At 73.4% G+C, this 57,417-nt stretch carries 49 protein-coding genes (2 of these 49 only partly in view); 25 read left to right on the plus strand and 24 right to left on the minus strand.

Annotation, left to right across the window (positions count from 1 at the left end; translation table 11 throughout):
- The 5 genes from CFP65_RS04500 to CFP65_RS04520 all read right to left on the minus strand — a co-directional run.
- A protein-coding gene (locus CFP65_RS04500) for an RHS repeat-associated core domain-containing protein (protein WP_104814853.1) crosses the window boundary here: on the minus strand, positions 1-1,259 show its 5' end (the start). It extends 4,366 nt beyond the left edge of the window; the window shows 1,259 of its 5,625 coding nt (coding positions 1-1,259); it begins with the start codon at positions 1,257-1,259; the stop codon falls past the left edge of the window.
- A gap of 93 nt (positions 1,260-1,352) precedes the next feature.
- Positions 1,353-8,084, minus strand: a complete 6,732-nt coding sequence (locus tag CFP65_RS04505) for a LamG domain-containing protein (RefSeq protein ID WP_158702030.1) — start codon at positions 8,082-8,084, stop codon at positions 1,353-1,355.
- Between the two features lie 572 nt (positions 8,085-8,656).
- Entirely contained in the window at positions 8,657-9,457 is an 801-nt protein-coding gene (locus tag CFP65_RS04510; protein WP_104814855.1) for a hypothetical protein, read from the minus strand.
- Between the two features lie 30 nt (positions 9,458-9,487).
- Positions 9,488-10,120: a bifunctional 2-polyprenyl-6-hydroxyphenol methylase/3-demethylubiquinol 3-O-methyltransferase UbiG gene (locus tag CFP65_RS04515; RefSeq protein WP_104814856.1), complete on the minus strand. Its 633-nt coding sequence runs from the start codon at positions 10,118-10,120 to the stop codon at positions 9,488-9,490.
- Entirely contained in the window at positions 10,101-10,673 is a 573-nt protein-coding gene (locus CFP65_RS04520; protein ID WP_158702031.1) for a GNAT family N-acetyltransferase, read from the minus strand. The genes CFP65_RS04515 and CFP65_RS04520 overlap by 20 nt, the downstream gene beginning before the upstream one ends.
- A 204-nt stretch (positions 10,674-10,877) precedes the next feature.
- Here CFP65_RS04520 and CFP65_RS04525 point away from each other — a divergent pair, with 204 nt between their 5' ends.
- Positions 10,878-12,251, plus strand: coding sequence for an MFS transporter (locus CFP65_RS04525; RefSeq protein WP_104814858.1), 1,374 nt, complete (start codon positions 10,878-10,880; stop codon positions 12,249-12,251).
- A 65-nt stretch (positions 12,252-12,316) separates the two neighbouring features.
- Here the strand turns inward: CFP65_RS04525 and CFP65_RS04530 are convergent, their stop codons facing one another.
- Positions 12,317-12,661, minus strand: a complete 345-nt coding sequence (locus tag CFP65_RS04530) for an ArsR/SmtB family transcription factor (protein WP_371682517.1) — start codon at positions 12,659-12,661, stop codon at positions 12,317-12,319.
- Positions 12,662-12,776: 115 nt separating this feature from the next.
- Here CFP65_RS04530 and CFP65_RS04535 point away from each other — a divergent pair, with 115 nt between their 5' ends.
- The 3 genes from CFP65_RS04535 (at position 12,777) to CFP65_RS04545 (ending at position 14,710) form a co-directional block, all read left to right on the plus strand.
- Positions 12,777-13,163, plus strand: a complete 387-nt coding sequence (locus CFP65_RS04535) for a GntR family transcriptional regulator (RefSeq protein ID WP_104814859.1) — start codon at positions 12,777-12,779, stop codon at positions 13,161-13,163.
- A gap of 69 nt (positions 13,164-13,232) precedes the next feature.
- Positions 13,233-14,105, plus strand: a complete 873-nt coding sequence (locus CFP65_RS04540) for an ABC transporter ATP-binding protein (protein ID WP_158702032.1) — start codon at positions 13,233-13,235, stop codon at positions 14,103-14,105.
- Positions 14,102-14,710 (plus strand): ABC-2 transporter permease, encoded by a 609-nt coding sequence (locus CFP65_RS04545; RefSeq protein ID WP_158702033.1) that lies wholly within the window; start codon positions 14,102-14,104, stop codon positions 14,708-14,710. The genes CFP65_RS04540 and CFP65_RS04545 overlap by 4 nt, the downstream gene beginning before the upstream one ends.
- Before the next feature lie 29 nt (positions 14,711-14,739).
- Here CFP65_RS04545 and CFP65_RS04550 read toward each other — a convergent pair whose 3' ends face one another.
- The 5 genes from CFP65_RS04550 to CFP65_RS38700 form a co-directional block, all read right to left on the minus strand.
- Positions 14,740-15,519, minus strand: coding sequence for an alpha/beta fold hydrolase (locus CFP65_RS04550; protein ID WP_104820649.1), 780 nt, complete (start codon positions 15,517-15,519; stop codon positions 14,740-14,742).
- 55 nt (positions 15,520-15,574) lie between these two features.
- Positions 15,575-16,645, minus strand: coding sequence for a winged helix DNA-binding domain-containing protein (locus CFP65_RS04555; protein WP_104814862.1), 1,071 nt, complete (start codon positions 16,643-16,645; stop codon positions 15,575-15,577).
- Positions 16,646-16,824: 179 nt separating this feature from the next.
- On the minus strand, positions 16,825-18,051 hold the full coding sequence (locus CFP65_RS04560; protein ID WP_254552226.1) for a hypothetical protein: 1,227 nt from the start codon (positions 18,049-18,051) through the stop codon (positions 16,825-16,827).
- Between the two features lie 26 nt (positions 18,052-18,077).
- Complete coding sequence (locus CFP65_RS04565; protein ID WP_158702034.1) at positions 18,078-19,349, minus strand: hypothetical protein; 1,272 nt, start codon at positions 19,347-19,349, stop codon at positions 18,078-18,080.
- Positions 19,346-19,543, minus strand: a complete 198-nt coding sequence (locus CFP65_RS38700; RefSeq protein ID WP_158702035.1) for a hypothetical protein — start codon at positions 19,541-19,543, stop codon at positions 19,346-19,348. The genes CFP65_RS04565 and CFP65_RS38700 overlap by 4 nt, the downstream gene beginning before the upstream one ends.
- A gap of 286 nt (positions 19,544-19,829) precedes the next feature.
- Here CFP65_RS38700 and CFP65_RS04570 point away from each other — a divergent pair, with 286 nt between their 5' ends.
- The 4 genes from CFP65_RS04570 to CFP65_RS04585 all read left to right on the plus strand — a co-directional run bounded on the left by CFP65_RS04570 (position 19,830) and on the right by CFP65_RS04585 (position 24,102).
- Positions 19,830-20,729, plus strand: a complete 900-nt coding sequence (locus CFP65_RS04570; protein ID WP_158702036.1) for a hypothetical protein — start codon at positions 19,830-19,832, stop codon at positions 20,727-20,729.
- Complete coding sequence (locus CFP65_RS04575; RefSeq protein WP_104814865.1) at positions 20,729-22,072, plus strand: hypothetical protein; 1,344 nt, start codon at positions 20,729-20,731, stop codon at positions 22,070-22,072. The genes CFP65_RS04570 and CFP65_RS04575 overlap by 1 nt, the downstream gene beginning before the upstream one ends.
- 114 nt (positions 22,073-22,186) lie before the next feature.
- A complete protein-coding gene (locus tag CFP65_RS04580; RefSeq protein WP_254552227.1) occupies positions 22,187-23,425 on the plus strand; it encodes a 2-isopropylmalate synthase in 1,239 nt (412 codons plus the stop codon).
- Positions 23,422-24,102, plus strand: a complete 681-nt coding sequence (locus CFP65_RS04585) for a hypothetical protein (protein WP_104814866.1) — start codon at positions 23,422-23,424, stop codon at positions 24,100-24,102. The genes CFP65_RS04580 and CFP65_RS04585 overlap by 4 nt, the downstream gene beginning before the upstream one ends.
- Here the strand turns inward: CFP65_RS04585 and CFP65_RS04590 are convergent.
- Both CFP65_RS04590 and CFP65_RS04595 read right to left on the minus strand, forming a co-directional pair.
- Positions 24,048-25,019 (minus strand): hypothetical protein, encoded by a 972-nt coding sequence (locus CFP65_RS04590; RefSeq protein WP_104814867.1) that lies wholly within the window; start codon positions 25,017-25,019, stop codon positions 24,048-24,050. The genes CFP65_RS04585 and CFP65_RS04590 overlap by 55 nt on opposite strands.
- On the minus strand, positions 25,016-25,960 hold the full coding sequence (locus tag CFP65_RS04595; protein ID WP_158702037.1) for a hypothetical protein: 945 nt from the start codon (positions 25,958-25,960) through the stop codon (positions 25,016-25,018). Before CFP65_RS04595 ends, CFP65_RS04590 begins: the two co-directional genes overlap by 4 nt.
- 170 nt (positions 25,961-26,130) lie before the next feature.
- Between CFP65_RS04595 and CFP65_RS04600 the strand changes: the two genes are divergently transcribed.
- The 5 genes from CFP65_RS04600 to CFP65_RS04620 all read left to right on the plus strand — a co-directional run bounded on the left by CFP65_RS04600 (position 26,131) and on the right by CFP65_RS04620 (position 34,315).
- Positions 26,131-26,520, plus strand: coding sequence for a BlaI/MecI/CopY family transcriptional regulator (locus CFP65_RS04600; protein WP_254552228.1), 390 nt, complete (start codon positions 26,131-26,133; stop codon positions 26,518-26,520).
- Between the two features lie 126 nt (positions 26,521-26,646).
- Complete coding sequence (locus tag CFP65_RS04605; protein WP_254552229.1) at positions 26,647-27,531, plus strand: M56 family metallopeptidase; 885 nt, start codon at positions 26,647-26,649, stop codon at positions 27,529-27,531.
- Between the two features lie 70 nt (positions 27,532-27,601).
- A complete protein-coding gene (locus CFP65_RS40515; protein WP_254552230.1) occupies positions 27,602-29,890 on the plus strand; it encodes a sialidase family protein in 2,289 nt (762 codons plus the stop codon).
- A 183-nt stretch (positions 29,891-30,073) separates the two neighbouring features.
- Positions 30,074-33,484, plus strand: coding sequence for a CHAT domain-containing protein (locus CFP65_RS42005; RefSeq protein WP_104814870.1), 3,411 nt, complete (start codon positions 30,074-30,076; stop codon positions 33,482-33,484).
- A 153-nt stretch (positions 33,485-33,637) separates the two neighbouring features.
- Positions 33,638-34,315 carry a flavodoxin family protein gene (locus tag CFP65_RS04620; protein WP_168219666.1) on the plus strand — a complete coding sequence of 226 codons (678 nt, stop codon included), beginning with the start codon at positions 33,638-33,640 and terminating at the stop codon, positions 34,313-34,315.
- A gap of 20 nt (positions 34,316-34,335) precedes the next feature.
- On the opposite strand, the gene CFP65_RS04625 is transcribed toward CFP65_RS04620, so the two are convergent.
- The 3 genes from CFP65_RS04625 to CFP65_RS04640 all read right to left on the minus strand — a co-directional run bounded on the left by CFP65_RS04625 (position 34,336) and on the right by CFP65_RS04640 (position 36,898).
- Entirely contained in the window at positions 34,336-35,250 is a 915-nt protein-coding gene (locus CFP65_RS04625) for a S8 family serine peptidase (RefSeq protein WP_104820653.1), read from the minus strand.
- Between the two features lie 386 nt (positions 35,251-35,636).
- A complete protein-coding gene (locus tag CFP65_RS04635) occupies positions 35,637-36,650 on the minus strand; it encodes a hypothetical protein (RefSeq protein WP_217368139.1) in 1,014 nt (337 codons plus the stop codon).
- Positions 36,651-36,667: 17 nt separating this feature from the next.
- Positions 36,668-36,898: a hypothetical protein gene (locus CFP65_RS04640; protein WP_104814873.1), complete on the minus strand. Its 231-nt coding sequence runs from the start codon at positions 36,896-36,898 to the stop codon at positions 36,668-36,670.
- Between the two features lie 247 nt (positions 36,899-37,145).
- On the opposite strand from CFP65_RS04640, the gene CFP65_RS04645 reads away from it, so the two are divergent.
- Entirely contained in the window at positions 37,146-37,424 is a 279-nt protein-coding gene (locus CFP65_RS04645; protein ID WP_104814874.1) for a hypothetical protein, read from the plus strand.
- A 186-nt stretch (positions 37,425-37,610) separates the two neighbouring features.
- On the plus strand, positions 37,611-37,946 hold the full coding sequence (locus CFP65_RS04650; protein WP_104814875.1) for a hypothetical protein: 336 nt from the start codon (positions 37,611-37,613) through the stop codon (positions 37,944-37,946).
- Here CFP65_RS04650 and CFP65_RS04655 read toward each other — a convergent pair.
- Positions 37,916-40,135, minus strand: coding sequence for an alpha-galactosidase (locus tag CFP65_RS04655; RefSeq protein ID WP_371682361.1), 2,220 nt, complete (start codon positions 40,133-40,135; stop codon positions 37,916-37,918). The two genes, CFP65_RS04650 and CFP65_RS04655, sit on opposite strands and share 31 nt — an antisense overlap.
- Positions 40,136-40,280: 145 nt before the next feature.
- Between CFP65_RS04655 and CFP65_RS04660 the strand changes: the two genes are divergently transcribed.
- The 5 genes from CFP65_RS04660 to CFP65_RS04680 all read left to right on the plus strand — a co-directional run bounded on the left by CFP65_RS04660 (position 40,281) and on the right by CFP65_RS04680 (position 46,388).
- Positions 40,281-41,441 (plus strand): ROK family transcriptional regulator, encoded by a 1,161-nt coding sequence (locus tag CFP65_RS04660; RefSeq protein ID WP_104814876.1) that lies wholly within the window; start codon positions 40,281-40,283, stop codon positions 41,439-41,441.
- Between the two features lie 105 nt (positions 41,442-41,546).
- Positions 41,547-42,809: an ABC transporter substrate-binding protein gene (locus CFP65_RS04665; RefSeq protein ID WP_104814877.1), complete on the plus strand. Its 1,263-nt coding sequence runs from the start codon at positions 41,547-41,549 to the stop codon at positions 42,807-42,809.
- Positions 42,806-43,762: a carbohydrate ABC transporter permease gene (locus tag CFP65_RS04670; protein WP_104814878.1), complete on the plus strand. Its 957-nt coding sequence runs from the start codon at positions 42,806-42,808 to the stop codon at positions 43,760-43,762. The genes CFP65_RS04665 and CFP65_RS04670 overlap by 4 nt, the downstream gene beginning before the upstream one ends.
- On the plus strand, positions 43,759-44,613 hold the full coding sequence (locus CFP65_RS04675; protein WP_254552231.1) for a carbohydrate ABC transporter permease: 855 nt from the start codon (positions 43,759-43,761) through the stop codon (positions 44,611-44,613). Before CFP65_RS04670 ends, CFP65_RS04675 begins: the two co-directional genes overlap by 4 nt.
- A gap of 29 nt (positions 44,614-44,642) precedes the next feature.
- Positions 44,643-46,388, plus strand: coding sequence for a beta-galactosidase family protein (locus CFP65_RS04680; RefSeq protein WP_104814879.1), 1,746 nt, complete (start codon positions 44,643-44,645; stop codon positions 46,386-46,388).
- 1 nt (position 46,389) lies between these two features.
- Here the strand turns inward: CFP65_RS04680 and CFP65_RS04685 are convergent, their stop codons facing one another.
- Complete coding sequence (locus CFP65_RS04685) at positions 46,390-47,295, minus strand: hypothetical protein (RefSeq protein WP_158702038.1); 906 nt, start codon at positions 47,293-47,295, stop codon at positions 46,390-46,392.
- A gap of 273 nt (positions 47,296-47,568) precedes the next feature.
- Here CFP65_RS04685 and CFP65_RS04690 point away from each other — a divergent pair, with 273 nt between their 5' ends.
- The gene (locus CFP65_RS04690; protein WP_104814881.1) at positions 47,569-48,138 is read left to right on the plus strand and encodes a chloramphenicol phosphotransferase CPT family protein; all 570 of its coding nucleotides are present in this window, start codon (positions 47,569-47,571) and stop codon (positions 48,136-48,138) included.
- A 4-nt stretch (positions 48,139-48,142) separates the two neighbouring features.
- Positions 48,143-48,550, plus strand: a complete 408-nt coding sequence (locus tag CFP65_RS04695) for a hypothetical protein (RefSeq protein ID WP_104814882.1) — start codon at positions 48,143-48,145, stop codon at positions 48,548-48,550.
- A gap of 64 nt (positions 48,551-48,614) precedes the next feature.
- Here CFP65_RS04695 and dnaN read toward each other — a convergent pair whose 3' ends face one another.
- From dnaN to CFP65_RS04715, 4 genes are all read right to left on the minus strand, one after another.
- Positions 48,615-49,757, minus strand: a complete 1,143-nt coding sequence (gene dnaN / locus CFP65_RS04700; RefSeq protein WP_104814883.1) for a DNA polymerase III subunit beta — start codon at positions 49,755-49,757, stop codon at positions 48,615-48,617.
- A 35-nt stretch (positions 49,758-49,792) separates the two neighbouring features.
- On the minus strand, positions 49,793-50,551 hold the full coding sequence (locus tag CFP65_RS04705; protein WP_104814884.1) for a DNA polymerase III subunit beta: 759 nt from the start codon (positions 50,549-50,551) through the stop codon (positions 49,793-49,795).
- Positions 50,552-50,916: 365 nt separating this feature from the next.
- Entirely contained in the window at positions 50,917-51,261 is a 345-nt protein-coding gene (locus CFP65_RS04710; protein WP_104814885.1) for a hypothetical protein, read from the minus strand.
- Between the two features lie 57 nt (positions 51,262-51,318).
- Positions 51,319-52,047, minus strand: a complete 729-nt coding sequence (locus CFP65_RS04715; RefSeq protein WP_104814886.1) for a helix-turn-helix domain-containing protein — start codon at positions 52,045-52,047, stop codon at positions 51,319-51,321.
- A 235-nt stretch (positions 52,048-52,282) separates the two neighbouring features.
- On the opposite strand from CFP65_RS04715, the gene CFP65_RS04720 reads away from it, so the two are divergent.
- Both CFP65_RS04720 and CFP65_RS42400 read left to right on the plus strand, forming a co-directional pair.
- On the plus strand, positions 52,283-52,945 hold the full coding sequence (locus CFP65_RS04720; RefSeq protein ID WP_104814887.1) for a DUF4097 family beta strand repeat-containing protein: 663 nt from the start codon (positions 52,283-52,285) through the stop codon (positions 52,943-52,945).
- A gap of 498 nt (positions 52,946-53,443) precedes the next feature.
- A complete protein-coding gene (locus CFP65_RS42400) occupies positions 53,444-54,145 on the plus strand; it encodes a KUP/HAK/KT family potassium transporter (RefSeq protein ID WP_371682518.1) in 702 nt (233 codons plus the stop codon).
- A gap of 25 nt (positions 54,146-54,170) precedes the next feature.
- Here CFP65_RS42400 and CFP65_RS04730 read toward each other — a convergent pair whose 3' ends face one another.
- Positions 54,171-55,262 (minus strand): hypothetical protein, encoded by a 1,092-nt coding sequence (locus tag CFP65_RS04730; RefSeq protein ID WP_104814888.1) that lies wholly within the window; start codon positions 55,260-55,262, stop codon positions 54,171-54,173.
- Between the two features lie 395 nt (positions 55,263-55,657).
- On the opposite strand from CFP65_RS04730, the gene CFP65_RS04735 reads away from it, so the two are divergent.
- The gene (locus tag CFP65_RS04735; protein WP_104814889.1) at positions 55,658-56,647 is read left to right on the plus strand and encodes a helix-turn-helix transcriptional regulator; all 990 of its coding nucleotides are present in this window, start codon (positions 55,658-55,660) and stop codon (positions 56,645-56,647) included.
- Positions 56,648-56,720: 73 nt separating this feature from the next.
- On the opposite strand, the gene CFP65_RS04740 is transcribed toward CFP65_RS04735, so the two are convergent.
- On the minus strand, positions 56,721-57,417 hold the 3' portion of the coding sequence (locus tag CFP65_RS04740) for an alpha/beta fold hydrolase (protein WP_104814890.1). 110 nt of this gene lie beyond the right edge of the window; only the last 697 of its 807 coding nucleotides appear in the window; the start codon falls outside the window, past its right edge — the gene reads right to left on this strand; it ends in the stop codon at positions 56,721-56,723.

A 57,417-nucleotide genomic window follows, 5' to 3' on the forward strand; every position in this document is an offset into this window, starting at 1 on the left:
TGGTCCAGGGACCAGGTGTCCACATCGGCGTAGCCCGAGCCGCGCAGTACCTGGGTGGTGACCTTGTCCAGCCGCTTGCTGGACCAGAAGGTCGGCGAGTGGTGCTGCCGGCATCCGGCCGGGTCGCAGAGGCTGTCCCAGGGGACGTCCGGCCAGTTGTCCCGGTGGTCGGAGGTGCAGGTGCTGCCGGGGACGCACCGGTCGGCCGTGGTGAAGAGCACCCGGCCGGCGGGCCGGCCGCCGTCGAGGCCGTCGTGCAGTCCGTAGTCGATCCGGGCCAGGGTGCCACCGCGGGTGTAGCCGACCGGTGCGTCCTTCAGGTTGAGTCCGTAACTTCCGGTCTCCGCCGTGTAGGTGTAGAGCATCGTGTTGCCGTGGCGGTCGATGACCGCGTCGAGGTTCCAGCGCCACGGCTGGCTGCACCACGAGCTGTCCCAGGTGGCGCCGTGGCACGGTTCGCCGCTGTTGCGCCCGAAGACAGGGACGCTCCAGGTGGCGGTGGAGTCCGTGCGCGAACCGAACAGGTACTGGGTGCCGTCGACCGTGGTGATCCGCCAGTAGTCGGCACCGGCCGGCTCGGCGACGTGCTCGACCCGGGCGCCGTTGTCGGGCTTGGCGTGCCAGCCGGTGCTCGGGTCCTTCACCAGTGGTCCGGATCCGCCGGGGAAGGAGACGGCGGCGTTCTCGCTCTGCCAGCACAGGTCGCCGGTCTTGTGCCCGGCCGGGTCGGCGGCGTCGGCGGTGTCGGCGCAGGGGCTGTAGTCGCGTTGGACGTAGCCGGCCGAGAGGTCCCACCCGTCACCGACCCAGCTCGGCTGGTTGTTGGTCGCCGAGGTGCGGCCGTCGAGCCGGCCGGAGGAGTAGCTCAACGCGAGGCTGGGCTGCAGGCCGCCGGGGGCCGGCGGCACCCGCAGCGGGTAGGACCAGGTGAAGTCGCCGGTCTGCTGGACCACGTCCCAGCTGGCGGTCGGCGCGAGCGGGGTGGCCTGCGCGCTGCCGCCGCCCGGCTGACCGGGGCCGGCCGGTGCGGGCTGGTCGCCGTGGAGGGAGCGCAGCGTTGCCTGATCCGGGATCCGGGGGCTCATGCCCTGCTGGGTGACGGGGACGGAGGCGGTGCTCTGCACCGGAACCGACGGCCCCGGGGAGTCCGCCCGGGCCGGGCCGGCCAGGCCCTGGACCAGGCCGAGGCCCAGGGCCAGCGGTAGCAGCAGGGATATCCCGCGCCTGGCGCGCGAGAGGGCCGAAGGTGCTGGTGGCACGCGCAACTCTCCTTGGAAAGGTCATGGTTGACGGTACGGTCGGCTGGAGCTGCCGGGCCGGCCGATCGCGGGCCGGCCCGGCAGCGGCGGTGATCAGACGTCGTTGAGCAGGTAACCCAGCTGCCTGTCCATCGTCTGGCCCTCACAGGTGGACTGGATCGAGTCCAGGTGGCTGTTGCCGAAGTCCTTCAGGACGCAGCGCCAGATCGGGTGGCTGGGCAGTCCGGCCGGAGCACTGGTCCAGAGGTAGCCCTGGATGCCCAGGTCGGTCGCCCCGGTGCTCTCGCAGCTCGGGTCCGTGGAGCTGAACACGTCCCCGCCCGTCGTGAGGCAGGAGTGGAGCGGCTGGGTGCCGGGAAGTTGGGTCAACGGCAGCGCGCCGGCCGGGCCTTCCCACGTCAGGCGGGGCGGCACACCGCCGATGCTGCTGCGGTGCTGCCACGTGGTCGGCTGCACGTAACGGGAGAGCATGGCGTAGGCGCGGACGAAGCCGAGGGTCAGCTCCTTGGCGCCGCCCTGGATCCCGTCGCAGTTGTCGTGGACGGAGTCCCAGTGGTCACCGTTGCCGCTGTTGTAGCAGCGGTACAGCGGCAGGCTGGGCTGGTCGGTGGGGGCGGTGACGTAGACGGAACCCAGAGCGCCGATCTTCTCGTAGCCGTCGCAGGTCGCCTGGTCCGAGGTGAATTCGCCGCCCTGGTACCGGCAGGAGTAGAGCATCCGGGTGTTCGGGGCACCGGCCGGCGCCGGCATGCCGAGAGCCGCATCGAAGCGGAAGCCGACCGGGATCGCGGTGGACTGCTGCCAGTGACCGCCGGTGTCGCCGGTGGTGTAGTGGCGGCCCGCACCGTCGACGTACCGGCCGAGCTGGCCACCCGCGGGAGCTGGGCCGGCCGCCTGCGCCGCGATGTCCGCGGTACCGCGCACGCCGGTCTGGACGGTGACGTCCGCGAGCTGACCGGCGAAGTAGTCGGTCGGTGCGCCACTGGCCTTGCCCCGGCCCACCGTCAGGTTTCCCGCGATCGGCGGCGCGACGACACCGTCCCGTTGACCGGCCAGGCGGCCGTTCACGTAGAGCCGCAACTGGCGCAGCGCATAGTCGTACTGCCCCACCAGGTAGGTCCAGCTGCCGGACTGCGGCGAGGCGTCGGATACCGCGCTGAGTCGGGCAGCGCCGTCGGCGTCCACGGCCGGGACGGTGAACGCCCAGCGGTCGGAGGAGGCTTGGTACTGCAAGGCGAACGCGGAGACCCGTGCGCCGTCCTGGGCCACGGCCGTGCCGGTGTGGTCCTTCTTCGCGAGGTTCACCCAGGACGAGACGGTGACGGAGTCGCTCAGCGAGGCCCCGGCCTGTCCGGTGCTCCCGGAGCCGGTGGCCCCGTCGAGCTGGAGCACGCCGCCCACCGGGCCTTGGCCGGTCAGCGCCGCGCCTGTCCGGCTGAGCGTCAGGTCGTCGTGCCGCCAGCTGGAATCCTTGGCGGTACTGCCGCCGGGGGCGTCGTCGAAGCGAAGGTCGACGCCGTCCGCAGCCGGCACATCGGCGTGCAGGGCGCGGACCTCGCCCTCGGTCAGCACCCGTCCGAAGACCCGGACTTCGTCGAGTGCCAGCCCGAAGAAGTCGCACCTGGTGCCGTTCCACTTGGCCCGGCCGATGGTCAGCGGACCAGCCCTGCCCGAGGGCACCGCGGGCGCGCTGACGCCGGACTGCACGGCGTCCAGCCGGCCGTTGACGTACAGCCGGACCTGATGGGCGGCCGCGTCGTAGCTGAACGCCAGGTGGGTCCATTCGTCATGGGCCGCCGGCGTGGCGGAGGTCACCACGACGCCCCCCGGGTTGTCGGCGTCCGAGCTCGGCAGCACCACGGCCCAGCGGCCACTGGGTGCGTTGTACTGCAGCAGGAAGGTGGACACCCGGTCTCCGTCCTGGGCGAGCATCGTCTGGTTGGCTCCCGCCGGGGCGGCGGTCCGGTAAGCCCAGAGCGCCCCGGAGAAGCTCTGGGTCGTGTCCAGCGCCGGGCGAGCCGTCTCCGCCCATCCGCTGCTGCCGTCGAGCTTGACACCCGACTGCTTTCGGCCGCCGATCCAGCTCGCACCCGCCTGCAGGGTAGCGGTGTTGCCCTTGCCCGAGGTGTCGGCCGCGGTTGTGCCCTGTCCTTCGTCGAAGGACCACCTGCCGTCCGGCGTCGGCAGCGCCTCGGGGGCGGCCTGCGCCGGGTAGGAGGCGTACAGGGTGGAGATCCGGTCCTTGTCCAGGGCTCCGGTGTACAGCCGGACGTCGGAGACCTTGCCCGGCCAGTACTGGGCGGACTGCCCGGACACCCTGGCCCGGCCGATCTCCAGCGGGCCCTGGGCGTTCCAGGCGTTGAGCAGGGTGCCGTCGCCGATCCGGGTGCCGTTGACGTACAGCCAGAGCTTCTTGCCTGCCTGGTCGTAGACGCCCACCAGGTGGACCCAGGTGTTGAGTTCGGTCTGCTTGGTGGAGACCGCGGCCTTGGTGACCTGGCCGCCGTCGCTCTCCGGCATGTCGAAGATCCAGGCGCCGAACGCGGCGTTGTCGGAGTCGACCAGGTGGCCGATCCGGAACTTCGCGCCGGTGCTGCCGTCCAGGCTCACCGCGGTGAGCTGGGCCGGGTCCAGGCCCTGAGGGTTCTTGGCGTTGAGGTACACCCAACTGGAGACGGTGAACGACTGGTCCGTGCGCAGGTCGACGCCCGTACTGGCAGCGGCCGCGTTCACTCCGTCGAGCAGGAGCGCGTTGCCGGTGCGCCCGGGGCCGAAGGCGGCAGCGCCGGTGAGGGTGGCCGGACGGCTGCCGGCCGCGTCGCCCGCGGTGCCCCCGGTGGTCTCGGTGAGGGGCCAGTCGTGCACCAGGTTCAGATCGCGGCCGGCCAAGGTGGCCACCTCGGCGGCGAACAGCGGCCGGGTATAGACCTTGGCACCGGCGATGGCACCGGGCCAGAAGTCCACCCCGGTGGCGTTCCACTGCCCGTGGCCGAGGTGCAGCTTGCCCGCCGAGGCGATCGTGGGCCCGGTCACCGCGACGGCGCCGGCCAGGGCCCCGTTGAGGTAGAGCTGGAGTTGTCCCTTGGCCGCGTCGTAGACGCCTGCCAGGTGGGTCCAGGTGTTCAGCGAGACCGGGCCGTCGGAGGTAGCGCAGGTCCAGGGCCCGTTGTCGGTGTCGGCGGTGGCCACGCAGAAGGCCCAGCGGTGGTCCGCGGTGGCTTCCAGGTTGAACCCGGCGATCTGGCCGGCGTCCTGGGCCATCACGGCCGGGTAGTTGGCCCAGTGGTCGAGTTTCGCCCAGGCCGAGACCCCGAAGCTCTTCGTGGTGTCGACCGTGTTGGGCACGTCGACTGCATCCTTGACGCCGTCCAGGCTGATGCCCGTCGCGGTGCTGCCGGTGCTGCCCGCCGGGCCGGGGACGTAGCCGGGGGCGCCGACCACTGTGCCGTTGCGGTGTCGGCCTGAGTCGTCCAGGGACGATCCGTTCAGCGGCCAGGAGCCCGCCGCCACGTTGTCACCGACCACCAGCGCCTGCACCTCCTCCGGGGCCAGCGCACGGGAGTAGGCCCGCACTTCGTCCACCGAGCCGGGCCACCAGTCGACGTTGCCGGCCGTGGTGCGGGCCCGACCGATGACGAGCGGACCTCCCGCGTTCCAGGCCGCCCCCGGGGTCACGTTGCCGACACCGGCCTGCCGACCGTTGACGTAGACGTATGCCTTGCCGGCGGGTGCGTCGTAGACGCCGGTGACGTGAGTCCAGATTCCTGGGGTCGCGGGATAGGCGGTGCCCGAGATCGGGGCCGCGATCGTGCTGGTGCCGGCCGCGTTGACCATCATGAACATCCACTGGCCGTCGCGCTGCTGGAGATAGAACCCGCTCGCGTTGGCGTCGTCCTGGGACAGCGCGGTGATCGCTCCGCCCGGGCCCGCGAGCCGGTCGGGCTTGAGCCAGGCCGAGACGGTGAAGCTGCCTCCGGTACGAAGCACGCCGGAGGCGGAGGCCGCTTGGCCGGTCTTCCCGTCGAGGTGCAGGGCACTGCCCACCGCACCGTCGGCGGTGAACGAGGCGCCGTCCGTCAGCACCACCGCCTGGCCGCCTGGTGCCGCGTTGCTCGCGGTGCTGCCGCTGCCCTCGTCGAAGCTCCACCGGCCGACCTGGACGTTGTCCGCGGCGACCAGCGAGGCCACTGCCGCGTCCGAGAGCGCCCGGTCGTACACCTTGACCTCGTCGATGGCACCGGGGAAGAAGTCGACGGGGCGCCCGGCGAACCGGGCCCGACCGATGTCCAACTGGCCGCTCGACAGCCAGCTTCCGCTCACCGGCGCCGTGCTGACAATTCGTCCGTTGACGTACAGCCGAACCTGTCCCACGCCCGCGTCGTAGACACCCGTCAGGTGGGTCCAGGCCTGCGCCTGGGCGGTGTTGTCGCCGGACTGCGCGACGGCGATCGCCCCGGTGCCGTCCTGCTTGCCCAGCACCATCGCCCAGCCGGAGCCGCGCTGGCCGAGGTAGAAAGCCGAGGCGGGGCCGCTGTCCTCCTGAGCGACGGCGGTCAGGGCCTCCCCGGCGGCGGCCGGCCGGTCCGGGTTCACCCATGCCGAGACCGAATAGCTCCGGTCGGTACGGACTGTGTGCGGCGCGGTCAGGTACCCGGTGGTGTCATCGAGATGCACCGCCGCGCCGACCGCGCCGGGCCGCCAGCTCACCGTGCCGTGCGCGGTGGCGTCCCGGCTTCCGAGATACGCCGTGTCCTTGCCGTTTCCGTTCAGTGGCCACTGCGCCAATGGACCGTTACCGGACCGGACATAGACGTGGTAGGCGGTGGTCCTGCTCTGGTGACCCGAGCGGTTGACGCTGCGGACGTACAGATCGCGCGGCCCGTCGCCGGTCGGCGCCAGGACGGCACTCGCGCCACCGCCGAGCGCGACCGCGTCCACCTGGGTGGTCGGCGGATCGGACCAGCCGTACAGGTAGTGGTCGATGTCGCCGACACCGGCGGGGCCGAAGCTGAAGGTGTCCGGGATGCCCGGGCCACCGTGCCAGTCGTTGTCCGGGGTGTAGAGCGAGCCGCTCACGGTCGGTGGGGCAGCCACCTCGTGCCGCTCCACACGGAAGGCCGGACCACCCGCCCAGTCGCTGTCGAGCCGGCCGTCGTTGGACTTGACGGACCAGCTCACCTGCTGCCCGTCGTATCCGTCCAGCCCGAGGACGTGATCACGCACTCCCTGGGCACCGGCGCCGTCGCCGGGCTGGGTGGTACCGGAGCTGCTCCCGGTGACGCTCCAGGTCGGTGCCACCTGGTCGCCGCCGTCGGGGTCGGAGAGGTTTGCCCGCAGGGTGATCGCCTGAGCGCCGTACCAGGACACGCCGCCGCACCAGCGGCACGGCGCGGGCAGTGGCGGGTCGGTGGCCAGGCCGTTCGGGCTGTTCGGCTTGTGGTTGTAACTGACCCGCAGGGTGACCTGGTTCTCGTCGAACTTCTTCCAGAGGTTGCCGTTGTCCTCGTCACCGGCCGCCAGCAGGATCGACACGAAGTGGTCGCCGCGCGCGATCCGGTCGGTGACCAGGCCGAGTACGTTGATGCCGGACCGGTTGTCACCGCCGCAACCCGGTCGGCCACCGGAGTTGACCCAGGTCGAACTCATCGGCCAGTAGGTGTTCTTGTCACCGGGCAGGCTGTCCATGACGGTGCCGCCGTCGATCCACGGCGCCTGCCGGGCCTCCAGCGAACTGGCCGCACAGGACGAGGCCCAGGTGTTGACGATGTTCTCCAGATTGGCATCCGTCACCTGGGCGCCGAAGAGGTCCTGCGGCAGGTCGAACTGGACCAGGGACCGGGAGACCCCACTGTCGCCGTATATCCGGCCGACGAACATCCGCTGGCCGGCCGGGGCGAGGAAGTCCATGCCCTGGCCGTTCCAGTGCGAGGCGGTGGCGCCGGTCTGCACCATGGTCCAGCCGTTGCGGGGCGCGGCGAGATCAGGGTCGATCACCACCGGGTAGCGGGTACCGGGGGCGTCCAGCAGCGCGCGATCCGGTGTCAGGGTGATGGCGCCGCCGTGCAGTTCGACGCCGACCTTGGCCTCATGCAGCGGTGCCGGCCGGGAGTCCTGCTCATCCGCCGGGGCCTGCTCCCGCGGCACCCGGCCGACCGGACCGACAGGAGGACGCGGCGCATCCCACATGGTCGGCGCAGCGGCGGCCAGCACGGTGCGGCCCTGGCCGTCCACGGCCCGGATCGCGCCGGTGCGGTCGGCGGTCAGCGACAGGCCGTCGGCCTGGACCGGGAAGGCCAGCCGGTCGAGCTGCGGGTTGGCGGCGGCCTCACGGGACTTCACCACCAGGTCATGGTGGAAGCCGTCCAGATCGGCGTGCACCCGCAGGTCGACGCCGGGCAGCACCTCGGCGTAGGTCGCGGTGTCACCCGCAAGCACAGGCGTCGGCAGGGGGTGCGGCCAGCCGAGCGTGATCATATGACCGTCCGTGCCGTACCGCACCAGCGGTGCGGTACCGCCTCCGGAGATGGTCAGGCCGCCCAGCGTGGCGCGCGGTGTGACACTACCGTCCGCGCGCCGCTCCAGAGTCGGATCCGGCACCGTCCACACCCCGTTGTTGCGCACCCGGCGGGGCACCAGGGAGGATTCGACCGTATAGCCGCCGCCCGGCTCGGCGAAGACCTGGCGGCGCTCGGTGCGCTGGTCGAGGATCTCGACCCTACTGTGCTGGCGCCGGGCCGCCGCCTTCGCCGACGCACTGTCACCAGCCTCGGTGATGTGGGCCGCCGCCATGGTCGCGCCTGCGAGTGCGGCACTCGCTGGCGGCACCGCCAGCAGTGTCGCCAGCAACGCCACCACGGCGAGCACTGCTCCCGGCCCTCCCCTCCGGCTCACTCGACGTACTCGTGCTCTGCTCGTACCCACCGCTGCGCGCTCCCAGCTCTCAGACATGCTTTCAGGTCGTCGTGAGCCCTCGCCGCGCCGGCTGCGGCTCACCACGGCTCCCCTGCACGCGGAAGGTAGCGAGGCACGGCCGCCGATCGGCAGGGGCGGAAACGCGCTTGCCGAAATCGGCAATGTGCTCGGCCGTACCTGGACGGACGGACAAGTCGATGCAGGCGCAGCACGCCGGTCGGGCAGGTGACCGCCATCGACCTCAACGGGCGCGCGGCCTCGACAGACGCAGCCTCACACGTTGACTCTGCCGGGGATCGCGAAGGACAGGGCTCAAGTTCCGGGAGTCCGCAGGGCTTCGGTCGGGCGATGTCGTGCTCGTCCAGGAGGCTCTGGTAGGCGGGCGGAGGTCTCGGCGGCAGGGGTCCCTCACTGACGGGTCGACCGCTGGGCCGTTGGATGTCGACGGCGATGGCTGTGCGTACGTGTCGTCCGTGGGCTTTCGGTCAGCCTCGGTAGCGGCGGTGGCGCATGCCGTGTCTGCGGGTGAGCGCGTTGAGGGTGCCCTCGATGCCGGAGCGGATCGCATGGCGGGCCTGCCAGCCCGGCGCCTGCTGCTCGGCGCGGACACGGATCTGCAGGTCGCGGAGTTCTCTCGGGGAAGCCCACGTTCCGGGCGTCACTGAAGCCGGTGCAGCGGGGGCGGTCCGGACACGCGGTGACAGTGCTGCCCGAGCACCTGCCGTAGGGCCTCGGCCCGCGGTCCGGGCCAGTAGGCCGGTGCGTGACAGCACGCTGAGCCCGGGGTCCTGCTCGACGTGAAAGATGTTGAGGGCGAGCCTCTGCGCGGTGCCCGCCTTCATCCGGGTGGAGCCGGTGATCACCTCGGGCCCGGTGGCGAGCAGCACGTGCAGGTCGGCGCGGGCGGCCGCCGGCGCGGCCGGGCCGCCCGAGAGCAGGGCGGCGGCGAGCGCGCCGAGGACGGACGGGGTGCGGCCGCTGGCGGTGACGCCGATGACCAGGTCGCCGACGACCGGCCGGTCGGGGTCGGCCGGGTCCGGGGCGGCGTCCTCGGCCTGCTCGGTGGCCGCCGGGCCGCCCGCCTGGTGGGCGAGCACGGTCTGCGGACCGACGCCGTAGGTCGGGCCGAGTTCCAGGGCGTCGCCGAGGGCGATCCGCCCGCCGGCGCCCGCCGTAGTAGTGCACCCGGCCGAGAAGGCGTACGGGGTGGCCCGGGTGGTCAGGGCCAGCCGCAGGTAGCGGCCGCTGCCGTGCAGGCCGGTGAGGTATTCGACAGCCGGCGGCACCCTCGCACTCGGCCGCCACCACCGGCGCCGCTAGAGCACCGGCCCGTCCGCCCGGTAGACCAGCAGGTAGCGCCAGAACAGCAGCCGCCGTACCTTCGCCCCTGGCAGCAGCTCCGCCGCCGCCTGCCGGATCTCCGCCAGCGTCATGGTCGGCGGCCGCACCGGAGCCTGCACCGCCTCCGCCTCCGCCGCCGCTGCCGGCGCGCGCCGCAGCCGCTCAGCCGCCCAGACGGCCAGCCGCGCCGCCGCGTTGACCGGCACGGCCGCCAGGCTCCACGCCCAGTCCAGCCGGCTCCGCTCCGGGTAGCAGCCCAGCACCACCAGCACGCCCCCGGGCGCGAGCGCCTCCCGCAGCACCGTGACCGTCTCGAACGGCACATGGTGCAGGCTGGCCAGGCAGGAGATGAACTCGTAGCGCCTGCAAGGCAGTTCGGCCTCCCGAATGTCTGCCTGCCGGTACTGCGGGTTCGCCCCGCCGTCCGCCGCCCGGGCCGCCGCGATCACCTCGGCCGAGGGGTCGATCGCGTCCACGGCCACACCCAGCCCCGCGAGGCGGCGGGCGAACCGGCCCGTGCCGCAGCCGACGTCCAGCGCCGTCCGGCAGCCTCGGGGCAACTGGCGCACCAGCAGCCGGTGATAGTGGTCATTGTGATCGAAAGGCATCCCCCGACCCTGCCACACCACCGATCACTCCTGCCCCATCACCCCCACCACTCCCACCGTCACGCACCATCCGCAGATTCGGCAGGCGCCCCCGCCAGAGCTCCCGCTCCCCGGTCGGCTCGAACCCGTACCGCCGGTAGAACCGCACGGCCCGCTCGTTGTACTCGGTGACCCAGAGTGCCATCGGGTCACTCCCCGCCCAGGCCAGGAACTCGGCCATCAACCGGCCGCCGAGCCCACTGCCCTGGACTTCCTCGAGCAGGTACATCGGCCCGAGCGTGACCAACTCGCCCCGCAACCCGCAGATCACCCCGACGAGTCCGGTGCCGCGCCGCACCACCCGGCAGTACGAGACCTCGGGCTCGCGCTGCGCAGCCGCGATGAACTCCCGCCACTGGTCGATGCCTTCGGCCGTGGCGGCCGAGCCGCGCTGCTCCCGGATCCACTCCTCGTCGATGCCGGCCGCCGGGTGCGGATAAGTCTCCAGCCAGACCCGGAGCAGCAGCGGGCCGAGTTGCTCGGCGTCCGCCGGCCTGGGTGCGTCGATCATCATGGTGGGCATCCTCGCCGATGGCCGGCCGTGCGGGCACCCGACTTCCGAGGTCGAGGGCGGCCACCTCGCCCGCGCGCCGGTCGTTCCGCGAGGCGACAGATCCTCGCATCAACATGTGCATTCATGCGCACATGATGGCTATCATGCCGCTACCGGACCCCACCGGGCCCGGCTACCGGACCCCGCCGAGCCAGGACGGCCCGCATGATCTCCGTACTGCGCCACCGCACCTACCGCCGCCTCTTCGCCGCCCAGGTGATCGCCCTGGTCGGCACCGGCCTGGCCACCGTGGCGCTCAGCCTGCTCGCCTACGACCTGGCCGGGGCCGACGCCGGCTCGGTGCTCGGCACGGCACTGGCGATCAAGATGGTCGCGTACGTGGGCCTGGCGCCGGTGATCGGCGCGCTCGCCCACCGGCTGCCCCGGCGGACCCTGCTGGTGAGCGCCGACCTGATCCGGGCGGCGGTCGCGCTCAGCCTGCCGTTCGTCGGGCAGGTCTGGCAGGTGTACGTGCTGATCTTCCTGCTGCAGACCGCCTCGGCCGCGTTCACCCCCACCTTCCAGTCGGTGATCCCCGAACTCCTGCCGGAGGAGCGGGAGTACACCCAGGCGCTGTCGCTCTCCCGGCTCGCCTACGACCTGGAGAGCCTGTTCAGCCCGGCGCTGGCCGCCGCGCTGCTCACCCTGGTCGGCTACCACCAGCTCTTCCTCGGCACCGTGGTCGGCTTCCTCGCCTCGGCCGCCCTGGTGGTCTCCACCGCGCTGCCCCTGCCCCTCCCGCCGGCCCGGGCCGCAGGCGCGTACGCCAGGGCCACCGCCGGCACCCGGTTGTTCCTCGCCACCCCGCGGCTGCGCGCCCTGCTCGCGCTCGACCTGGCCGTGGCCGCCGCCGGGGCGGCGGTCACCGTCAACACCGTGGTCTACGTCCGCGACCACCTGCACCGGGCCGGCTCCGACGTGCCGCTCGCGCTCGGCGCGTACGGCGCGGGCTCGATGGTGACGGCGCTGCTGCTGCCCAGGGTGCTCGAACGGCGCGGCGACCGGTCGCTGATGCTGCCCGCCGCCTACACCGTGGCCGGGCTGCTCGGACTGCTCGCCGCCGCGTCCACCGCGCACGGCGGCGGCTGGCGCTGGCCGGCCCTGCTGGTCGCCTGGGCGGCGTTCGGCGCGGCCTGCTCGGTGATCCTCACCCCGACCGGGCGGCTGATCCGCCGCTCGGCCGCGCCGGCCGACCTGCCGGCCGCCTTCGCCGCGCAGTTCTCCCTCTCGCACGGCTGCTGGCTGCTCACCTACCCGCTGGCCGGCTGGCTCGGCGCCACGGCCGGCCTGCCCACCGCCGCCCTCACCCTGGGCCTGCTCGCGCTGGCCGCCGCCGTCCTGGCCACCCGGCTCTGGCCCGCCCAGGACACCGTGCAACTCCCCCACGTACACAGCACCTTGGACCACACCCACCCGCACCTCGCCGAGGCCGGCCCCGCCCGCCCGGCCACCGCCGCCCCCGGCGGCTGGCAGCACACCCACGACTACGTGATCGACGAACTCCACCGCCGATGGCCGGCCACCGGCCGGGCGGCCTGACCGCGAGTACGCCCCCTCGGCCGCGCGACCGGTACCCCCCTCAGTCGCACGGCCGGTACGGCCCGTCAGTCGTGCGGCGGGAGCGAACCGATCTGGTGGTCGGCCGCGTTGAGCACCTCGTCGACCAGCCGGCGCAGGTGGCCGTGCCGCAGCGCGTACACCACCCGCCGCCCCTCCTTCCGGGTCGAGACCAGCCCGGCCAGCCGGAGCTTGGCCAGGTGCTGGCTGACGGAGGGCCGGGCCGCCCCCGCCGCCTCGGTCAGCGTGGCCACGTCCGCCTCGCCCTGCCCCAGCCGCTCCACCAGCGCCAGCCGCGTCCGGTCAGCGAGCAGCGCGAGCATCCCGGCGGCCACCTCCAGGCGGTCCGCGCCGCCGGGCGCCTGCTGGTGCGAGTGGTGTGCATCTGCCATCGGGGCGCCGGTGCTCATCCCGCCATCGTAGAACCCGTCCCGGCCCACCCGGTTCCACTCACCGTACTGACTGTATATAGTCGATACGTACAGTCGACCCGAGACGGGGGCCTTGATGCGCGTGGTGCTGTCCAACAGCTCCGGGGTGCCGCTCTACCAGCAGATCAAGGACCAGATCGGCACCGCCGTGCTGGCGGGCGAGCTCGCCGAGGGCGAGGCCCTGCCGTCGGTCCGGGCGCTCGCCCGCGATCTGCGGATCAGCATCATCACCACCACCCGCGCCTACGCCGAGCTGGCGGCGGACGGCTTCATCGCCACCGTCCCCGGCAAGGGCGCGTACGTGCTGCCGCTCGACACCGCGCTCGTCCGCGAGCAGCTGCTCCGCCAGGTCGAGGAGGGCCTCCAGAGCGCCCTGGACGCCGCCCGGCGGGCCGGGCTCGACCGCGCCGAACTCCTGGAGATCCTGGACGGGTTGCTGCTCTCCGAGCACGAACGACACTGAACCGACCGCAGTCGGCACCACGGGGAGGGACCACCGGTGCAGAGTGAACTCGCTTTCGCCCTGAGGGACGTGAGCACCACCGTGAGCAGCGGCTTCGCGCTGCGCGAGTTGAGCTTCGAACTGCCCACCGGCTACGTGATGGGCCTGATCGGGGCCAACGGGGCCGGCAAGACCAGCGCCATCCGCTGCCTGCTCGGCATCCGCGGGATCGACTCCGGCGAGATCGAGCTGCTCGGCCACCGGGTGCCCGGGCCGGTGGCCCTGCGCCAGGACGTGGGCGTGGTGCTCGACCACGGGTACCTGGTCGGCGACTGGCGGCTCGGCGAGGTCGAGCGGACGCTGCGACCCTTCTACGACCGCTGGGACGGCGACCGCTACCGGCAGCTGCTCGCCGAGTTCGACCTCGACCCGCGGGCCCGGGTCAAGGAGCTCTCCCGGGGCATGGCGATGAAGCTGATGATCGCCGTGGCCCTCTCGCACCGCGCCCGGCTGCTCGTGCTGGACGAGCCCACCAGTGGGCTCGACCCCGTGGCCCGCGACGAACTCGCGGGCATCATCGGCGAGTTCCTGCTCGACGAGGAGCACAGCGTGCTGTTCTCCACCCACATCACCACCGACCTGGACCGGATCGGCGACTACCTGACCCTGCTCCACGCCGGCCGGGTGGTCCGGTCCGGCCCCAAGGAGGAGATCATCGACTCCTACCGGGTGGTGCGGGGCGGTCCGGCGGACCTGCTCGACCTGGTCGGCGTCGAACTCATCGGCGCCCGGCGGACCTCGGCCGGCGTCCAGGCCCTGGTCAGCACCGAGGAGGCCGATCTCCTCGGCGACCGCGTGCTGGTGGAGGCCCCCACCCTGGACGAGATCGCCGTCCACATCGGCTCGCCCCAGCCGTGCTCCGCCGCCCCCGGTACGTCGGCCCGGGGCGGGGTGGCCGCATGAGCGCCGTCGCCAAGGTGGCCGTGCTGCACCTGCGCACCGTCGCGCCCTACCGCACCCAGGCGCTGCTCGTGCTCGGCCTGATGACCCTGATCCTGGCCCGCACCCCGGCCGGCCTGGTCCCGGCCCTCGCCCTGCTGCTCGCCCCCCTGGTGGCCGTCCAGCCCTTCGTGGTCGCCGACAAGTCCGGGCTGGACACCCTCTACGCCGTGCTCCCCGTCCCCCGCCGTGCCCTCGTGCTCGGCCACTACGCCTGGGCCCTGGCAAGCTTCCTGGCCACCGCCGGCACTGGCACCGCACTGGCCCTCCTGCTCACCCGCGCCGAGGGCACCCCCTTCGCCGGCCGCACCCTCGCCACCGCCCTGACCCTCTCCTGGGCCCTCTTCGCCCTCAACATCGCGATCCAGCTGCCGCTCCTGCTCCGCTACGGCTATGCGCGGACCAGCGTCCTCGGCACCACCCTCCCGCTCGCCCTGGTCATGGTGGCCGCCGTCCGGCTCCACCTCACCCTGACCGCCCTCCACGCCTGGCTCCCGCTCCTCTGGGCCGCCGGCGCCGCCGTCCTCCTCCTCTCGCTGACCCTCGCCACCCGCATCTCCCGCCGCTGAGCAGCCACCGAGGAGCCGCTGAGCCGCCGTCAGCCGCCGGTCACCTGCTCGATCAGGCGCAGGGTCGCGCCCGGGGCCCGCAGCGGCGGCAGGTGGTCCACGCCCGGCAGGCGGACCAGCTCGCGGCCGAGCCGGGCGGCGGTCTGCTCGGCGCAGTCGATCGCCGGACGGCGGTCGAGCTCGCCGACCAGCACCGCCGTGGGCGCCCCGGTGAGTCCGGCGAGTTCGGTGAGGCGGTCGAAGACCGGCGGGTCGGGCTGCTGGTGGCGGTCCTCGGTGGGCCAGGCCAGGGCGGCGGAGCGCAGTTGGGCGGCCACGGCCGGGTCCGGGCCGGCGGCGGCCCACTCGCGCAGGCCGTAGGCGGTCAGCCCGTCCAGGTCGCCGGCCGCGACCAGCCGGTCGTACTCGGCGTCCAGCTCCGGCTCGGCCGGCCACGGGAAGCCCAGCACCCCGGGGCAGAGCAGCGCCAGCGAAGCGACCCGCTCGGGCTCCCGCAGCGCGAAGCCGAGCGCCGTGCCGCCGCCCATGCTGCAGCCGACCAGGTGGGCCCGGTCGACCCCGAGCCGCGCCAGCACCGCCTGCAGATCGGCCAACATCGAATAGCCGGTGGTGGGCCGTGGCGAACGGCCGTAGCCGCGCACGTCGTACCGGATCACCCGGCGGCGCGGGGTCAGCCCGGGCAGCACCCGGTCCCAGATCCGCGAATCGCCCACTCCGGGGTGCAGCAGCACCAGCGGCGGCCCGTCACCCCCGCTGTCCGCCGCCCACACGTCCCCGTCGCCCACATCGACCAACCCGTCCCACGTCATGGCGGTCATTCTGCAGGGCGGCCGGCCAACCGTGCACCGCACGGAGTGCGGGCCGTCAATCCCCCGCCAGGAAGCGCGCGATGTCCGCGCGCTCGGCCTCCACGGCCGCCGCTTCGTCACCCGCGAGCCCGTCGAACGGCGTGATCTCGACCGCGCCGGCCCGCCGGGCCCAGGTCGCCCGGGCCAGGCCGTCCACCGTGACGGTCGGGCGGAGCTGGCCGCCGCCGGGCCAGACCTGGCGCTCCTGGCCGGGCGGCACGGAGAGGTCCCGACTCCGGTACGCCAGCAGGTAGTTGTCGTAGGCGGGGAGCAGCCGCAGGTCACCGCCCGCCTCGATCCGGTCCAGACCGGGCGGCAGCAGGCACTCCTGGCCGGCCAGCACGCAGGGCCGGCCCGCGCCGCTCTCCGTCAGCGCCTGCCAGGCCGGGCGGGCCTTGGCCGGCGGGAGGCCGGACCAGGCGGCGAAGTCGGCGAGCCCGGCCGGGCCGTGGGCGGTGAGGTAGTGGCCGGCGAGGTCGAGGGCCGCCGTCGCGCGGTCGAACGGGCGCGGGTCGGCGGGGAGCCAGTCGTCGAGCAGGACGAAGGCCGGCTCGCCCGCCCGCTCCGGGCCGTAGCAGATCAGCCCGAGCAGGGCGCAGCGCCGCAGCAGGTGGAACGGCCCCTGCCCGGCCGGGTCGAGGCCCACCCCGGCCAGCCGGGCCGTCAGCTCGGCCCTGGTCAGCGGCCCCTCGGCCGCCAGCGCCTCGGTGACCGCCCGCTCGCCCTTGGCCAACTCGTCTTCGCCCAGGCCGAGTTCGCGGTACCGCCGGGCGCTGAGCTTCAGGAAGACCGGGCCGAGCAGCGCCGTCAGCCGGCGCGCCTCGGCGGCCGGCACCAGGTGGAGCGTGCCCCGCATGAACCACCCCCGGACGAAGCTCCGCTCCTCCTCCCGGGCCCGCACCACCTCGGCCGCCGCCAAACCCGGCGCCCGGGCCCGCAGCCCGAGGGTCGCCGCCGTGGCGTCCTGCGCCTGGATCGCGAACGCCCCGGCCAGCACCTCGGCCACCGAGCGGGCCCGCCGCCCACCCCCGATGCCCTGCGCGGCGGCCCGCCACACCCGCGCCTGCCCGCCCTCGATCGTCTGCATCCCACTCCCCCGATCCGCGTCCGGCCCAGTCTGCACGCCCGAGTCTCCCCCGGCGCACCGCCGGAACCGAGGCGGGACACACCAGCGGGTCGGCCGCAGGGCCCGGCCGCGCGGAGCCACCAGGTCAGCCGCAGGGCCCGGCCGCGCGGGGCGGCCGGGCCCGTCGGAGCGGGGCTGCCTCAGTTGGCGAGGCTGAAGTCGCCGCCCACCGGTGCGGCGATCTTGTCCACGCCGGTCAGCGCGGTGAGGCTGGTGACCGGGGTGGGGCTGTCGGTGGTGGTGCCGTTGGCGAGCTGGCCGGAGCCGTTGGCGCCCCAGGAGCGGACGGTGTTGTCGCCGAGCAGGGCGACGGTGTGCTCGCGGCCGCCGGCCACCAGCTGGACGCCCTTGATGTCCGGGACGGAGACCGGGGTGATCCGGTAGTCGGTGGTGCCGTCGCCGATCTGGCCAGAGGTGTTCTGGCCCCAGGCCTTGAGGCGGTTGTCGCTGTCGGTGACGGCCAGGCTGTGGTTGCAGCCGGCCGCGATCTGCGAGACGCCGCCGAGCCAGATGCCCTGGGTGTCCACCGGGGTGTAGCGGTTGATCGTGCTGTTGTCGCCCAGCTGGCCGGTCGCGTTGTAGCCCCAGGCCTTGACCGCGTTGCCGCTGGTGGGCTTGGTGGTGGCGCTCGGCGGGCCGACCAGCGCGAGGTTGTGGTTGCAGCCGGCCGCGATCCGGGTGACGCCGGTCAGGTTGGCGACCGGGGAGGGCACGTTGCGGCTGGCCGAAGTGCCGTCGCCCAGCTGGCCGTTGATGTTGTAGCCCCAGGCCCAGACCGTGCCGTCCTCGCGCAGCGCGAGGCTGTGGTTGAGCCCGGCGGCGATCGCGATCACCTTGTTGAGGCCCTCGACCCGCACCGGCACACTGCTGTCCATGTTGGTGCCATTGCCGAGTTGCCCATAGTTGTTCTTGCCCCAGGAGACCACGGTCTGGTCGGCCAGCAGCGCGAGGCTGTGCGCACCGCCCGCCGCGATGTCGGTGGCGCTGGAGAGGTTGACCACCTGCCCGGGCGCGTTGTGACCGAACACCGAGCCGTCGCCGAGCTGCCCGGAGCCGTTGGCGCCCCAGCTCTGCACCGTACGGTCCGTCAGCAGGGCCAGCCCGTGCCCGTTGGTGGGCCCGTACCCGCCGGCGGCGATCTTGACCACCTCGGCGCTGGTCAGCCCGAGAACGGTGGTGGCGGTGGTACGGAAATCGGTCCAGGTGCCGTCACCCAGCTGGCCCGAGCGATTGTTCCCCCAGGCTTTGAGCCGCTTCTCCTGGGCGTGCGCGGTGGAGACCGGTGTCGCCGCCAGGCCGAAGGCGGTGAGCGCGGCCAGCGCGCCGGCCAGGACCGGACGCAGGCGTCGGGTACGGGAGTTGGTCATGTGGTGCCTTCCTGCGGAGGGGGCGGTCAGCGCGCCAGGCTGAAGTTGCCGTTGGAGGGCGCGGAGACGATGGAGACGTTGCCGGACTTGGCCAGCACCTGCACCGGGGTGGGGCGCTGGGTCAGGGTGCCGTCGCCGAGCTGGCCCTTGTCGTTCAGGCCCCAGGCCTGGACGGTGCCGTCGGCGAGCACAGCGAGGTTGTGCGAGGCCCCGCTGGCGATGCCGACCACCCCGGTCAGGCCGGGGATCGGCACGCTGGTGGTGCGCTGGGTGAGGGTGCCGTCGCCGACCTGGCCGTTGGTGTTGTTGCCCCAGCCGCGCAGGGTGCGGTCCTGGAGCAGCGCGATGCTGTGGGCGGCCCCGGCGGAGAGCGCGGTGACGTTCCTGAGCTCGAGGACGGGCACCGGGTAGGGCTTGTCGTTGTTGACCGCGCCGGTGCCGGTGGTGGTCGCGGTGTCGTCGCCCAGCTGGCCGTTGGAGTTGTTGCCCCAGGCCATCACCGAGCCGTCGGCGAGCAGCGCCAGCGCGTGCGAGGCTCCGGCCGCGATGCCCTTGACGGTGGAGAGCTCCGGCACCGCGATGGCGGTGGTCCGGGTCGCCACGGTGGGCTTGGGCACCGGGTCGGTGGACTTGGCCGGCTTGGCGGTGATGCCGAGCTGGCCCTTGTCGTTGTTGCCCCAGGTCTTGATCGTGCCGTCCTTCAGCAGGGCCATGCTGAAGGTGTCGCCGGCCGCGATCGCCTTGACCTCGTCCAGCCCGGCCACCGTCACCGGGAGCGTGGTGGCGCCCGCGTTGGTGGTGCCGTCGCCCAGCTGGCCCTTGTCGTTGGCGCCCCAGGCCTTCACCGTGCCGTCCTTGAGCAGGGCCAGCGCGTGCGAGCCGCCGGCCGCGACCGCGTCCACCTGGCCGAGCCCGGCCACCAGGCTCGGTACGGCGTAGTCGTCGGTGGCGCTGCTGGTGCCGTTGCCGAGCTGGCCCTTGTCATTGCGGCCCCAGGCCTCGACGGTGCCGTTGGCCAGCAGCGCCAGCGCGAAGCCGTTGGCACCGCTGCCGCCGGCCACCACCGTGTTGAGCTCGGCGCCGGAGAGGCCCACCACGGAGACCGGGGTCTGCCGCTGGGTCTTGGTGCCGTCGCCCAGCTGGCCGTTGGTGTTCACGCCCCAGGACCGCACCCGCAGGTCGTACGCGGAGGCGGTGGCGCCGGGCAGCGCGAGCGGGCCGAGCAGGGCCAGGCCGAGCACCAGCGCGGGGGCGGCGGTGGCGGGCAGGCGGCGGAGCGGGTGCATCTGAGTCCTCACGTTCGGGGGGATGGGGCGCGGTGGACGGGCTCGCCGTGCACGAGGCCCGGGCGCAGCGGCTGGGTGACCCGCGCCGGGGAGGTGCCGTTCGGGTGCTGCTCGGCGGCCAGGGCGGCGGCCGTGCCCAGCACGGGCAGGGCGAGCGCGAGCAGGGCGGTGCTGACCCGGCGGGCGGGTCGAAAGCGGAGTGTCACGGCGAGTCCCTCGGGAACCGGCCGCACGACACCCTGGCCGCACGGCCGCAGCTGGAAGTGGAAATCGGACCGAGGGCATCCATGCCCAACCACCAGAACGACCGTGCGGTTCCGAACCGCTTTCCACACCGTTGGCCCAGGGCGATCGTTCGTCATCGCCCTGTCGGCCCGTCAGCGGTTGCAGAACGTGACGAAGGCCCGAAGCATGAACGACTGAGCCTGACTTCCCTTCAGTTCACGAACGCACAAATGTCGGACATCCGTACCGAATTCAGTGGGAGAGACCGTGTTGCGCATCCAGCGGGCCAGACTCCTGGTCATCACCCTCAGTAGCGCCATCGCCCTCGCGGCCCCGGCGCCGGCGGGGGCCGAGGACACCGAACCGGCCGTGGTGCCGAACGGGACGCTCTCCTCGCCGACGGTGCCGGATCCCGGCTGGGGGTCGACCCCGGACGGCTGGAGCGGTGGCGGCGGGCTCGCATCGGTCAGTCGCGCGAACCACCCCCAGGGTTTCCAGGCGCTCACGCTGTCCGACCCCGCGACCACACAGCCCTTCAGCACCCGGATCCGCGGCGTTCGAGCGGGCGCCACTGTCACACTCAGCTGGGACGACAACCCCGACCGGTGCGCCGCAGGCATCGCCAACCGGACGTACTCCGTGACCGTCGCGGGCACCGCCAACCAGCCCGGCAAGTTCGCCACCAATCCCAATATCGGCAAGGCGAACTGGTACCTCGGCCGGACGTACTCCTTCACCGCAGCAGAGGACGCCCCACAGATCTCCTTCACCTCGACCGTCACCACGGACACCCAGTGCAAGCCCATGGTCACCAACGTGGCCGCCAAGCAGACCGCCCCGCCGCCCTCGCCCCCGAAGCAGAACGACCCCTGCGCGGGCGACGCCGCCTCCGGTCCGGCCTGCAAGAACGCCGCCGGCGGCCAGGCGAAGATCGACAACTGCCCGGCCACCGACCGCAACTGCCTGGCGAGCGTGGCCGGCGACGGCAAGGCCGAGAAGACCGGCATCGCCAACGAGACCCAGGCCGTCGCCGACTTCGGCAAGATCCCCCGCGACCAGGACCCAAACACCGCGGCCGCCGGCCTCTGCGCGCTGCCCGACGCGCTGGTCGCCGACGTCCAGCCCGGCGAATCACCCGTCCCGCCGCACCAGTGGTGGTACTGCTGATGAAGCGTCAACTCTGGTTCACCGTATTGGTTCTCGGTCTCTCCGTGAGCCCCGTCCCACCCGCCTCGGCCGCCGACACCGCGGACGCCCAGGTGCCGAACGGCACCTTCGCCCAACCGGTGGCCCCGGACAACGGCACGGCGGCCGGCCACCCGGACTGGGCGCCGGACAACAACACCGGCGCCGTCTTCGGCAAGACCCTGGCCCAGCACCCGCTCGGCTACCAGGCCGCCACCCTCAACTGGAACGGCGCCGCCCTCTCGCTGCGCACCCGGCTCTGGGGCGTCAAGGCGGGCTCCGGGGTGACCCTCAGCTGGGACGACAGCCCGGGCGTCTACGCGCAGTGCACCGCCGATCAGCTGAAGGACGGTCAGACCTACAACGTCTCGCTGGTGGCCCCCGGGCCGGTCCAGGACCCGGTGGTCACCACCAAGGGCACCGACACCGTCGGCACCGCCAACTGGACCACCGGCCGGGCCTTCTCCTTCACGGCCACCGAGGACAACCCGATGGTCTCCTTCGACTCCCAGGAGAAGCGCGCCTCGCTCTCCTGCGGCCCGCTGATCACCAACGTGACCGCCAAGCAGACCCCGGCCCCGGTGGACCAGAAGATCACCAAGGAGCAGTTGCCCGGCCCCAAGGCGTACCGCGGCAACGAACCGCTGGAGCCGGGCGTGGCGGTGGACGACTGCGAGGGCTCGGCGGCCAACTGCACCTTCACGGTGGACAGTCGGTACTCCTACCGGTACTACGGCCAGACCCGGGTGGTCGGCGAGGTGTACCTCAACTGCACCCGCAACCCGATCGTGGACGACCGCAGGATCGAGGTGACCGAGCCGCCGTACGACAACCTGACCCAGTACTACGCACTCAAGGGCGCACCGCTGGTGCCGAGCCGCTCGGACCTCTCGCAGAGCCGCCCCAACCTGGCCGCCCAGGCCGCCGCCGGGTACGCGGCCCAGGGCGGCAACGCGGCGGCCGTCTCCACCAGCAACCCGCTGACCTGGAGCCGTACCTCCACCAAGTCGCTCAACCCCACCATTCAGCCGGGCGAGGTGAGTTGGATCGAGGTGCAGCCCGCCCGCGAGCGGGTGGTCGGCAGCTTCACCAACTCCCGCAACAAGTACCGGCTGGACGCCACCTTCGACCTGCCGGCCGTCGCCCTCCCGGACCGCTACTTCCAGCGCACCGGCCCGCTCACCGAGGTCGAGCTCCAGCGCTGCGGGGCCGCCCGCCCCACGGCCGGCACCCCCGACAACGGCGCCAACCCGGACAAGCGGCTGCTCACCCTCGACGCCCCGCCCACCTGGGTGCGGACCCGAACCCTCCCTCTTAGCGGGTAACCGGGCGGCTGCGCAAGCGGGTTCGCAATGTCCGATCCGGTGGCTTAGAGTCCGGTTTCGGTCGCCTCCGGTGTGCGGGGGCCGGGCTGGGGGCTGCTGGTGGAGCGGGATGTCGTGCGGGAGTCCGCGCGGGCCGGGCTGGTGGTGCTCTGGGAAGAGTCGGCCCGGGACGGCGCCCAGGCCAAGACGCTGATGTCGGCGGCCTTCCGCGTCCGGCTGGCGCGCGAGCAGGGGCGGATGTTCGGGGCGGACGGGCCGCGGCACGTGGTGTTCGCGGCCGGGTTCCCGGCCGTCTGCGGCGAGGAGTACGAGGCCGTCCGGCGGGTGGCCGTGGAGGCGGAGGGCGCGGTCAGCGTGGCGGCGGTCTGCCGGGCCAAGACGGCGGATGTCCGCCAGGCCGTGGCCGCCGTCCGGGGCACCGCGCACGCCCGGGTCATGGTGGTGGTGCCCGCCTCGGAGGCGATGGCGCACACCATGACCCACCGCCCGGCCGCCGAGGCGCTGTCGGCCGCCGCCGATCTGGTCAAGGCCGCCCGCGACCTGGACGAACGGGTGGCCGTGGACCTCTGCTTCGCGGACGCCTCCCGCGCCGACCACGGGCTGATGGCCGCCCACGCGAGCGTGCTCACCGCCGCCGGCGCGGGCACGGTGGTGCTCGCCGACACCGTCGGCACCCAACTGCCCTTCGACGCCGAACGGTTGTTCAGCCGGGTACGGGCCGCCGTCGACCCCGAGGTGGTGCTCGCCGCCCACCTGCACAACGACCTCGGCCTCGGCCTGGCCAACAACCTGGCGGCCCTGCGCACCGGCGTCCGGGTGCTGGCCACCTCCTGGCTCGGCCTCGCCGAGCGCAGCGGCATGGCCGCCACCGAGCAGTTGCTCTTCCTGCTGGCCCACGACCCCGCCCGGGCCGCCGAGTTGCTCGGGGCCGAGACCCCGCCCTGGTGGACCACCCCGAGCCTCACCGGGCTCCCGCGGCTCGCCGCAGCCGTCTCCGCCGAGACCGGCGTACCGCTGACCGTGACCACCCCGATCGTCGGCACGGGAGTCGGCACGATCTCCACCGGCACGCCGTTCGTCCATCCCGAGCTGTTTCAACCCTTCGACCCCGAAAGCCTGTTGGGCACCACCCCGACCGTGGTGCTGACCCAGCTGGCCAGTCTCCGGGTGGTCACGGCCGTCGCCGCCCGGCTCGGCCACACCCTGGACCAGGCCCAGGCTGCCGCCGCCCTCGGCTGGGTCAAGGCCCGCGCCTACCGCACCAACCAGGCCGTGGTGCCGGACACCGTCTTCGCCGCCTACCTCGACGGCCTCGGCACCCGCACCCCGACTCCGGACGGAGCCACCGCATGACCACCGACCCCGTCCGGGCCGCGCTGCGCCGGGGCGCCGCCGTCGTGCTGCCCAACCCCGCCCCGCTCACCCACGTGGTGGCCGGCACCGACCCGGCCGCCGTCAACGCGGCCAAGGGCCGCCCGGCCGACCAGGCCGTCGCGCTCTGGGCCCACCACCGCGACACCCTGGCCGAACTCGGCCGGGTGCTCGACCTCCGCCCCGCCCAGGCCCTCGCGGCCGACCGGCTGCTCGCCGAGGAGCGGGTGACCCTGCTGCTCCCACTGCGCCCCGGCGCGCCCGTCCCCGACTGGCTGGCCCCGGCCACCCGGGACGGCTGGACCATGCTCTTCGGCGCCCGCTGGGAGCCGGTGCTGCCGCTGCTCGCCGAGCACCCGGTGCTCTACGTGAGCAGCGCCAACCGCACCGGCCACCGGCCGGTCGCCGCCACCGCCGAGGCCGAGGCGATGTTCCCGCCCACCGTCCCCGTCCTGGACCTGGCCGGGCCCGGCGGCGACCTCCCCCGGGCCGCCACCACCACCCTGCGGCTGCACCCGGACGGCCGGGTGGAGCTGCACCGCCGCGGCGCCCAGGATCGGCCCTTCGCCTCCCCCGACCGGTACCTGGAGCACGTCGGCCGCCGCTACCTGCCCGAGGCCGGGAAGGCGGCCCAACTCCCGTCCGCCCCCAGCCGGTAGCGCTCGCCCACCCCGGCCGGGACGCTGCTCGGGGGCACCTCCAGCAGCCCGTTCGCCGCCGCCTTGGTCGGGCGCAGCGAGAGGCAGGCGGACTTGTTGGTGAAGGTCTGCGCGACCACGGTGCTGACGTTCACACTGGACGGGCTGTCCACCACCACGCCCTTGATCAGCTTGGCGGCGCCCTGCACCAGCAGGTCGCCGACCGTCCGGGTCATCGCGTTCAGCACGCCGAACTGCAGCTGGTCGCCCGACTTCACGGTGAACATCACCTGGGTGGTCTCGGTGGCCGTCCGCTTCCACTCGTGCGAGTACCGGGCCGCGAAGGCCAGCGTGAACGAGGCCTTGGCGCTCAGCTTGAGCTGGCCGGCCCCGGTCACCGTGCCGGCCACGTTGACCGAACCGCCGTTGGCGATGTCCGCGTTGGGGCCCTTGTCCTTCGGCGCGGTGCTGTCGGTGTGGCTGCCGCTGGTCGTGTTGCTGATGCCCGCGCTGCCGGTCACGTCGGTGGTGTTGTCGATGGTGCCCTCGATCGTGGCGCTGCCGGAGATCTCGCCCGCGATGTTGTCGGTGGTGCTCGACTCCAGCACCACCGTGCGGTGCACCGTGATCGCCTCGTCGGTGCAGTTGATCACCCCGTTGCCCACCGAGGACACCGCCGTGGTCAGCTCCCGCGACAGGCCCGGGATCAGCCGGAACTCGCACCCGTACGCCTGGCCGCAGCCCCGCGCCACCGCGGGGGCGTCTGCGATCGGCGTCTCCCCGTCGAAGGCCTGCGCGGCGGGCTGCTCCTCCGCCCCCGGCTCCGCGAAGGCCGGCCCGGCCCCGGGCCCGACGGCCAGCAGCAGCGCGGCCAGCACGGCAGCGGGCCCCCCGGCGACGGACCGCACGGCGGTGGGCAGCACCGCCCGGCGCTTCACCGCTGCTCCCAGGTGCCCAGGGCGGTCCGCACGTACACCGCGTCCGGCACCCGGCCGGCCGGCATCGGCGCGGTCTCCACCAGCCCGCTCGGGACGGCCCGCAGCGAGAGGCACTTGTCCTTGGCCGAGAAGGTCTGGGCGACCACCGAGCTGGCGTTGACGGTGGAGGGGCTGTCCACCGCCACGTTCTTGATCAGCTTGCCCAGCCCGTTCACCAGCAGCTCGCCGACCGTCCGGGAGCTGGCGTTGGCCACCCCGAACTGCACCTCGTCGTTGGCCTTCACCTTGAACACCACCCTGGTCGACTCCGTCGTCTGCACCTGCCAGGTCTTCGAGAACGACGCCTTGAACGCCGACTCGTAGCTGGCCTTCACGCCGAGGTGCAGCGCGTTGGAGCCGGTCACCGTCACCGGGGCCTCGAAGCTGTTCTTCACCGTGTCCCCGGTGGACGGGCCCTTGTCCTTGTTCGGCCCGAACTGGGTGATGCTGTTGTCCATCCCGGGCTTCAGGGTGCCCGAGGCCGAGACGGTCACCGTGGTGTCCACCCCTCCCTCGATCGCCGCCTTGCCGGAGATCTCGCCGCCGATGTTGTCGGTGCTGCTGGTCACGAAGGTGACGGTGCGGTCGACTTCCATCTCGCCGTTGGTGCAGTTGATCGCCGCGTTGCCCACCGACAGCACCCCGCTGGTGAACTCACGCGGTTTCCGGTCGTACAGCCGGAAGCTGCACGCCCCCGCCTTGGCGCACTCCTTGGTCACCTCCCCCGTGCCGGCCAACGGCCTGTCCCCGTCCATCGCCTGCGCCACCGGCGGCTTCTCCAGCAGCGCCACGGCCGCCGGCCCGTCCTCGGCCCACCCCACCCCGGCCCCGCCTATCGCCGCTCCGGCCGCCAATCCGACCACGCCGACCCCACGCCACCACCTGCACCGACGACCTGCCACAGCCACTCTCCTCGCCACTCGCCCCCTTCCCCGTCGAGCCTCCCATCGCAGACGAACCACCGCCCCTGATGGTCCGCCATTCGATCCCCCCTCACCCACCCGGGCCAACGGTCTTGGCCGGCCGCCGGACGGGGTAGGTTCGCAGTGGTGCAGCGCGGGAGGGCGGATCGGTGGACGGGCAACGACAGGGACAGCGGCGGGACTTCGGCGGCTTGGAGGCCGAGGTGATGGCCGCGCTCTGGGCGGGCGGGGCACCCATGACGGCCGCCCAGGTGCACCAAGGGCTCGGTGATCCGGGGCTCGCGTACAAGACGGTGCTCACCGTGCTGGGGCGGCTGCACGCCAAGGGCCTCGCCGACCGCGAGCGGGCCGGGCGGGCGCACGTCTACGCCCCCAGGCGCGGGCCGGCCGACGAGGTGGCCTCCCGGATGAACCAGACCCTGACCCGGGGAGCCGACCGCCGGGCGGTACTCCAGCACTTCGTCGACGGCCTCGACCCCGAGGACGAACGGGCCCTGCGCGACCTGCTCGACGCCCGCGAGCCGGACGGCACGGGCTGACCGACGCTCCGCCGCCGGATGGCTCCCTCCAGATATCCCGTGCCCGGACTCACGATCAACACCCCGTCACTCGCACGAGGTTGGGGCGGCGAGCCACGGCCGACCCCCGAGCGGAGGCCAGCACCGATGTACTTCACCGTCTACCTGCTGCTCCTCACCCCCGCCGCCCTGGCCGCCACCGGCCCCGGCCTCACCCGCCGGCTGGCCCCGGCGGCAGCCGTCCGCGCGCTCGCCTGCCTCGCCGCCGCCGGCACCCTGGCCACCCTCTGGGCGCTGGCCGCACTCGCCCTGGCCGGTCTCGCCCACCCGCCCCAGGGCGACGAGACCGCGTTCGCCGCCGCCGACCCGGTGCCCAGGTGCCTCGGCCCGATCGCCGCAACTCTACTGGCCACAGCGGCGGTTCGGCTCGCCCTCACCACCTGGCGACGCCACCGGGACGGCCAGGCCCTGGCCGGGCTCCGGCACGCCCCGGCCGCCGGCGACCTGCTGGTGCTGCCCGAGGAGCGGCCCGACGCCTTCGCGCTGCCCGGCCACCCGGCCCGCATCGTGGTGACCGCCGGCATGCTCCGCGCCCTGCCAGCCGCCGAACGGGCAGCACTCCTCGCCCATGAACGTGCTCACCTGACGCATCGTCATCATCGTTACGCGGCGCTCGCCCAGGCCGCCGCAGCCGTCAACCCGCTGCTCGGCAGGCTGCGCGAGGAGCTCGCCTTCGGTCTCGAACGCTGGGCCGACGAGACCGCCGCCGAGGCCGTGGGCTCCCGTCAGCTCGCCGGCCGCGCGCTGGCCCGGGCCGCCCTGGCCACCACCGGCTGCGTCCCGAGCCCGCCGGCCACCCTCGCCTACCTCCGGCACCGGATCACCGCCCGGGTCGGCGCGCTCCGCGCGCCCCGCCCGGTCAGCCACTGGCCGCACGTCTGGCCGGCCGCCGCCGCGCTGGGCGTGGCCTCGGCAGCCGCCGGCGACCTCGCCTTCGCACTCGTCCGCCTCCTCAACGCCCTTGCGCCATAGGCGAGTAGCCGATCTTCCGAATCATGTCGCACATCTTGTGCGATGTCATGTGCAAGTCCAGACTTCCCAGGTGCGCGCACCCCTGTCCGAGTGGAGGATGCTCCACCCCACCGAGGAGATCCGGATGAACTCCCCCCGCACCAAGCCCGGCTGGCGCCGCTTAATCGCCACCCTCGCCTCCGCCTCGCTCGCCCTGGCCGGCGCCGCCTGGGCCACCACGCCGGCCACCGCCGCGAGCAGCATCACCAACGGTGACTTCGAGACCGGCAGCCTGACCGGCTGGACGGCCACCGGCACCACCGCCGTCACCACCAGCGGCGCCCACGGCGGCACCCACGCGGCGATGCTGGGCAGCACCTCGCCCACCAACGGCACCTCCTCGATCAGCCAGTCCTTCACCGCCCCCAGCGGCAGCCCACAGCTCGGCTTCTGGTACGCCGTGACCTGCCCGGACACCGTGACCTACGACTGGGCCACCGCCACGCTCAAGGACACCACCGCCAACACCACCAGCACCCTGCTGCCCAAGACCTGCACCAACGGGGCGGGTTGGAAGCAGGTGACCAGTGCGCTCACCGCCGGCCACGGCTACACGCTCACCCTCAGCAGCAAGGACGACAACTACGCCGGCGACGCGACCTACACGCTCTACGACGACGTCCAGGTCACCGGCTCGGCCACCAACGACTTCTCGCTCACCGACAGCCCGGCCTCGGCCACTGTCAACGCCGGCTCGGCCGCCACCACCACCGTCTCCACGGCCGTCACCGCCGGCGCCGCGCAGAGCATCTCCCTCTCGGCAAGCGGCCTGCCCACGGGCGCCTCGGCCGCGTTCAACCCGAGCTCGGTGACGGCGGGCGGCTCCAGCACGCTGACCGTCTCCACCGCCGCGAGCACCCCGTCCGGCAGCTACCCGATCACGGTGACCGGCACCGGCACCTCGGCCACCCACACCGCCGCCTTCACCCTGACCGTCAACGGCACCGGCCCGAGCCTGCTGCAGGTGAGCAGCGACCCGTTCACCAACTCCACCAGCCAGCACGCCACCGAGGTCGAGCCCGACACCTTCGCGTACGGCAACACCGTGGTCAGCTCCTCGCAGGTCGGCCGGTTCACCGACGGCGGCGGCTCGGACATCAGCTGGAACACCTCCACCGACGGCGGCACCACCTGGCAGCACGGCATGCTGCCGGGCATCACCACCTGGCAAGGCGGCGGCAGTTGGGCCCGGGTCTCCGACCCCTCGGTGGCCTACTCGGCCAAGTACGGCACCTGGCTGATCACCGGCCTGGTGATCGACGCCAACGCCAACGGCGCGGGGGTGAGCGTCAGCCGCTCGGCCGACGGCCTCAGCTGGCAGAACCCGGTGCTGGCGGTCGGCAACGACGGGCAGGGCTACGACAAGGAGTGGATCGTCTGCGACAACTCCACCGGCAGCCCGTACTACGGCAATTGCTACGTGGAGGTGGACATCACCTCCTCCGGCAACACCGTGATCATGTCCACCTCGCGGGACGGCGGCGCCACCTGGTCGGCCCCGCTCAGCCCCTCGGGCACCAACACCGGGCTCGGCGGGCAGCCGCTGGTGCAGCCGAACGGCACCGTGGTGGTGCCGTTCTCCACAGACGGCACCTCGATCCGCTCCTTCACCTCCACCAACGGCGGGTCCTCCTGGGGTGCCACCGTGCTGGTGTCGAGCGTGAGTTCGCACGGCGTGGCGGGCGGCCTGCGTGACGGCGAGGGCCTGCCCTCCGCCGAGATCGACGCGGCCGGCAAGGTCTACGTCTCCTGGCAGGACTGCCGGTTCCGCTCCGGCTGCCCGGCGAACGACATCGTCTACGCCACCTCGACCGACGGCACCACCTGGTCGGCGGTGACCCGGGTGCCGATCGACCCGACCACCAGCACGGTCGACCACTTCATCCCGGGCTTCGGCGTCGACCACGCCACCTCCGGCGCCACCGCCAAACTCGGCCTCTACTACTACTTCTACCCGAACACCAACTGCACGGCCACGACCTGCCAGTTGGAGGTGGGCTTCATCTCCTCCACCAACGGCGGCGCCACCTGGAGCACCGCCCAGACGGTGGCCGGCCCGATGTCCCTCGCCCAGCTCGCCAACACCACCCAGGGCAACATGGTCGGCGACTACCTCTCCGCCTCCGTGGTGAACGGCAAGGCCGTGGCGATCTTCGCCGTCGGCAAGACCCCGACCAACGGCCAGGCCTTCGACGAGGGCATGTACACCGTGACCGGCGGCCTCACCCTCCGCTCCGGCACCACCCCGTCCGCCACCGGCCCGGTCCGCTACACCGCCCCCGACCAACCGCGGCTCCGCCCGCCGACCGTCCGCCGCTGACCCGGCAGCCACCCCTGTCCCCGGCCTCCGGACTCACAACGGCGGCCGGGGACAGGCCTGTTCGGCCCCGGGCGGTCGGGATCCGGTCGGATTCCGGGCGTCGACCGGGCGCGGACCGGATCGGGCTGCGGCCGGAGCGGGGCGCTCGGCATAGTGGCGGTAGTCGGACGGGGGAGCTGGAAGATGACGGTGGACGGCACGGAGGACGGCGGCGTCCGGGGGCTGCGGGCCTGGGTCGCGGACGCGGAGCGGCGGGCCAAACGCCTGTTCCCCGTACTGCGGGGCGGGCCGGTGCCGCTCGGCGAGTGCGAGGACTCGATCTCCGAACTCGAGCAGCTGGTACCGCTGTTGGACCACGATCCGGAGGCGCTGGCGGTGGCGAGCGCCTGGCTGGGCGTCGCGCTGGCCATGCGGCAGCAGGCCGGCGGCGGCACGGCGGCGGACCGCGACCGGGCGGAGTCGCTGCTGCGCGAGGTGCGCGACGCTGATACCACCCTGGGCTCGCTGACGCCTGCGGAGCACCGCAAATGGGCCGCACTGGCCCTGGCGGGCCTGGTCTCCCCGCTGCAGGACCAGCCGGGAGCCCGCGACGTGCCCGACCTCTCGGCCCTGCTCGACTTCATCCAACGGGTCGGCCCGGCCGGGATGTTCAGCGCGGGCCGCGAGATGCAGGCGCTGCTCGCGGAGGCCGCCGACCTGCCGCTGCCGGCCGAGGCACTCGCCGAGCTGCGGAAGCTACGGCAGGTGAGCGAGGCGCCGACGCCCCAGGGCGTGGCCGAGCTGTTCGACGGCCTGCTGCCGCACGGCGACCCCTTCGCGGACGAGCTGCGCCGCCTGTTCACCACCCCCGGATCACCCGGCACCCCCGGCCCGGCCGCACCACCGCCTTCCTCCCCCTCCTCGCCTTCCTCCCCGGGTCCGACGGGCACCGCCGGCCCGGCCGGCCTGCCGTCCTTCGAGGACCTGCGGCGGATCGCCACCGGGCTGGACGCCGTCAATGCGGCCACCCACGGCCTCGACTCAGCGCTGGACGGCACTGATCCCCACCGGGCGCTCAACGACCTGCTCGCCCGCCTACAGGCCGTCCAGGAGCAGCCGCCCCCGGGCTTCGACCCGACGCGGCACCTGGAGGCGCTCAGGGCCCTGCTGCTCGGCCTCAGCCCGGCGGCCGGCGGCTCGCGCCAGGACCACGAGGCCGCGCGCCGACACCTGTCGGCCGTCGAGGAGGGTCTGGCCGCGATCCGGGGCAAGCTGCCGCCCGGGGTCGGGGACCCGATGGTGCTGGCCCGGGTGATGCGGATCTACGACCGCATCGTCGCTCTCGAACCGACCGTCGCCACCCCGGCCGCCATCGAGACCGCCCGCACCCTGGTGGCCGAGGCCGAGCAGTTGGCGGCCGAGATCGGCGAGGGGTTCTTCCGGGGCCTCGGCCTGCTGACCCTCGGCGCGGCCCGGGCCAAGCTCGGCCTGCTCACCCGCGACCGCGCGCTGCTGCTGGCCGGGGTGACCGGCTTCGAGGAGGGCACGGCCGCGCTCCGGGCGGCCGGCCCACCGTTCGGCACGCAGATCCCCGTGCCGGCCCTTCCCCACCTCGGCCTGCTGCGCGAGGCGCTGGCCGAACAGCCCTCGACCGCCGGCTCGAACCGGGAACCCGCACCGGACCCGGAGCCCGCTCCCCCGCACGCCCCGGCCGAGGAGGCGTACCAAGCCGCGCTCGCCCTGGGCCTCCGGTACGGGCAGACCCGGGACCGGGCGCTGCTGGACCGGATGATCGTCGAACTGGAGCGGCTCCGGGCCGCCGTCCGGGCGGGCCAGGCGCCCCGGATCGCCACCGAGGTGCTCTGGTACCTGGCCGAGGCGTACCGGGCGCGCTCGGTCGCCGACGACGACGTCCGGGATCTCACCGCGCTGGAGGCCGCCAAGGAGGCACTCACCGCGCTCGCCGCCGACGTCCTCCTCCAGGCCGGCGCCGAGCACGGGCTCACCGCCGCCCGTACGGGCGCCAGCCGGGGCGTGACGGCCGCGCTCTGGGCCGTCTCCCAGGGCCGGCTCCACGAGGCCGTGGCCGCACTGGAGTCGGGCCGCGCACTGGTGCTGCACGCCGCCTCCACCTCGGCCGCCGTCCCCGAACTCCTCGACCGGGACGGCCACCACACCCTGGCCACGGCCTGGCGGACCGCGACCGCCGGCACCCCCACCGACGACGCACCCACCGACCACGCACCCACCGACAGCAGCGCCACCGAAAGCACCGATGCCGAGAGCACCGATGCCGAAAGCGTCCCCGCCGAACTACCCAGCACCCTGCGCCGCCAGGCCCTGGAGGCGCTCGGTTACCGGCGGGCGGACGGCCTGCTGACCGCCCCCACCCTGGCCGAACTCTCCGACGCGCTGGCCGACAGCGACACCGACGCCCTGCTCTACCTGATCCCCGGCGACGCCGTCGCCCCCGGCGTGGTGCTCGCGGTCGCCCCAGCGCTCGGCGCCGGGGCCGCCGCCCAGGAGCAGCTCGGCGAGGCCCAGAGCGCCCCGCTCGAACGCTACCTGGACGCCGCCGCCGCGTACGACGCGGCGGGCACCGCACCGGGCGGCGGCGCGGTGCCCGGCGCGGCGGATCCGGCGCTGCGGCGGGCCTGGGAGGAGGCGCTCACCGCGCTCTGCGACTGGGCCGCCACCGTGGTCGGCCCGGTGCTCGACCAACTGGGCCGGGAACTGGCGCCCGACGGAAGGCCGTTGCGGATCGTCCTGGTCCCGTGCGGGCGGCTCGGGATCGTGCCCTGGCACGCCGCCCGGCGCGCCGACGGCGGGCCCCGGCCGTACCTCTGCCAGCGGGCCGTGATCAGCTACGCCGCCTCGGGCAGCCAGCTGCTGCGCACGCTGCGGCGCACCCCCCGGCCGCCGGCGGCGGCACCGGTCCTGCTGGCCGACCCGACCCAGAGCCTGCTGTACGCCGAGATCGAGGTGCTGGCCCTGCGGGACTCCTTCTACCCGACGGCCCGACTGGGCGGTGCTTTCTGGGAGTTGAGCCCGGAGGAGCTGACGCCGAGCACCCCGGAGGCCGTCCTCGACCACCTCGCCGAGGGCGTCTCGGTGCTGCACGTCGCCACCCACGGCTCGGCGGGCACCAGCCCCACCGCCTCCGCCCTCCACCTGCTCGCCCCGGAGCACACTCCCGCGCAGCTCACCGTCACCCGCCTGATCGAGTCCCAGCAGGCCCGACACCCCGGCCCGGACGGGCCGTTGGTGGTCCTGAGCGCCTGCCAGACCGACCTCTCCACCCGCGACCACGACGAGGCGCTCACCCTCACCACGGGGTTCATCACGGCCGGCGCCCGGGACGTGGTCGGCTCCCGCTGGTCCACCACCGACGGCGCCTCGGCCCTGCTGATGGCGGTGTTCCACCACCACCTCAACGTCGACCGCCTCAGCCCGGTGGACGCCCTGCGGGCCGCCCAGCTCTGGATGCTCGACCCGCAGCGGCAGAACCCGGGCTGCCTCCGCGGCGAGCTGCTCCGCGAACTGGACCGCCCCGACCTCGACCGGCTCCCCCACTGGGCCGCCTTCATCCACCAGGGCCACCCCGGCCCCGCCTGACCCCTCACCGCCGCAACTCGCCGCCGGACGGCGGAGGGTGCTGGCCCGGCGGCGGCCGGGGTGCTGCACTGGCCTCTCTCATCCTCATCCCGGAAGGAGATCGGTGCGGTGACGGACGGACAGGGTGTGCCACGGTTCGACGGGCTGAACGCGATGGTGATCAACTGCACGCTCAAGCGCTCGCCCGAGCGCAGCCACACCCAGGGGCTGATCGACATCAGCCGGGGCATCATGGAGCGCCAGGGCGTCGGCGTCGAGGTGGTCCGCGCGGTCGACCTCAACCTCGCGACCGGCGTCTGGCCGGACATGACCGAGCACGGCTGGGAGACCGACGAGTGGCCGGTGCTCTACTCCCGGGTGATGGCCGCCGACATCCTGATCCTCACCGGCCCGGTCTGGCTCGGTGACAACTCCTCGGTGATGAAGCAGGTGATCGAGCGGCTCTACGCCTGCTCCTCGATCCTCAACGAGCACGGCCAGTACGCCTACTACGGCCGGGTCGGCGGCTGCCTGATCACCGGCAACGAGGACGGCGCCAAGCACTGCGCGATGAACGTGCTCTACAGCCTCCAGCACCTCGGCTACACCATCCCGCCGCAGGCCGACGCCGCCTGGGTCGGCGAGGCGGGCCCCGGCCCCTCCTACCTCGACCCGGGCTCGGGCGGCCCGGAGAACGACTTCACCAACCGCAACACCACCTTCATGACCTGGAACCTGATGCACCTGGCGAAGCTGCTCAAGCAGTCCGGCGGCATCCCCGCGTACGGCAACCAGCGCTCGGAGTGGGACGCCGGCTGCCGCTTCGACTTCGAGAACCCCGAACACCGCTGACAGCCGCTCCCCCGGATCCGTCAGCCCCGCAGGCGCTCGTACGCGGACCAGGCGTCCAGCAGGGGCGGCACCACCGAGCGCCGTGCGGATGCGCGGGCGGTGCCGTGCAACACGGCCGCGCGGACCTCGGCCGGGGTGGCCCGGGGGAAGCAGGAGAGCAGCAGGGCGAGGGTGCCGACCACGTACGGGACGGCCACGCTGGTGCCCGAGAGCACCATTGGGCGCTCGCCCGGGTCGAGCTCCACCACGGCCCGTCCCGGTGCGCCGAGGCCGCGGGTGCCGATCGAGCCGCCGAGGTTGGACAGGCCCATCGGGCGGCGCCGGTCGTCGTATCCGACGACCGGGATGGTCCAGGGGTGCCGGGTCAGCGCGGAACCGCCCAGTCGGCCCTGGTTGCCGGCCGCGACGACGGTGAGCACCCCGCGCGCCGCTGCGTGGTCGAGAGCGGCCGTCAGCTCGCGATGCCCGCTGCTGGACGGCCGCTCGGGCGCCACACTCAGGTTGAGCACCCTGGCGCCGGCCTCGACGGCCTGCACCACGGCGGCGGCCAACTCCTCCGCCGGAGCGCTCAGCGGGATGGGCCGACCTGCCGACCCCGCCGCCCCGGCCGGGCCTGCCGACCCGGCCGACGCGGCGACCGGATCGGCGCGGTGGCCGGTGAAGATCGGACGGATCAGCAGGGTGCAGTCGGGGCAGATGCCCGGTGACGGCGAGGCGCGGTCGGCGCTCAGCACACCAGCGATGAAGCTGCCGTGCACGCAGGGTCCGTCACCCGCGCTCGCGCAGACGGCCCCGGCGCCGGCCCCGTCGGCCGCGGCGCCCGGTCGGCCGGGCAGGACGCGTAACCGCCGCCCCGCGAAGGCGGGTTGTCCGACCGCCACCAAGCCGTCGAGCAACCCGACGGCGACCTCCGGCCGACCGGCACTGCGCGCCATCAGCGGTGCGAGCCCAACCAGGTCGAGCGGCCTCACAAGGTCAGGTCCGGGCAGGTCGCATAGCAGTCCTTCAGGCAGTCGTGACACTTCCGGCCGAACGGCGCCCCCAGGCAGAGGGAGGAGCAGGACACCCGACACTCGGGGACGCAGGCCGGGTCGACCGCCGGCCACGGGTCCCTACCCGACCTCGCGGACGGTACCAAGGCCTCCGCCCGCGCCCGCCCGCCCCGGGAGAGTCCCGCGCGGTAGTGCCCCCGGCTCCGGTAGACCGCCGCCTCGGCGGTGAATCCTGGCATCCTCATCGGTACACACCTCGTCTCGGTACGGGCCCGCAGGCCCATCGAGCCCTGGGCGGGAGTGCTCCTCCCCGCCCGTCCCGGCTCCGCTCAGCGGTCGTAGTAGGCCGCCAACTTCCGCACCACGAAGGGAAACTCCTCGGTGCAGTCCAATCGCACGGCGAACTTCTCCGTGACGTCGCGCTGGCGGTGCGTGTAGGAGAGCACCACGTCGAGGATCCGGCGGGCGCCACTGAGTCTCGAGTCGAGGACCTCGACCGCGCTGAGCGCGGAGTTGCCCGCGAACGCCTCCACGGTCTTGTGGTAGATCCCCTGGTACCGGACGGCCAGGTAGTTGACCGCGCGGTGCTCGTCGGTGTCGCCGGCATTGTCGCCCAAGTTCAGGATCCGGCCGAGGAGTTCATGGGAGGCGGCCTCGAACCGGTCGGCCGGGATCTGTTCGGGCCGCTCAATCGCGCCGATCAACTCCGTGCTGTCGAAGGAGTAGAGCTGGTCGAAGAAGACCACCGGGAGCGTCAGGCCGTTGCAGAACGAGGGCGGCGCCAACGGCCCGCGCAGGCCGATCACCACGTCCAGGTCCGTCGGCCGCGGGTCGGGCCGGACGGCGTCCACCAGCAGCGCGAAGTCGGCCGGATCGCGGGGGCGCAGCAGATAGGTGTCAAGGCCCTGGATGTTCAGCACGTAACACAACTGCCGTGCAAGGTACCGGTTCTCGGGCTGGGAGATGACCGAGTGCACGGTCTGCCGGTCGCTCAGCCCCGAGGTCTCCAACCGGCCGACGGCCTGCGCCAGCTCCTTCTCGACCCCCAGGCTCGGGAAACGGAAGTCGATCTGGCCGATCGCGTAGACGAAGGCGGGTTGTTCCGCTGCTGCGGCGGGTTGCCCTCCGCCCGGGCCACCGCACCCGCAGGCCGGGGCGACGGGGGCGGAGGCGGGTTCGAGGCGGCCGGGTGGATCCGCCCAGGCTCCGCCGTAGACCGGATCCGACGCTAACTGCCCGCCGGCCGCTGGCGGTTCGATGCCCTTCGGCTCGACTGCCGTCGGCCCCACCGCGCCCGTGGCGCGGGGCGGCACCGGCCCCTGGAGGTCCTGGTCCTCTTCCATCGCTGCCTCCTCGGAGGTCAGTACCGCTGCCGACGGCTCGGCCCACCGGACACGACCAGCCGGCGGTTCAGCGCGGCGGCGCGGCGCTCGCAGCCACCGCAGGGCCGGATGCCCAGCGTCGCGGTGACCCGCTTGACGGCGTCGCCGAGCCCGATCTCCTGGTCCGTGACGAAACCCGGCAGCCGGACCCGCCGCGGCGTGCGCCCGGAGGCCTGTTCGCGGTGCTCTCGCTGCTCACCGGTCGCCATCTCGGATACTCCTCACCTGGTGTGGGCAGGAGGGAACTCGCACGCCGATGCCGTTCCGGAGACCGGGACCCGCTGCACGAGCGCGCACCCACGACGTCCCACACTTCCAGGCTCCGTCCGCACCGCCGTCCGCGCACCTCGGCGGGCCGACCGTCCTAACCTGGAAGGAGAGGGTGCCGGCCCACCGCGGACACACCGTCGGACCGCCGGGCCCTTACCCGACCGGGCCGAGACGGGAGGACCCACCATGACCATCCCCGGATTCCACACCGAGCCGGCCGTCCACCCCACCGCCGTCCCCTACCGGTCACCCGGCCCGCCCCGCACCGCGCCCGCCGACCGCATCGCGCCGATGTTCACCCAGGAGCAGCTCGACCTGATCAACAGGTGCGAGCACGACTACGACCTCTGCGAGGACAGCTGCGCCCCGCTCATGGACAACTATTACGCCTGGCAGCCGTGCAACGCCGACTGCCTGCAGTCCTGGGTGATCTGCATGAATCCCGGTTCGGATCCGCAGGGCTAACGGCCATACGGGCTTGGCCGGGAGGTGATCCGCGTCCGCCCCCGGCGGATCGTGGCCTGGAACCCGGAGACCCGGGGTTCCGTCGCCCGCAGGGTCGGCTGAGGCCACGCGCCGGGCCGACGCCACAGGCCGCGACCGCAGGCCGGTACGCTCGGGGCTTCTTCCGACCGAGCAGGAGTCCTGGCGATGAGCGTGTACCGGCGAAGAGCGGGGCTCGTGGTGCTGATGGGGCTGGTCGCCGGCGGGGTGGCCGACTGCGGACCCAACACCGACGCGTACGTGGCGCTGCAGAACGCGATGAAGACCCACCTCACCGACGTGGACCACCGGCCGGTCGCCTCGGTGGCCTGCACGCCGCACGTGCACGACACCACCCGCGGCGACTCCGCCCACCTGCGCTGCACGGTGGTGTTCCAGGACGGCAGCTCGTACACCGCCGGTGCGACGATCAAGAACCAGAACGACGGCGGGCGGCACAACATGCCCGACCTCTACAGCTGGGACGCACCACCGGCGCCCTGAGCCCGGACGGGCCCGGGTCCTTCCGGTCGGTCCACCCGGCTCAGGCGGAGCAGGCGGCTGGCGTGGTCGCCGGGCGGGAGGTCGAGCGGGAGGCCCGGGCCGGTGAGGAGGGCGCCGACGTGGATCTCTCCGGTGTCGAGGTCGCGGTAGTGGGCGGTGGGGTCGAGGGCGGGCAGCCGCAGCGGGGCGGGCGGGTGGCCGAAGCGGGTGGTGGGGCGGCGGACCAGGACGGCGTGGGCGGTGCCGTCGGGGGCGGCGTAGTGGACGGCGGTGGTGGCCTCGTCCAGGGTGAGCCGGTGCTGGTGGCCGAGTTGGACCAGCGGGCGGATCTCCTTGTAGCGGGCGACCAGCTCGGCGGCCTCGGCCAGTTCGGCCTCCGTCCAGCGGGAGAGGTCGCCGCCGAGCCCGAGGGCGCCGGCCATCGCCGAGTGGAACCGGAACCGCAGCGGGGTGGCCCGGCCGGTGGCGCCGTTGGGGCTGTCGGTGACCCAGGCGGCCATGGTCTGGGCGGGGTGGAGCTGGCTGTAGCCGTGCTGGATGGCGAGCCGGTCGACCGGGTCGGTGTTGTCGGAGATCCAGACCTGATCGGTGCGGGCGAGCACGGCCAGGTCGGCCCGGCCGCCACCGCCCGCGCAGGCCTCGATCCGCAGGCCGGGGTGGTCGGCGCGGAGCCGGTCCATGATCGTGTGGACGGCCCGCACGTGGTCGATCCAGAGCCGGTCCGGATCCGGGTGGCCGGCTCGACCGGCCTCGGTGAACGGGCGGTTGTCGTCCCACTTGAGCCAGTCGACGGCGTACTCGGTGACCAGCCGGTCGAGGGTGGCGTGCACCCGGTGGGCCACCTCGGGGCGGGCCAGGTCGAGCACCAGTTGGTGGCGCAGCTCGGTGGCCGTCCGGGTCGGGGCATGCAGCACCCAGTCGGGGTGGGCGCGGAAGAGGTCACTGTCGCGGTTGACCATCTCCGGCTCCACCCAGAGCCCGAACTCCATTCCCAGCGCGTGGACTTCATCCGCCAGCGGCCGCAGCCCGGCCGGGAAGGCGGCGGGGCGCGGATGCCAGTCGCCGAGCCCGGCCCGGTCGTCGGCGCGGGCACCGAACCAGCCGTCGTCCAGCACGAAGAGCTCGGCGCCGACCCGGGCGGCGAGCCGGGCGAGCGCCAGCTGACCGGGCAGGTCGACCGAGAACCCGGTGGCCTCCCAGGAGTTGTAGAGCACCGGCCGGTCCCGCTCGGGCTCGGGGAGGACGTGCGCGCGCAGGTGGGCGTGCCAGGCGCGGCTGGCCCCGCCGAAGCCGTCCCGGGTGTACAGACCGGCGAAGACGGGGGTGCGCAGCGTCTCGCCGGGCCGGAGCGACCAGCCGAGGCCCTCGTGGCCGAAGCCACCGGTCCAGGTGGTGCGGCCGACCGGGTCGCGGTGCACGGTGATCCGCCAACTCCCGCTCCAGGCCAGCGCGGTGCTCCAGACCTCGCCCTGCTCCTCGCTCGCCCCGCCCTCGTCGAGGGCCAGCCAGGGTTGGGCGTGGTGACTGGTCAGGCCGCGCCGGCTGGTCAGCGTGGTCTCGGCCACCGGCAGGCGGTCGCGGCGGAGTTGGAACTCGCTGTTCCAGCCGCCGACCAGGTGGCTGAGCCGGTAGTCGGCCAGCCGGGGCACCGTCCAGGCGGCCGAGTCGAGCCGGGTGACGGTGATCGGCGAGTCCTCGGGGCCGCCGGTGTGGGCGAGTTCGGTCCAGCGCTCGATCACCTCGCTGTCCGGGTGGATCCGGTAGCAGAGCTCGGCGGCCAGCGGGTAGTGACGGTCCGTCAGGTGCAGCCGCAGCTCCAGGCCCTCGATCCGGTGGCCGGCGAACCGCCACTGGGCGCCGCTGGTGCCGTCGCCGAACCGGACCTGGAGCCCGGCCGGGCCGTACCGGGCGCCGGTCTGCGGGGCGAGTTCGTCGGCGGCGGCCTCGCCCTCGAAGCTGCTCGCCGCGGGCGAGCGGGGGTGCGGCAGGGCGGCCGGATCGACCCCCGGCGGCCCCCAGTACAGGTGGCGGGGGCTGCCGTCGGGGTCGAGGCGGAGCGCGTACAGGCTGTGCGGCATACGCAGGGTGGCGATCCCGCGCTCGGGATCGAAGGAGACGGCGTCGAAGGATACGGCGTCGATGGGGACAGCGTCAGAAGGGACGGCGGCGAACGGGACGGCGGCGGGCACGGATGGGGCTCCCGGGGTCGCGGGCACGAACGGAGCGGCGGTCACGGCGGCGAGGGGCCGGCACGGAAGTGACCCGAGAGTAGGGCGAGTTGAGCGGGCAAATCAATACTGGACGAAGTTATTTATTTGCCGGTAGCTTGCAGCCGTGTTTCCGAACCATGCGCAGCCACTGGTCTCCGCACCGGCCGAGACCGCCGTCCTCGCCCTCCTGCTCGCCGAAGGCCCGCTCAGCCGGGTCGAGTTGGCCCGCCGGGCCGGGCTCTCCTCCACCGCCGTCACCAAGGCCGCCCGCCCGCTGATCGAGGACGGCTACCTGCACGAACTCCCGCCGGAGCGCACCGCCCCGGGCGCCGGACGGCCCGTCAACCCGCTTGCGGTGACGGCCGATCGTGAGTACTTCGCCGGTGTGAAGATCAGCGCCGAGGCGCTGTACGGCACGGTCTGCGACCTGCGCGCCGGGGTCCGGGCCACCGCCGAGCGGCGGCTCGGCGCGGACCGGGGGCCGGCCGCCGTCTGCGCGCTGCTGCACGAGCTGGTGGACGAACTCCTCGGCAGTGCACCGGAGTTCCGGGAACGCACCCGCCACCTCGGCATCGCCGTCTCCGGCGACGTGGACCGCCCGGCCGGCCGGGTGCGGTACTCGGTGCTGCCCGGCTGGCAGGACGTGCCGGTGGCCGAGACGGTGGCCCGGGCCACCGGCCTGAGCGTCACCGTGGAGAACGACGTCAAGGCGCTCACGGTGGCCGAGCACTGGTTCGGCGAGGGCATCGGCACCGAGTACTTCGCGCTGGTCACCATCGGTGCGGGCATCGGCTCCGGGCTGGTCGTGGGCGGCCAACTGGTCTCCGGGGCCTACGGGGTGGCCGGCGAGATGGGCCACCTGAGCATCGACCCGGCCGGCCCGCGCTGTCACTGCGGCCAGACCGGCTGCGTGGAGGCGATCGCCTCCAGCGACGCGATCCGGGACGCCGTCCGCCGGGCCGGCGGCGACCCGGAGTTGGACTTCGACGGCGCCGTGCTGCTCGCCCGGGCCGGGGAGCCCGCCGCCCGCGCGGCCTTCGCCCGGGCCGGGCAGGCGATCGGCACCGGGATCGCCACCCTGGTCAACCTGCTCGGCCCCGAGCGGGTGGTGGTCACCGGCGAAGGGCTCGACACCTACGACCTGTTCGGCGTGCACATCCGGGAGGCGTACGCCGCGCACTGCTTCAAGGCCGCCGCCGCGTGCCCGCTGACCCTGCGCCCGCTCCCCTGGGAGGAGTGGGCCCGGGGCGCCGCCGTGCTGGGCATCCAGGCGCTCTTCCCGTAGCCACCGAGACTTCCCGGTCGGTGTCCACCGCCCCAAGCCTGGCAGCGAAGACGGCGGACACCGACCGGGCGGACGACACACCCCACCCACCCGCAAGGACGTGACATGAGTGCTCGCAGCCCGGAGCTTAGCCGACGCGGATTCCTCGCCGGCTCGCTCCTGTTCGTCGCCGGCTCCGCCGTCGCCTGCAGTACCGACCCCACCGGTGGCGCGAAGGCCACCCTGAACGTCTGGTTCCACGCCTACGGCGAGGCCGGCACCCAGCAGGCCGCCACCCGCTACGCGGAGGGCTTCACCAAGGCCCACCCGGACATCGCGGTGAAGGTCACCTGGGTGCCCGGGGACTACACCACCAAGCTCAACTCCACCCTGCTCACCGCCGCCGCCCCCGACGTGTTCGAGATCGGCGACTTCAACGAGGGCCTGGCCCGGCGCGGCCAGATCGCCGCCCTGGACGACGTGTACGGCAGCGAGAAGGCCGACTTCAACCGGGGCGACCTCGACTACGTGACGGTGGACGGCAGGCTCTACGGCATCAAGACGCTCGACGACGTGATGATGCTCTACTACCGCAGGAGCACCCTCGCCAAGGCCGGCCTCACCCCGCCCACCACCTTCGACGAGCTGGCCACCACGGCCAAAGCGCTCAGCGGCAAGAACGCCAAGGGCCTGTTCCTCGGCAACGACGGCCTCGGCGACAGCGCGCTGCTCGCCGTCCGCTCCAACGGCGGCGACCTGGTCACCGACGGCACGGTGGCCTTCGCCTCCCCGCAGGCCGTGGCGGCGGTGGCCGGGCTCAGGCGGCTGCACGACGACCGCTCGCTGCTGCTCGGCTTCACCACCGACTGGTGGGACCCGTCCGCGCTCACCCAGGGCCTGGCCCCGATGCAGTGGTGCGGCCTCTGGGCCATGCCAGCCATCCAGACCGCGCTCGGTGACGACTTCGGCGTGCTGCCCTGGCCCGCGTTCAAGCCCGGCGGCAGCCCGGTGCTGCGGGTCGGCGGCTGGACCAGCTGCGTCAACGCCAAGGGCAGGCACGTGGACGCGGCCAAGCAGTTCGTGCGCTGGCTGTGGATCGAGCAGACCGGTCTGCAGCAGGACTGGTCGCAGAGCTACGGACTGCACCTGCCGCCGCGCGGCTCGGTCGCCGCCGGCGCCGAGAAGCTCACCCGGGGCGCCGCTCAGGAGGCGGTCCGGCTCGCCGGGAAGTACGGCAAGTCCAACCCGAACACCTGGGACACCGCCGTGGCCACCGCCTTCAACGCCGCCGCCGCGAAGATCCTCGCCGGCCAGGGCGATCCGGCCGCACTGCTGACGGCCGCCGCCGCCCAGGCCCAGGCCGACGTGGACCAGCAGCGGGCCCGATGACCGCCGCCCCTACGGTCGGGACGGGCCCGACGGCCGCACCCGCCGTTCGAAAGCGCGCCGACCTCCGCACCTGGTCGGCGTTCGCCCTGCTGACCGCCCCGATGCTGCTCGGCCTGGGCCTGTTCAAGTACCTGGCGATCGGCTGGAGCTTCCTGCTCAGCCTCAGCGACGCGCACGGCTCGATCGCGCTCGGCCACTGGGTCGGCCTGGCCAACTACCGCCAGCTGCTGGCCGATCCGGCCTTCCGCCGCTCGCTGGGCCAGATCCTGCTGTTCACCGCCGTGGTCGTCCCGGTCACCTTCGCGGCCTCGCTCGGCCTGGCCCTGCTGGTGCACCGGGTGCGCCGGGGCCGGGCGGTGGTGCGCACCGCCTTCCTGGTGCCCACCGCCGTCTCCTACGTGGCGGCCTCGCTGCTCTGGAAGATGTGCCTGTTCAACGGCCTGCCGGCGGGCATCGCCAACACCCTCGGCGGCTGGTTCAAGATGGCGGCCGTGCCCTGGCTCCAGACCACCTCGCCGCCGCTGTACTGGATCGTGCTGATCACCCTCCGGCTCTGGCTGCAAGTCGGCTTCTACCTGGTGCTCTTCCTGGCCGGCCTGCAGCAGATCCCCCGGGAGCTGTACGAGGCCGCCGCGCTGGACGGCGCCGGCGGGCTGCGGCTGCTGCGCCGGATCACCCTGCCGATGCTGCGCGGCACCTCGGTGGCCGTGCTGATGCTCCAACTCATCGCCGCCTTCCAGGCGTTCGACGAGTTCTACAACCTCTTCGACAGCGGCCTCTCCGGCACCGCCGCCGCCCCCGTGCAGACCCCGCTGGTGTACCTCTACTCCACCGCGATGGGCGCCCAGAACTACGGCCTCGGCTCGGCCGGCGCCTTCCTGCTCACCGGGCTGATCGTGGGCGCGACGCTGATCCAGGGCCGGGTCACCGGCTTCGGCAAGGCCGCGAGGTGAGCCGGGCCACGGCTCCCAGCCGGCTCGGGCGCGCGCTGCGGCCCGGCCTGCGCGGTGTGTCGGTGGGCCTGCTGACGGCCCTCTTCCTGGCACCCTTCTACCTGATGCTGCGCAACGCGCTGATGGACTCCACCGCCCTGACCTCGCCGCACTGGGTCTGGTGGCCCGCCCACCTGCGCTGGGGCAACTTCGCCGCGCTGTTCACGGACCCCACCCTGCACCTGGGCCGATCGCTCGCCAACTCCCTGCTGATCGCCGGGATCACCGCCCCGGTCTCCACCCTGCTCGCCTCGGCCGCCGGCTACGCCTTCGCCCGGATCCCGGTGCCCGGGCGCGGCCTGCTGCTCGGACTGGTGGTGGCCACCCTGATGATCCCCGGCTCGGTCACCTTCGTGCCCACCTTCGTGGTGGTCGGCTCGCTCGGCGGGGTCAACACGCTCTGGGGCGTGATCGCGCCGGGCCTCTTCAACCCCTTCGCCGTCCTGCTGTTCCGCAACTTCTACCTCGGGCTCCCCACCGAGATCGAGGAGGCCGGCCGCCTGGACGGCCTCGGCTGGCTGGGCCTCTACCGCCGGCTCGCGCTGCCGAGCAGCGGCCCGCTGCTCGCCTCGCTCGGGGCGCTGGCCTTCATCGACAGCTGGAACGCCTTCCTCTGGCCGCTGGTCATCGGGCAGGACCCGTCGGCCTGGACGGCCCAGATCGCCCTCTCCACCTTCCTCACCGCCCAGACCGTCAACCTGCCCGGCCTGTTCGCCGGCGCCGTGGTGACCATCGCCCCGCTGGTGGCGATGTTCCTCATCGCCCAGCGGTACATCGTCGAAGGAATCACCAGCAGCGGCCTCAAGGGCTGACCGCACCCCACCACCAGGAGCACCCCGGCATGCCTCTACTGGAGCTCACCGCCGACGGATTCCGCCTCGGCGACACCCCCCTGCGCATCATCTCCGGCGGCCTGCACTACTTCCGCGTCCATCCCGGCCAGTGGGCCGACCGCCTGCACAAGGCCCGCCTGCTCGGCCTCAACACGGTCGAGACCTACGTGCCGTGGAACCTGCACGCCCCCACCCCCGGCGAGTTCCGCCTGGACGGCGGCCTCGACCTGCCCCGCTTCCTCGACCTGGCCGCCGCCGAGGGCCTGCACGTGCTGCTCCGCCCCGGCCCGTACATCTGCGCCGAGTGGGACGGCGGCGGCCTGCCCGGCTGGCTGCTCGCCGAGGAGACCATCCGGCTGCGCAGCCGCGACCCGCGCTTCCTGGCCGCCGTGGACGGCTACCTCGCCGCCCTGCTGAAGCCGCTGCGCCCGTACCTCTCCACCGCCGGCGGCCCGGTGATCGCCGTCCAACTCGAAAACGAGTACGGCGCGTTCGGCTCGGACACCGCCTACCTGGCCGAGCTGGCCGCGCTGCTGCGCCGGCACGGGGTGGACGTGCCGCTCTTCACCTGCGACCAGCCCGGCGACCTCGGCCCGGGCGGGCTGGACGGCGTGCTGCGCACGGTCAACTTCGGCAGCCGGGTGGCGGAGGGGCTGGCCGCCCTGCGCGCGCTCCAGCCCACCGGGCCGCTGATGTGCAGCGAGTTCTGGATCGGCTGGTTCGACCGCTGGGGCGCCGCCCACACCAGCCGCGACCCCGCCGACGCCGCCGCCGACCTCGGCCGGCTGCTGGCCGCCGACGCCTCCGTCAACATCTATCTGCTGCACGGCGGCACCAACTTCGGCTGCACCAACGGCGCCAACGACAAGGGGCGGTACCGCCCCACCGTCACCTCCTACGACTACGACGCCCTGCTCGACGAGGCCGGCGACCCCACTCCCAAGTACCACGCCTTCCGCGAGGTGATCGCCCGCCACGCCCCCGTCCCCGCCGACCCGGTACCCGGACCGGGCCCGAAGCTCACCCCACGCACCGTCGAACTCACCGAGACCGCAGGCCTGTTGGCCCAGTCACCACAGCTCGGCCGAGCCGTCGAGGCCGACCACCCGCTGACCATGGAGCAGTTGGGGCAGTCCTTCGGCTTCGTCCAGTACGAGACCGAGCTCCCCGAGGCCGGGCCCACCGTGCTGCGGGTCGGCCAAGTCCGCGACCGGGCCCAGGTCTTCGTCGACGGCCAGCCCGTCGGCACCCTGGAGCGGGAGCACCAGGAGCACGCCCTCGCCTTCACCGCCCCGCGCCCGGGCGCCCGGCTGGCCGTGCTGGTGGAGAACCAGGGCCGGATCAACTACGGCCCCGGCATCCACGACCGCAAGGGCCTGCTCGGCCCGGTCACCGTCAACGGCCGCGCACTGCAAGGCTGGCGCAGCCGGCCCCTCCCGCTGGACAACCTCGACGCCCTCGCCTTCACCCCGGCCACCCCCGTGGTCGGCCCGGCCTTCCACCGGGGCGGCTTCGAGCTCGACCGGCCCGCCGACGGCTACCTCGCCCTGCCCGGCTGGACCAAGGGCCTCGCCTGGATCAACGGCTTCCCGCTCGGCCGGTACTGGTCCCGCGGCCCGCAGGCCACCCTCTACCTGCCCGGCCCGGCGCTGCGCCCCGGCCGCAACGAGCTCACCGTCCTCGAGCTGCACGCCACCGCCTCCCCCACCGTCGAACTCCGGGACCGGCCGGACCTCGGCCCGACCCAGGAGTGACTCACCGTCCGCCGGCAGGCGGTGCCGAGTGCCCGAGCGGTCCGCGGAACCCCACCCGGTGCCGTCGCCGCAGCCGGACCACCTCGATCACCGCCGTCGCCGTCACCCCGACCGGCCCGGCCAGCAACCCGACCAGCGCCGGGCCGTGCGTGGAGGTGCCCTCGGTGTCCACCAGCCAGACGTGGCCCAGCACGGTCAGCCAGACCAGTGGCACGGCCGTCAGCGGCCGGGCCAGCGGGTGCGCCCGGACGGCGAAGTTGTTCCGGTGCACCAGGTAGATCACGCAGAGGTAGAACGGCCCGAACCAGATGGCCGCGAGTGCGGCGAGCACGGAGGACCGGTGCGCGGACTCCACCATCCCGGCGAAGACCAGCACGGTGAGCAGCCCCACCAGCAGCGGCCGGGCCACCGACCGCGCCACCAGCCGCCGGGTGCCCGGGTAGGCGAGCGCGACCAGCGGCACACAGCCCAGCACCAGCGAGATCGGGCCGGTCGCCAGCATCACGATGCTGTCCTCCCCGAGTACGGCGTTCAGGAAGTCATCCTTGGCCCAGGTGCCGGTCACCAGCCGCACCAGGTGCAGCAGCAGCCCCATCCCGAGCAGCGCCCGCGGCGTCAACAGCCGCTCCACCCAGGGGTCCACCGCCTCCGCGACCACCTCGGTCACCACAGGCCCGACGTACGGATCGAACACCTGCCCGCCGACCGTCCCGGCCACCCCCGAGGCGCTCAGCCGCATCGACCGGTACGGCCCGTACACCGTCCGGGCCAGCCGCCAGGGCAGCACCACGTCCAACACCCGCTGCCGCTGCGTCCGTTCCACCACCGGCGGGTCGGGCATCCGGTACGGCACCCGCCCATAGGCCGCCACCAACTCCGCCCGCGAGAGCCGCGCCCCCGACGCCACCACCACTGCTCCCCCACCCCCGCCACAGCCGATCCGACCGGTAGGGTCCCAGCCCGCCACCTCCCGCGCAATCCGATTCCCGCCGGCTCGATCCATCGCCCACGCAGGGCTTTCTGACGGACCGTCACTCTCTGCACGGGCACTACTCCCCGCGCAGCGCGATGGTCGGCGGCAGCCGCCCAGCCCACCGGCGGCCTCGACATCCTGATCGAGCTCCCCGTCCAGGACTGAATTCGGTGGTGCCCCAGGCGTCCCGTCGGAGATCATTCGCCCATGTCACCCGCTGCGCCCGGCCGGATCATCTTCCTGAACGGCACCTCCAGCTCAGGCAAGTCGAGCATCGCCCGCGAGCTGCTCCGGGTCCTGGACGAGACCTTCTTCCACTTCCCCGTCGACGCCTTCCACGCGATGCGCGCCGACCGGGACATCCCGGACGGGGAGATCCAGGCCGAACTCGACCGCACGGCCCGCGGCTTCCACCGCGCCGTCGCCGGCATGTCCGCCGCCGGCAACCACCTCGTGGTGGACCACGTCCTGACCGACCCCTGGCGCCTGCGCGACTGCCTCGACCTCTTCCCCGCCGACCGCGTCCTCCTCGTCGGCGTCCACTGCGCCCTCCCCGAACTGGAACGCCGCGAAGCACTCCGCGGCGACCGCCCCCCGGGCCTGGCCGCCCGCCAGCTCCTCCAGGTCCACGCCCACGGCACCTACGACCTCGAGTGCGACACCGGCCACCAGACCCCGACCGACATCGCCCACCGGATCAAGACCGCCCTCGCCGACCACCCCGCCCCCACCGCCTTCACCCGCCTGAAGCAGACCCTCCCCACCGCCCGGGACTGACACCATGACCAAGCCACCGACCTTCGCCGACCCGGCCAACCCCACCCCGGAAGAACTGACCACCTGGGCCTACACCCGCAACGCCCCGGCCCCGTTCGACCAGGACTGGGACATCATCCTCACCCGCCCGGCCTTCGGCCCCCTCTTCCTCTCCCTGGCCGCCGACCGCAAGTGCCCCAACCGCCGGTTCTTCCTCGGCTGCCTCTACCTCCTGGCCGGCACCGCCGTACGCTCCCACTTCCGCACCATGCCCGAGGCCGCCCTCACCGCCCTCACCCACCAGGCCACCTCACCCGCCAACCCCTGGACCACCACCTGGGCCACCCGCACCCGAGCCCTGCTCCGCTCCCCCGAATCCTTCACCTACACCGCCTGGTGCACCCCCCAAGGCCTGGCCGCCAGACCGACCTGACCACAGCCCAGGGCCCCGGACGAGCACGTCCCCTCTCCCGCCTACCTCGAGGGTCTGATCGACATCAGGTGGAGCGCAGCGGCATGAAGAGGTAGCGGTAGCTGGGGTCGTGTTCCGCTTCGTTGTCCGTTCGTCCGGTGAGGACGGCTGGCTTGGTGGCGGTGGTGTAGCTCAGTTCCGCCATCGGGGTGGTGAGGGCGTTGATGCCTTCGACGAGGTAGGCGGCGTTGGCGGGGATGCAGATCGGCTCGCCGTGGAAGGGGCTGGGCAGGGTTTCGCGGCCGCGGGCGTCGCTGCTGTTGCCCGCGTCGAGGGTGATTCGGCCGGCGGACAGGGTGATGCGCAGGGGAGAGCGGTTGTCGGCGACGAGAGCGATCCGCTTGGCGGCCTCGAGGAGGGGGAGTCGTTCGACGGTGGCGGATCCGGTGTAGGTGGTGGGGAAGATGGTCTCGTAGTTCGGGAAGGCGGAGTCGAGGAGCCGGGTCGTCGCCTGGCGGGCCCCGGTGCGGAGGCCGATCAGTCCTCCGGTTCCGGAGGGTTCGCTGTGCAGGGCGATCGTGACCCGGTCGCCCGGGGGTGCTTTGGCCAGTGCCTTGGTGATGTCGTGCAGGATCCTGGCCGGTACGAGTGCGAAGGCTTCGGGTGCCTGGGGGTCGGCCGGCTGCCAGGGCAGGTCACGAACGGCGAGACGGTAGCGGTCGGTTGCGACCAGTCGTAGCCGTTCGGCGTTGATCTCGAGCCGGATGGCGGTGAGGACCGGGAGGGTGTCGTCGCGGGCGGCGACGATGGCGACCTGCGCAACGGCTGCTGCGAAGGCCGCGGCGTCGGCCGTGCCTCGGATCGGGGGCAGGTCCGGCAGTCGTGGGTAGTCTTCGCGTGGGATGTGGGGCAGGGCGAACTGCGATTGGCCGCAGGTGAGGACGGTGTCCGTGGTGTCGGAGGTGAGTTCCACGGGCTGGTCGGGAAGTGCCCGGCTGAGGTCGGCGAGGAGTCTGCCGGAGACGAGCGCGGTGCCGGGCGCGAGGACCTCGGCCTCCACCTCGAAGGTGGTCGAGACTTCGAAGTCGAAGGCGGCGGCGGTCAGCGTCCGGTCGGACGCCGTCAGCAGGATGCCGGCGAGGACGGGAAGCGTGGGGCGGTGCGGGAGAGCACGGGCGGCCCACGCGACGGTGTCGGAGAAGGCGGCGCGGTCAAGGCGGAGCTTCACGGGATGGCCTGCTTTCTGCGGCGAGTCGGCTGCGGTCAGGGCAGCAGGGTCGGCATGAGGATCGAGAAGGTTCCGTCCTCCCCGGCCGAGCGGATCGCCAGGGGGTGGATCGGGCCGCCCAGTTCCAGCACCAGCTGATCGGTCGCGCTGGCGGCGAGGGCCTCGAGGAGGAACTCCCGGTTGAACCCGACCCGCAGCAGGTTGTCCGCCGCCTCTTCCTCCCCCTCGGCCACCCGCAGCGAGCCGTCGGGGCCGAGGGCCAGCACGATGGCGTCGAAGGGAACGCCGTCCTTGGCGCGCACCATCCGGTGGACCTGTCCGTCCGTCACCGTACGGCGCAGCCGCTGCGCCTCGACGGTGACACGGTGGACCGCCTCCAGGCGCAGAAGGCGGCGGTAGTCCGGATAGTCCAGATCGATCAGCCGCCCTTCGGCCAGGCGCCCGTCGGCTGCTGCCAGGAGACGGAAGCCCTCCGCCACGAGGTGCACGTGGTCGCCGCCGGTGCTGTGGGCCAGCCGCTGGATGTCCTCGGCAAGCGAGACGGGAATCAGCAGCTCGCACGAGGTCGCAGTGCGGGTGTCCACGGCCACGCGGGCGAACGCGATCCGGTAGCCGTCGCTTGCAACCAGATTCAGGGTGTCGCCCTGCAACTCGAACAACACCCCGGAGAGCATGGGAAGGTCCGGATAGTCACCGGCGGCGAACCGGACCGCGGCCAGCCCGGTGGACAGCTGTGCCCGGTCAACGGTGATCTCGATACGGGCCGGTACCGGGGCGGGCGTGCTGCTGGTCATGAAGGTGTCCCTCTACTCGATCGGCACCCGGGCGTCGGGCGCTGACGAGGACTGTGAGGGCTCGACCAGGTCGAGGGTCAAGGAGTTGCAGCTGCTTGCCGGCAGACCGTCGATCAGCACCAGTGCTCTGGCACCTACGACGACACCACCGGCCACGTCCGCATCACCCCGCGCGGCACGGCAGGTACAAGGCCGACGCCTGCGGCCGTGCCCAGCAGATGACCGGGCCGTCACCATCGAGCCGTTCGAGGGATAGCTGGGCCGCTTCGGGTCACCTCGATGCCGAGCGCACCCGCTCGATCGTCCACTCGTCGGGGAGGCCCGTGTTCACTGCCGCATCCGGCCCTCCCGAAGGACGTTCTACCTCAACCCGCTTCGAGCTCCTCTGCCCGCCGCCTCAGATCCGCCGCGATGTCGTCCCAGTCCGGCCCGAACAGCTCGAGGCTCAGGGCGGCCTCCCGCATCAGCGCGGGCTCGTCCGGCCGCTGCAGGAGGACCAGCCGGTACGCCAGGTGGCGCACCCAGACCGGTAGGTGGCCGTTGACCGGGGGCGGGCACAGCTCATGCAGCATGGCCAGGATCGAGTCCGCTCCGGCGAAGGTCAGTTCCTCGACGAAGTGGTGCTCGTGGTGGGGCAGAGCGCAGTCCGGCGTGGGCCGGTACTCGTCGCCGTAGAGGCACCGGGCGTGCTCCGTCAGGGTGCTGTGCATGCCCCGGAGCCTATGCCGCCGCGATCCGGCGCACAGCGCCCGGCCGCACAGCCGCCCTCACTCCTCCACCGCCCCGCCCTTCGGGGTGTAGAGGACCTCCCGCGCCTGCTCCGCCGCCCGCGTGATGCTCTCCGAGACGAAGTCCAGGAAACGGGCGACGTTCTCCAGCCGCGCAGCGGCCGGGCTGTCACTGCCGAGCACGGTGACGCCCCGGCGGGCGGTGTCGACGAGTTGGGCGTTCGAGCGGGCGCTGCGGATCATCGACTGGTACCAGAGGTCGTCGTCCACGGTGTACCGCTCGCGGCGGCGCTCGTCGCGGTCTCGGCGCACCAGCTCCAGGCCGTCCAGGAAGGCGATCGCCTTGGAGACCGTCGCCGGGCTCACCTGGAGGCGGGTGACCAGTTCGGCGGCGGTGAGGCTGCCCGCGTCGGTCATGTAGAGGCAGGCCAGCACGCGGGCCGGCATCCGCGGCAGGCCCGAGATCATGAAGACGGTGCCCAACGCCTCTTCGTACTCGGCCACCGCCGCGGCGTCCTGCCCCGGCCCGGCCGCCGTCGGTGCCCCGGCCCGGACGGCGGCCGCCCCGCGCCGGCGGGCGCGGCGCTCGGTGGCGCGGTGGGCGAGGTCGGAGCGGTACGCGGTCGGGCCGCCGTTGCGCATCACCTCACGCGTGATGGTCGAGGTCGGCCGGTCGAGCCGCCGGGCGATCTCGGCGTACGCGAGGCTGTCGGCCAACCCCAGCGCGATCTGCTGGCGTTCCTGCTGGGTGAGTCTGCCGCCGGGCATCTGCGGTCCCCTTCGTGGCGCTGCACGGTCCTGACCGCCCCACCATAGCGTTCATCGCCATTCCATTGCAATGAATACCCTCCCTTCCGTTGCATTGCCCATCAGCTCACCGCAACGATTAAACAGCTCTTACCTGCTCTCATGCTGTATTTACGCAACGAATCGATTGCCACTCCAAGGAATGCAACGTAGCGTTTCCATCACAAGAAACGAGCTGAGCACACCGGAGCCCACCATGCAGAAGTTCGAGACCCCCGCCCCGATCAACGCCGTCCTGGACATCCCCGCCGGCCGCATCCAGCTCATCGCCGCCCACCGCACCGACACCACCGTCGAGGTCCGCCCGGCCGACCCGGGCAAGAGCCGCGACGTCCGCACCGCCGAGGAGGCCGTGGTCAGCTACGCCGACGGCGTGCTGCGGATCCACACCACCCCGCCGAAGAGCCAGCTGCGCGGCCCCGGCGCCCTGGAGGTCACCGTCCAGCTCCCGGCCGGCTCCCGCATCGAGGCGCGGACCGAGGCCTGCGAACTGCGCGGGGTCGGTCGCCTCGGCGACGTCGCCTTCGAGGGCGCCTACCGGCAGATCAAGCTGGACGAGACCGCCGACCTGCGGCTGACCGCCACCGACGGCGACATCCGGATCGGCCGGATCGGCGGCCACGCCACCGTCACCACCGCCCGCGGCGACATCACCGTCACCGAGGCGCAGCGCGGCACCGTCGACCTGCGCACCCAGGCCGGCAGCATCACCGTCGGCGCCGCCCCCGGCGTCTCCGCCACCCTGGACGCCGCCACCGCCCACGGCCGGATCTCCAACGCCCTGCGCAACGACGGCACCGTCACCCTGGACATCCGCGCCACCACCTCGTACGGCGACATCACCGCCGCCAGCCGCTGAACCGTGCGTCCGACCGGCCAGGACGGCAACAGATCCGGGGCGGACGGCGCGCAGACCGCGCACCGCCGCCCCTGATCCTCGCCGGCCCTCCATGGCTCGTCACCGCCGGCGGATCGGACCGGATCCCTCCCCCCACGGAGTGGACCGGCCCGGCACCGAGAACGTTACGGACCCGAACCGACCCGATCCGGCCGCCCTGACGCCCTCCTGTCGCCGGAAGCACCGTTCTTGACAGCGCCTTGACGCGCACCGCGCACCACACACCACCCACCGCGCACCGCTCCCCACCCACCACCCACCGCGCACCGCCAGGGGCGCCGCGCCCGGGCAGCGCCTAACGGGTCATCACCCGGCCCGGCCTGCCGACCATCGGATCAGCTGATCGGTAACGTCCGCTCCACCGAGCCCAGCACAGCCCGCCCGGAGGAGCACCAGCATGAGCGACCGCGACCCCGCCCTCCGGACACCCGAGGCGCCGCACCCGGCCGCCCATGGCTGATCGCCGTCGGCGGTAGCCTGCTGCTGGTGGTCGACCTGCTGTTCGTCGCCGCCAACGCCACCAAGCTGCTGCACGGCGCCTGGCTGCCGCTGCTGATCGGCCTCACCACCTTCACCGTGATGACCACCTGGCAGCGCGGCCGGGAGATCGTCACTGCCAAGCGGGCCCACAACGAGGGGCCGCTGCGCCAGTTCGTCGACCGCCTGCACAGCGGCGAGGTGCCGGCCGTCCGCGTCCCCGGCACCGCCCTCTTCCTCAACCGGGGCGACCAGACCGCGCCGCTGGCCATGCGGGCCAACGTGGAGCACAACCACGTCCGCCACGACCAGGTGGTCATCCTCTCGATCGAGACCGACACCGTGCCCCGGGTGCCCACCGACCGCCGCGTCCTGGTCGACGACCTCGGCTACGCGGAGGACGGCATCATCCACGTCACCGCCCGCTTCGGCTACATGGAGACCCCGGACGTGCCCGGCACCCTCGCCCTGCTCGCCCCCGCCGACACCGAGGGCCCGGTCGACCTCGACCAGGCCTCCTACTTCCTCTCCACGATCGAACTCCGCCGCGGCAAGCAGCCCACCATGGCCCCCTGGCGCAAGCGCCTCTTCATCGCCACCTCCTACATCACGGCCGACGCCGCCGAGTACTTCAGCCTCCCCCGCGACCGCACCGTCATCATGGGCTCCCACATCGAGGTCTGAACCACAGTCACCACAGTCACCACAGTCACCGCCGGGGCCGCCCGGGCGGCTCGGGGGTGCGGGCCAGCACGTCGGTGCGGACCTGGGTGAGCGAGCGGTGGTGCACCAGGCTCAGCGGCCCGAGGCCGCCGAGCACCTCGGCGACCAGCTCGGTCCCGTCCCGGCCACCGTCGCCGGCCAGCGGCACCAGTGGGGTGAGCGGCGCGAGCAGGCCGATGGTGGCGGCCTTGGCGAGCAGCTCGGGCCGCAGCACGTGCAGGCCGTCGAAGGGCACCCGTACCTCGGGCTTGAGCCACTCGGCCTCGGTGCTGCGGGCACCGAGCAGCACCAGGTCGCCGGCCCGGGCCACCGCCCGCACCGCCAGCCGCCGGTCGGCGGCCCGGTAGCACCACTCGTCGGGGTGCTGGCCCCGCAGCATCGGGAAGCGCCGGCGCAGCACCTTGAGGATCTCCGCCATCTCCTCCACCGGCGCGCAGGGGTACTGCACGAAGGAGAGCCGCTCCGGGTCGGCCGGCTGGACCACGTGGGCGGCGGCCACGTCCCGGACCCGGGGCCGGTGGGCCGTCTCCGCGTCGCCCGCCCGGGCCGGGCCGCCGGTGCCGAGCAGCAGCACGGTGTCGCCCCGAGCCTCGTACTGGGCCGCCGTGGCCCAGGTGGCCACGGCGCGCGGGCAGACCGTCCGGGGCGTCGGCCTGCCCCGGGCCCGGTCGGCGGTCCGGGCGTCCGGCTGGGTGGGCAGCGAGGGCGGCGGCTCGCAGCCCAGCGGGGCGGTGCAGACCAGCAGGCGTCTGGTGCGCAGCGCGGCCGACCAGACCCGGACGGCCTCCGCGGCCAAGGTGGCGCGGTGGGCCGGCGCGGTCACGGCGAGGCCGACCACCCGTCCGTCCAGGTCGAGGTAGGTGGTGGCGGCCAGCCGCCCGCCGGAGCCGGCCGGCAGCGCCCCGGCGGCGGCGATCCGGCACTCCTGCCCGCGCTCGCGCAGCCACCCCGCCAACAGCGGGGCGGCCGGACAGCTGACCGGCCCCCGGGCCGGGTGGTGGAAGCCGGACAGCACGGTGACCGGGTCTCCGGGCCGGCCGGCCACCTCGGTGTGGTCGGTCAGGCGCGTTCGGTTCACTGCTCCTCCTCGTCCGGTTGGGGGCCCCACTGTGGGGCGCGCCGAACGGCCCCCACAAACGGCCCCGTCCTCCGAGTGCATCCGCAGAATGCAGCCGGTCATCCGCATTGCGCGGGATCTGTCGGAACATCAGGTCACTGGCCTGCAAGGACCCTTGACCGCGACCGTCCCCCACCCATCCCGCGCTTTCACCCACACGGAGTACCACGCGACCGCCCGGCGCCCTCCCGTCACCACGTGCCGGACGGCCCCTAGCGGCCCGGCGGCCGCCCTGTCCCGGAAACGCCGTTCCCGTCACCCGCCCGGGTCGGCCGCCCGCCGCCGGCTGCCGCCGTGCGCTACCCCATGACCGGAAGTACCCCGAACCTCCACGACCGCAACAGAGGAGACGCAGTTTGAACACCGCACGCGAGGCGTTCGTGACCACCGACCGCGACGAGGCCCTGCTCCGGCTCTCGGCGCTGTACAACGCCCGGCACCTGTCGGCGACCCAGGGCGACCGGTTCGGGGTCTCGATGACCCAGACACAGCTGGCCGGCATAGCCCTGGTCAAGGCCGAGTGGACGGGGTCCTTCACGCTGGAGGTCGGGCCGGTCGGCACCCACCTGATCAGCGCCACCGCCACCGGCGGCTACCACATCACCTGCCGGCCCCGCTCCGCCGGGCACACCACCGCGCCCGGCACGGTCCACCTGATCGCCGACCCGGACGAGCCGCTCACCGTGCGGCTCCGCGACCGGGCGCTGGTCTGCGCCGTGGACGTGCGGCCCGAGGTGCTCCGGCGGCACGCCGAGGCGCTGCTCGGCACCGACCTGCGCGGCATCTGGCGCCCGCTCGACCTGGCCCCGACCGGGCCAGCCGCCGCCACCCTGGGCGCCCTGATCATCAGCGCGAGCGGGGACTCCGACCGGCCCGGCGCCCTGGTCACCCACCACCTGCTCCGGCCGCTGCTCGCCGAGAGCCTGCTCACCGCACTGCTGCTGGCCACCGACCACCCCTGGCGCGAACACCTGGACCGCCCCGCGCCCCGGCCGAGGTCCCGCAGCATCCAGCAGGCGGCGGACGCCCTGCAGGCCGACCCGGCGCACCCATGGACGGTGGCCGAACTCGCCGCCCTGGTCGGCCTCTCGGCCCGGGCCCTCCAGCAGGGCTTCCGCAGCCAGTACCTCACCACCCCCACCGCCTACCTGCGCCGGGTCCGGCTGGCCCAGGCCCACCGTGACCTGTGCGCGGCGGAGCCGGGCCTGTCCACCGTGGAGGTGGTCGCCCGCCGCTGGGGCTTCCGCCACCTGCCGCGCTTCGCCGGCTACTACCACCGCCAGTACGGCGTCCACCCGCACACCACCCTGCAGGCCCGGCGCGAGGACCCGGCCGGCACCGACTGATCCCCGGACCGGGGGCGGCTTCCGTTCGCGGCCCCCTGGGGTCAGTCCGCTCGCGGACCGCCACGACCCGCCGTCAGGGACGGGCCAGGAACTCGCCGATCAGCCCGGCGGCCACCGACCGACCGTCGGGGGCGAAGATCGAGCGCTCCGGCAGCACGTGCAGCTCGCAGTGCGGCAGCAGACCGGCCAGCTCCTTGCCGATCGTGACGCTGTGCGCGAGGTCGTTCTCGTGGCAGATGATCTGCACCGGTGTCCGGATCCGACCCAGGTCCTCCAACCGCTGCACGGGGTAGAGCGCCCCGACCTCACGCAGCCGCGGTGCGTAGCCCTCCTCGATCAGGAAGGCCGCGCGCTGCGCCCGCCAGACGGCGCTCTCCGCCGGCGGCATCGGCGGGCAGATCCTCAGCAGCATGTCGACGATGCCTTGGCTGTCGCCCTTCTCCACCAGCTCGGCCAGATCGGCGAACCACAGGAAGGGCTCGTCCGTGCCGCGCCCGGTGATGGTGGGCAGCAGCATCAGCACGGCCCTGCGGAACCGGGTCGGCTGCTCGACCAACACCCGCAGGATGGTTCCCGCGCCCATCGACATCCCGACCGCCTGGTCGGCCCCGGTCCGCTCGCTCACGGCGAGCAGTTCGCTGCTCAGTACGCCGTAGCGCAGGGGGCCGGGCGCCGCCACGGAGCGGCCGTGGCCGCCGAAGCTGAAGAAGACCTGACGGCCCTCCACGTGCTCGCCGAAGCCGGTGAGCTGCTTCATGGTGTCGGCCAGC

The organism is Kitasatospora sp. MMS16-BH015 (assembly GCF_002943525.1).
Classification (GTDB): Bacteria; Actinomycetota; Actinomycetes; order Streptomycetales; family Streptomycetaceae; genus Kitasatospora.

Excerpts from the sequence above, each read along its gene's own strand:
- CFP65_RS04515 (WP_104814856.1), bottom strand. The coding sequence starts at position 10,120 with ATGCCTTTCGATCACAATGACCACTATCACCGGCTGCTGGTGCGCCAG.
- CFP65_RS04520 (WP_158702031.1), bottom strand. The coding sequence starts at position 10,673 with ATGATGATCGACGCACCCAGGCCGGCGGACGCCGAGCAACTCGGCCCG.
- CFP65_RS04525 (WP_104814858.1), top strand. The coding sequence starts at position 10,878 with ATGATCTCCGTACTGCGCCACCGCACCTACCGCCGCCTCTTCGCCGCC.
- CFP65_RS04530 (WP_371682517.1), bottom strand. The coding sequence starts at position 12,661 with ATGGCAGATGCACACCACTCGCACCAGCAGGCGCCCGGCGGCGCGGAC.
- CFP65_RS04535 (WP_104814859.1), top strand. The coding sequence starts at position 12,777 with ATGCGCGTGGTGCTGTCCAACAGCTCCGGGGTGCCGCTCTACCAGCAG.
- CFP65_RS04545 (WP_158702033.1), top strand. The coding sequence starts at position 14,102 with ATGAGCGCCGTCGCCAAGGTGGCCGTGCTGCACCTGCGCACCGTCGCG.
- CFP65_RS04550 (WP_104820649.1), bottom strand. The coding sequence starts at position 15,519 with ATGACGTGGGACGGGTTGGTCGATGTGGGCGACGGGGACGTGTGGGCG.
- CFP65_RS04555 (WP_104814862.1), bottom strand. The coding sequence starts at position 16,645 with ATGCAGACGATCGAGGGCGGGCAGGCGCGGGTGTGGCGGGCCGCCGCG.
- CFP65_RS04560 (WP_254552226.1), bottom strand. The coding sequence starts at position 18,051 with ATGACCAACTCCCGTACCCGACGCCTGCGTCCGGTCCTGGCCGGCGCG.
- CFP65_RS04575 (WP_104814865.1), top strand. The coding sequence starts at position 20,729 with ATGAAGCGTCAACTCTGGTTCACCGTATTGGTTCTCGGTCTCTCCGTG.
- CFP65_RS04585 (WP_104814866.1), top strand. The coding sequence starts at position 23,422 with ATGACCACCGACCCCGTCCGGGCCGCGCTGCGCCGGGGCGCCGCCGTC.
- CFP65_RS04605 (WP_254552229.1), top strand. The coding sequence starts at position 26,647 with ATGTACTTCACCGTCTACCTGCTGCTCCTCACCCCCGCCGCCCTGGCC.
- CFP65_RS42005 (WP_104814870.1), top strand. The coding sequence starts at position 30,074 with ATGACGGTGGACGGCACGGAGGACGGCGGCGTCCGGGGGCTGCGGGCC.
- CFP65_RS04620 (WP_168219666.1), top strand. The coding sequence starts at position 33,638 with ATGGTGATCAACTGCACGCTCAAGCGCTCGCCCGAGCGCAGCCACACC.
- CFP65_RS04625 (WP_104820653.1), bottom strand. The coding sequence starts at position 35,250 with ATGGCGCGCAGTGCCGGTCGGCCGGAGGTCGCCGTCGGGTTGCTCGAC.
- CFP65_RS04635 (WP_217368139.1), bottom strand. The coding sequence starts at position 36,650 with ATGGAAGAGGACCAGGACCTCCAGGGGCCGGTGCCGCCCCGCGCCACG.
- CFP65_RS04640 (WP_104814873.1), bottom strand. The coding sequence starts at position 36,898 with ATGGCGACCGGTGAGCAGCGAGAGCACCGCGAACAGGCCTCCGGGCGC.
- CFP65_RS04645 (WP_104814874.1), top strand. The coding sequence starts at position 37,146 with ATGACCATCCCCGGATTCCACACCGAGCCGGCCGTCCACCCCACCGCC.
- CFP65_RS04650 (WP_104814875.1), top strand. The coding sequence starts at position 37,611 with ATGAGCGTGTACCGGCGAAGAGCGGGGCTCGTGGTGCTGATGGGGCTG.
- CFP65_RS04665 (WP_104814877.1), top strand. The coding sequence starts at position 41,547 with ATGAGTGCTCGCAGCCCGGAGCTTAGCCGACGCGGATTCCTCGCCGGC.
- CFP65_RS04670 (WP_104814878.1), top strand. The coding sequence starts at position 42,806 with ATGACCGCCGCCCCTACGGTCGGGACGGGCCCGACGGCCGCACCCGCC.
- CFP65_RS04680 (WP_104814879.1), top strand. The coding sequence starts at position 44,643 with ATGCCTCTACTGGAGCTCACCGCCGACGGATTCCGCCTCGGCGACACC.
- CFP65_RS04690 (WP_104814881.1), top strand. The coding sequence starts at position 47,569 with ATGTCACCCGCTGCGCCCGGCCGGATCATCTTCCTGAACGGCACCTCC.
- CFP65_RS04695 (WP_104814882.1), top strand. The coding sequence starts at position 48,143 with ATGACCAAGCCACCGACCTTCGCCGACCCGGCCAACCCCACCCCGGAA.
- CFP65_RS04705 (WP_104814884.1), bottom strand. The coding sequence starts at position 50,551 with ATGACCAGCAGCACGCCCGCCCCGGTACCGGCCCGTATCGAGATCACC.
- CFP65_RS04710 (WP_104814885.1), bottom strand. The coding sequence starts at position 51,261 with ATGCACAGCACCCTGACGGAGCACGCCCGGTGCCTCTACGGCGACGAG.
- CFP65_RS04715 (WP_104814886.1), bottom strand. The coding sequence starts at position 52,047 with ATGCCCGGCGGCAGACTCACCCAGCAGGAACGCCAGCAGATCGCGCTG.
- CFP65_RS04720 (WP_104814887.1), top strand. The coding sequence starts at position 52,283 with ATGCAGAAGTTCGAGACCCCCGCCCCGATCAACGCCGTCCTGGACATC.